The organism is Mesorhizobium sp. BR1-1-4 (genome assembly GCF_020165375.1).
In the GTDB taxonomy this organism is placed as follows: domain Bacteria; phylum Pseudomonadota; class Alphaproteobacteria; order Rhizobiales; family Rhizobiaceae; genus Mesorhizobium; species Mesorhizobium australicum.
In genome coordinates, this window is sequence record NZ_JAIUIB010000010.1 from 56,549 (window position 1) to 110,298 (window position 53,750).

Below are 53,750 nucleotides of genomic sequence, written 5' to 3' on the forward strand. Positions count from 1 at the left end.
GACATTCAACGCGAGTTCAGCTATAGCCCACGCATGATCAACCTGACCGCCACGTATTGGTACTTTAGGAGCTCGCTGGCGGCGGGAGGATTGCGCTCGATCTGAAGATTGCAGCAACAAGATCCGAACAGCCGCCAGACCTGGCGGCTTTTTTGTTTCAGCCGGCAGGTTCCCAAACAGGAGCAGAAAGCCGTGTTGACCACCACAGACGACCTCCGGGTCAAGGAACTGAGACTGCTGAGCACGCCGGACGAGGTGATGCGCGAGATACCGCGCTCACTCACGGCGACACGCACCGTTGCCGCCTCGCGCAACGCCATTCACTCCATCCTCACCGGGGCCGACGATCGGCTTGTCGTCATCGTGGGCCCTTGTTCCATCCACGATCCGGTCGCGGCCGTTGATTATGCCAGCCGTCTGGCGGCGCTGCGCGAGGCTCTGTCCGACCGGCTCGAGATCGTCATGCGCGTCTATTTCGAGAAGCCGCGCACCACGGTCGGCTGGAAAGGCCTCATCAACGATCCCGACCTCGACGGCAGCTTCAACATCGACAAGGGGTTGCGGATGGCGCGCAACGTGCTGTCCGCCGTCAACAATCTCGGCCTGCCGGCGGCGACCGAATTCCTCGACATGACGACGCCGCAATACATCGCCGATCTCGTCGCCTGGGGCGCGATCGGCGCACGCACGACCGAGAGCCAGATCCATCGCGAGCTGGCCTCGGGTCTCTCCTGCCCGGTCGGCTTCAAGAACGGCACCGACGGCAATCTCAGGATCGCCGGCGAGGCGGTGAAGTCGGCCGCCCAGCCGCATCATTTCATGGCGGTGACCAAGGGCGGACGCAGCGCCATCGCGGCGACCACCGGCAATGAGGATTGCCATGTCATCCTGCGTGGTGGCGTTCAGCCCAACTACGACGCGGCAAGCGTCGAGGCCGCCTCCGTCGAACTCGTCCGCATCGGTATCGCCCCCCGTCTGATGATCGACGTCAGCCATGCCAACTCAGCCAAGAAGCCGGAGAACCAGCCCAAGGTCGCGGCCGATGTCGCGGGCCAAGTGGCGGCTGGCGACGAGCGCATCATCGGCGTCATGATCGAGAGCAATCTCGTCGCCGGCCGGCAGGATGTCGTGCCCGGCAAGCCACTGGTCTACGGCCAGAGCATCACCGATGGCTGCATCGACTGGGCGACCACGGAGACGGTGCTGCACGGCCTCGCGGGCGCCGTGGAATGGCGCCGGTCGGCGCGCCGCAACTTGCTGGACAGCCGGCAAGGCGCCGCCTGATCTTGGGGGAGCATAAGGGCGGCGCTTCCAGTTTCAGTCCAGGACCACGCCGCTCCTAGGCCCCGCAGCGCTCACCTCCTTGCATGTCACCGATCCGCGTGTTACATACTGAACCAAATGGTTCAGTATTCTCCTGCCCGCCTGGATGCCTCGTTCGCCGCGCTTTCGGACGCCACCCGACGCGGCGTTCTGGAGCAGCTCGGCCGTGCGGATGCCTCGATCACGGACTTGGCCCAGAAATTCCATATGACCCTCACGGGCATGAAGAAGCATGTCGGCGTTCTGGAGCAGGCAGGCCTCGTCACGACGCGGAAGGTCGGGCGCGTGCGGACCTGCAAGCTCGGCCTGCGCCGCCTGGAGGAGGAGACGGCATGGATCGAGAGATACCGCCAGCTCTGGGCCGCACGCTTCGACGAGCTGGACAAGGTTGTCGAGGAAATGAAACGGAAGGAGGAAGCCGATGGACGAAACAAGAGCGAATGAGCCCACCCCCATGCAGAACCGCACGACGGTGGAACGGAAGTCCGACCGCGAGCTGGTCGTCACGCGAAGCTTCGACGCGCCGGCCCGCATCGTGTTCGAGGCCTGGACAAAGCCCGAGCTGTTCAAGCAGTGGTGGACGCCGAAATCGATGGGCATGTTCCTGCGTTCCTGTGAGATGGATGTTCGTGTGGGAGGCGGGTACCGCTTGGTGTTCGGGCATGATGACTCGCACCCCGCCGAGTTCTTCGGCAGGTATCTCGAAGTGACACCGCCCTCGCGCCTCGTCTGGACCAATGACGAAGGTGGTGACGGTGGACCCGTGACCACAGTGACCTTCGAGGAAAAAGGCGGCAAGACGCTGCTGGTCATGCACGAGGTCTATCCCTCGAAGGAGGCCCTCGACGCCGCCGGCACCGGGGCGGCGGATGCGATGGGCGAGACGTTCGGGCAGTTGGACGAGCTTCTCCCCACGCTGCGGCAGGGCGCCGCCTGATCCGGCCGGCGCCAGAAGGGCGGCGGTTCGGTTCAGCCCGAGACTACGACGCCCTCAGCCCTTCCCATGCGGTGAACACGGAGACCGCGAAGAGCAGCAGTCCGGCCGCCCGGCCGGCAAGGATGGTCACCCGTGGATTGGCGATCAGAAGCTTGCGGCTGCGGCCGGCCGATATTGCGAGCCCGCCATAGACCGCGGCCTGCGTCAGCACGGTCAGCAGGCCCATCACCGTCGCCTGCATCCAGATCGGGCCGTAGTCCGGTTTCAGGAACTGCGGATAGACGGCGAGCACGAAGAGGTAGGCCTTCGGGTTGATCAGGCAGGTCACCAAGCCCTGGCGAAACGCCTTCCATGCCGAGCGGCTGCCGGCGGGGCCCTCGTTGCCGACGGTGATGGAGCTGCGCATCAGCGTGATGCCGATGAAGGCCATGTAGGCGGCGCCGGCAAGCAGCAGCGGCTTGAACAGGATCGGCAAGAAATGCACCAGCAGGCCGACGCCGATGGCGCCGTTCAGCGTGTGCACCATGCCGCCGACCATGATGCCGCCGGTCGCGGCAAGACCCCTGTCGCGGCCGCCGGTCAACGCATTGGCAAGCACGAACAGCATGTCCATGCCTGGAACGGCGATGATGCCGAACAGGAGGATAAAGAACAGCCAGAGATTTTCAGCATAGCCCATGTCAGTTGCCTGTTGTCCCGCTCGGCCCAGCCTCGGCGGAACCTGTTGATTTTCAAATCGATAGGCAGTCCTATAGGCAGGCCCAACTGACGATGGTGTGTCAGTTGTGATCGGTACCAGGTCAGAAAAATGCGCAAGGCCTCACGCCTGTTCGAGATCATCCAGATCCTGCGGCTGGCGCGGCAGCCGGTGACGGCGGCAATGATCGCCGCGCGGCTGGAAGTGACGATCCGCTCGATCTATCGCGACATCGCGGCGCTTCAGGCGATGCGCGTGCCGATCGAGGGCGGGCGTGGCATCGGCTACATCCTGCGCCCCGGCTTCGACTTGCCGCCGCTGATGTTTTCGATCGAGGAAATGGAGGCGATCGTCCTGTCGCTGGCGCTGCTGGAGCGCACGGGCGACGACGAGCTCAAGCAGGCGGCCAAGCGCGTCGGCGCCAAGATCGCCGGCGCGGTGCCGCCGCCCTTGCGCCAGACGCTCGACGCCAATGCGCTGCACGCCTGGGGCTTCGCCGCGCCCTCCGCAGGTGCGATCGACCTGGCGCTGGTGCGCCGCGCCATACGCGACGAGGAGAAGCTCGAGCTCTCCTACCGCGACGAGCTCGGCCGCGCTTCCGAGCGCCTCATCCGCCCGATCGCTCTGATCTATTACGCCGAGACCGCCAACATCGTCGCCTGGTGCGAGCTGCGCCAGGCGATCCGCAATTTCCGCAGCGACCGCATCGAGGATTGCCAGCCGACCGGCCTAGGCTTCAAGGGCGAAGGCGATCGTTTGCGGCAGGTCTGGGTCGATGGATGGGAAGTCAATGCAGCGGCCGCCGGCTAAAGCGACCAGCGCAGCGAACCCTACCTTACATCCACCCAGCGCTTCTCCTCGAAGGAGCGCGCCATGGCGTGCACGGTGCGCTCGATCTCCAGTCCTTCGGCGAACTCGATGAGCCGGGCCGGCTTGCCGGCAAGCCGTGTCAGCAATTCATGGCATTCGATGATCTTGAGGTCGTTGAAGCCGAGGCTGTGGCCGGGCGCCGGCACGAAGAGGTCATAGGGTCTGTGCTGCGGCGCCACCAGAATGGTGCGGTAGCCCTGTTCGGTGGGTCGGTCGGACGTCAGGTAGAGCTGGAATTCGTTCATCCGCTCCTGGTCGAACAGGATCGATCCCTTGGACCCGAAGATCTGGATGGCGATGCGGCCCTTGCGGCCCCAGGCCGAGCGGTTGACCTGCAGTGTTCCGGCAATGCCGTTGTCCAGATGCATCAGCACGCTGGCGATGTCGTAGGTCTCCACCGCGCGCCAGCCGCCTGAAGCCAGCTTGCGGTCGGCATAGGGCTTGGCCATGTCGCAGATGACGCGGCCGACGCGGCCGAACAGCGCCGAGACCAGCGACAGCGGATGCACGGCGAAATCGTCAAGCGCGCCATAGCCGGAAGTCGCCTCGTGCTTCCAGAAGAACAGCGCCTCGGGATCGGCCATGAAGTCCTCGTCCATCTCGATGCGCAGGTGGTTGACCTCGCCGATGATCTTCTCGTCGAGCAGCGCGCCGATGTGACGGATGGCCGGGCTCTGGATGTAGTTGTAGCCAAGCGCGGCGACCTTGCCTGATTTCTTCGCCGCGGCCGCCATCGCCTCGGCTTCGGCAAAGCTCGGCGCCATCGGTTTTTCGCACCACAGATGCTTGCCGGCTTCGAGGACAGCGATGGCCATTTCCGGGTGGAACTGGTTCGGCGTTGTCAGCGAGACGATGTCCACCTCCGGGTCGTTGACGACGACGCGCCAGTCGCCGGTGGCCTTGGCGAAGCCGAACTCGCCTGCCTTGCGCCTGGCGAGCTCCTCATTGACCTCGCCCAGATGGACGAGCCGTGGCTTGGCCGCATCGGGGAAGACGGCCCCAACGGCGCTCCACGCGATGGCATGGCATTTGCCCATGAAACCCGTGCCGATAAGACCGACGCCGACCATTTTTCGTTCCTCCGCTGCCATAAAAGCTGAGTGGATGAATTAGTCCATTTTTTCCAGGGATGGAATGTCTGCCTCATTTTTTATGGCGTTCTTGCGCAGGCTCGCTATGATGGGGCAGAGAGGGTGTCCGGACAGGCTTGGGCAGAGGGACGATGGACGAACAGGTACCTCGCGACTTCGAGACGCTGCGTGCCACGATTCTGGACCGGCGCGAGAGCCTGCCCAAGCGCATCGCCCAGATCGCCGCCTACGCGCTCGACAATCCCGATGACATCGCCTTTGGTACCGCCGCCAGCATCGCCGCTTCGGCCGGCGTGCAGCCCTCGACCCTGATCCGTTTTGCCCAGCAACTCGGCTTCGACGGTTTTACCAGCCTGCAGCAGGTGTTCCGCGAGCGGCTGCGCGAGCGCAACTCTTCCTATGACGAGCGGCTGCAGGCGCTGCGCGCCAAGGCCGAGGGCGGCGCCGGTCACCGGGCGATCTTCGACGGCTTCATCGCCGCCGCCAGCACTTCGCTCAACGACATTTCCCGCACGCTGGACGATGCGCATCTGGAAGAGGCAATTTCGCTGCTGGCGAAGGCGCAGACCATCTATGTCTTGGCCAAGCGACGCTCCTATCCGGTGGCTTCCTACATCGCCTATGCGCTCGGCAAGCTGAAGATCCGCAACCAGCTGATCGAATCGGCAGCCGGCCTGAATGCCGAGATGGTCGGCTTCGCCACACCGGCGGACGCCGTCATCGCCATCAGCTTCTCGCCCTACGCGCCGGCGACGATCGAGGAGGCGCGCGCCATTTCCGAGCAGGGCGTGCCGATCGTCGCCATCACCGACAGCTCGTTCTCGCCGCTCGCCCAGTTCGCCAGGGTCTGGTTCGAGGTTGCCGAGGCGGATTTCGCCGGCTTCCGCTCGCTGTCGGCGACAATGGCGCTGGCCATGGCGCTGACCGTCGGCGTCGGCGAGAAGCGGCGCGACGCGACTCGCAAGCGCAAGGCTTGATCGAGAGCCGGCCCCGATGAGCTGAATTACCTCGCACACACTCACTAAGATCTCAATTTCGGGTTCATGGCAGACATAACGGTCAACATAGATTTCGCTAAACTTCATGAGATCGCCGATCTCGGCATTCGCCGTGCATCGGTCTTTATGGGTATTGCTACAAATGTAGCCCGCATTGATCCGCCTGTTTCACACGTACTGGACGACAAGACACAATTTATTGTGATGCCGTCCGAGATCTCCGAGGCCAATCGGAGATTGCTCATTGATGAATTCGAGAACTGGAACATCGGCAATGCATTTCGTGAGATTGTCGAGACGTTTTCCCTCTTTCTGTTGGAGGCTTACGGTATAATCCACATCGTCGAAACGAATTCACTCGCGAGTCTGGAAAGGGCAAAAAGGCGGTTCAGCTTCAAAGGCGGTGTATCGGATCATTTGCAAATTGTCTGCGATATGGTCGGCGTCGAAAACCGCTTTGGCCCAATGTTCGTCGCCATGAATCAAGCACGCAATTGCATCGCACATCGTCGCGGCATCGTGGGCATGGCGGACATTCTGGAGCCGGACCGGCCGTTTAACCTCTGCTGGCGTACACGAGGTTTTGTCCTCGAAGACGGTAGGGACGTCGGGCTCGCTCTTCAAAGAGGTGAAGAGGTCTATGTAGCGAAGGAGCAAGCCCTAGTCAGCATGGAAGTCGAGCGTTCAAAATTGTTCAGTCTCGGCCAACAAATCAGACTCAACCGCCACGAATTATCCGAGATTTGTTTTGGTTTTATGATTGCCACGCAAGTGGTCGGTCAGGGATTGGTTGCATATATCCGCGCCAAGGGAATTCGAGTACCCGAAGAGGAAACTGCCAAATTTTTGAATGAATCTGGGGCGAGTCTGCCAGATCCGTCAAAAGGCACCTGATCCAGGCACGCAGGCTAAACGGGAGTTTGGACTCTATCCATGAGGGAATGCTCATTCCATATTGACTATGGATTGGAATTATTATTTCATATTGCCGGCGCCACGCAGCCGCTCGCGCGTGTTACCCAAAACAATGTTGTCCATGACGACAAGACCAACGGGAGGTTCCAATGAGCGAAGCCGTGGACGCAAGACAGGCGCCGCTCGATGTCATCACCATCGGCCGCGCGTCCGTCGACCTCTATGGCCAGCAGATCGGCTCGCGGCTGGAGGACATCACCTCCTTCGCCAAGTCGGTCGGCGGCTGCCCGGCCAATATTTCCGTCGGCACGGCGCGGCTCGGGCTGCGCTCGGCTCTGCTGACGCGCGTCGGCGACGAACAGATGGGCCGCTTCATCCGCGAGCAGCTGAAACGCGAAGGCGTCAACACCGACGGTCTGAAGACCGACAAGGAGCGGTTGACCGCGCTGGTTCTGCTTTCGGTCGAGAGCGAAGGCGTTTCGCCGATGATTTTCTACCGATCCGACTGTGCCGACATGGCGCTGGCCGAGGAGGATATCGACGAAGCGTTTATTGCCTCGGCCCGTTCGATCGTCGTCACCGGCACGCATTTTTCCCGCCCCAACAGCGATGCCGCCCAGCGCAAGGCGATCCGCATCATGAAGGCCAGGGGTGGCAAGGTCGTGTTCGATATCGACTATCGCCCGAATTTGTGGGGCCTTGCCGGCCACGCCGAAGGCTTTGAGCGCTATGTCAAATCCGACCGCGTCTCGGCCCAGTTGAAGACGGTGCTGCCCGATTGCGACCTCATCGTCGGCACCGAGGAAGAGATCATGATCGCGTCCGGCGCTGACGACTGCCTGAGCGCGCTGAAGACGATCCGCTCCCTGTCCTCGGCCACCATCGTCCTGAAGCGCGGCGCCATGGGCTGCATCGTCTATGACGGACCGATCAGCGACGATCTCGAGGACGGCGTCGTCGGCAAGGGTTTCCCGATCGAGATCTACAATGTGCTGGGCGCCGGTGACGCCTTCATGTCCGGTCTGCTGCGCGGCTGGCTCGGCGGTGAAAGCCTTGCCACGGCGGCGACCTGGGCCAATGCCTGCGGCGCCTTCGCCGTGTCGCGGCTGCTCTGCGCGCCGGAATATCCGACCTTCGAGGAGCTGCGGTTCTTCCTCGAGAACGGCAGCAAGCATCGCGCGCTGCGCAAGGACGAGGCGATCAATCACATCCATTGGGCAACCACACGCCGGCGCGACATCCCCTCGCTGATGGCGCTCGCCTGCGACCACCGTGTGCAGCTCGAGGATGTGGCGGCCAAGACCGGCGCCGATCCGGCGCGCATCCGCGATTTCAAGGTGCTGGCGGTCAAGGCAGCGGCCAAGGTCGCCGCCGGCCGCGACGGCTATGGCATGCTGATTGACGAGAAACATGGCCGCGAGGCGATGTTCGAATTCGCTCGCCACCCCTTCGCCTGGCTTGGACGCCCGGTGGAACTGCCGGGCTCGCGGCCGCTGCGCTTCGAATTCTCGCAGGACATCGGCTCGCAGCTTACCGAATGGCCCGTCGATCACTGCATCAAGTGCCTGTGCTTTTATCATCCCGACGATCCGGCGGAACTGAAGGAAGAACAGCAGCAGAAGCTGCGCGCGCTGTTCGAGGCCGCGCGCAAAGTTGGACGCGAACTTCTCATCGAGATCATCGCCGGCAAGCACGGCAAGCTCGACGACACGACGATCCCGCGCGCGCTGGAGGAACTCTATGCGCTCGGCATCAAGCCGGACTGGTGGAAGCTCGAACCGCAGGCGTCGAGCGGCGCGTGGGCCAAGATCGAGGCGGTGATCCTGAAGCACGATCCCTGGTGCCGGGGCATCGTGCTGCTTGGCCTGGAGGCGCCGCAGGACGAGTTGGAGGCCGCTTTTGCCGCCACGGCCAACGCGCCCATCGTCAAGGGCTTTGCCGTCGGGCGCACCATCTTCGTCCACGCAGCCGAACAATGGCTGGCCGGCAGGATGTCCGACGACGAGGCTGTCGCCGACATGGCGTCGCGCTTCGAACAGTTGACGGAAGCGTGGCTTGCCGCGCGCGGCCGCAAGGCGGCATAACGAGGCGCAACGGCGTAGGGACTGCGGAGGAAAACACCATGAGCAAGACAATCCGCCTGACGATGGCGCAGGCGCTGACCCGCTTCCTGTCCCGCCAGGTGACCGAGATCGACGGGAGAAAAACGCCAATCTTCGGCGGCGTCTGGGCGATCTTCGGCCACGGCAATGTCGCCGGCATCGGCGAGGCGCTCTACCAGGTGCGCGACGAGTTGCCGACCTTCCGCGCCCACAACGAGCAGGCGATGGCGCATGCGGCGATCGCCTATGGCAAGGCCAATTTCCGCCGCCGCTTCATGGCCGCGACCTCTTCGATCGGCCCTGGCGCGCTGAACATGGTGACGGCGGCGGCCCTCGCCCACGTAAACAGGTTGCCCGTCCTGTTTTTGCCGGGCGACGTCTTTGCCAACCGCATTCCCGATCCCGTGCTGCAGCAGGCCGAGGATTTTTCCGACGGCACGGCGACGGTCAACGACTGCTTCCGCCCGGTGTCGCGCTATTTCGACCGCATCACCCGGCCGGAGCAGATCATCCCGGCGCTGAGCCGCGCCATGCAGGTGCTGACCGATCCGGCCGAATGCGGCCCGGTGACTTTGTCGCTTTGCCAGGACGTGCAGGCCGAGGCCTATGACTATCCCGAGAGTTTCTTTGCCGAGCGGATCTGGCGCCAGCGCCGGCCGCGTCCGGACCGTGACGAACTGGCGGCGGCCGTGGCGGCGCTCAAGGGAGCCAGGAAGCCGCTGATCATCGCCGGCGGCGGCGTGCTCTACTCCCAGGCTTCCGACGAACTGGCCAAGTTCGCCCAAGCCGCCGGCATTCCGGTCTGCGAAACGCAAGGCGGCAAGTCCTCGCTGCCGGACGATCACCAACTCAACATGGCAGCGGTCGGTGTTACCGGCACTTCGGCCGCCAACCGGCTGGCGGAAGAGGCCGACGTCGTGCTCGCCATCGGCACGCGGCTGCAGGATTTCACCACCGGCTCGTGGGCGCTGTTCAAGAATTCCGGCAAGACCATCATCGGGCTCAACGTGCAGCCCTTCGATGCCGGCAAGCACCGGGCGCTGCCGCTGGTCGCGGATGCCTGGGAAGGGCTGGCCGAGTTGGGAACCGCGCTGCAAGGCTGGAAAGCGCCTGCCGCCTGGACCGACAATGCGGCCGCCGGCAAGAAGGCCTGGCAGGCCGACGCGGCCAAGGTGACGGCATCGACCAACGCTGCTTTCCCCTCGGATGCGCAGGTGATCGGCGCCGTTCAGCGCGCCATGGGCTCAGGCGTGACGCTGCTGCATGCGGCAGGCGGCCTTCCCGGCGAACTGCACAAGCTCTGGCAGGCCGGTGCGCCCGGCTCCTACCACGCCGAATATGGCTTCTCGACCATGGGTTACGAGATCGCCGGCGGGCTCGGCACCAAGATGGCCAAGCCCGACGAGGAGGTCGTCGTCATGATCGGCGACGGCTCCTATTTGATGCTCAACTCCGAGATCGCCACCTCGGTGATGCTCGGCCTGAAGCTGACCGTAGTGCTGCTCGACAATAGGGGTTTTGGCTGCATCAACCGGCTGCAGATGGCCACCGGCGGCGCCAACTTCAACAATCTCTTGCAGGACTCGCGCCACGAAATCCTGCCCGACATCGACTTTGCCGCGCATGCGGCGAGCATGGGCGCGATATCAGAGAAAGTGCCGTCGATCGCCGAGCTGGAAAACGCGCTGCAAAAAGCCAGGAAGAACGACCGCACCACCGTGCTGGTCATCGACACCGATCCGTTGGTTTCGACCGATGCCGGCGGCCATTGGTGGGACGTGGCGGTGCCCGAGGTCTCGGCGCGGCCTCAAGTGAACGCCGCGCGCAAGGCCTATGACGAGAAGCGGCGGATGCAGAGCGTCGGCGATTGACGCCAGCTCCCTTCTCCCGGTCACTATACGGGGAGAAGGTGCGGGCATGCGGATGAGGGGCGGCGCTAGCGCCAAAAAAATTGAACTGTCTAATCCGGAGTGACGACTTGAAAGCCAAATTGGGCATGTCCCCCATCGCGTGGTGGAACGACGATCTTGCCGAACTAAGCGATGACGTGTCGCTGGAGGAATGTCTGCGCCAGTCGCGCTCTGCCGGCTTCACCGGCATGGAGATGGGCCGGCGCTTTCCCAACGACCCCGCCATCATGCTGCCGATCCTGAAGGCCGCCGACGTGACGCTGTGCGGCGGCTGGTTCTCGGGCACGCTGGTCGATGAGGAGATGGCTGCCAACAAGGACCGCATCCAGCCGATGATCGACCTGTTCAAGGCGGTCGACGCGCCCTGCATCGTCTATGGCGAGGTCGGCCGCTCGATCCAGGGCGACCGTTCCAAGCCGCTCGCCACCAAGCCGAAGCTGACTGGCGACGAGATGAAGGCCTACGCGCGGCGCCTGACCGAATTCGGCGAATGGTGCGCCGAGCAAGGCATGCCGCTGTCCTATCACCATCACATGGCGGCCGTGGTCGAGACCGAGCCGGAGCTCGACGCCTTCATGCGCCATTCCGGCGAAGGCATCCCACTGCTGCTCGATGCCGGACACCTCGCCTTTGCCGGCGGCGACGTGCTGCGCGCCATCGACAACCACCACAAGCGCATCAGCCACGTCCATGTGAAGGACGTGCGCATGGGCGTGATCGAGAAGCTCGACCGTACGAAGCAGTCCTTCCTCGATGCCGTGGCGCTCGGCGCCTTCACCGTCCCGGGCGACGGTTCGCTCGATTTCGGCGCCATCGTGCAGCGCTTCGCCGACCACGGCTATGAAGGCTGGTTCGTGGTCGAGGCCGAGCAGGACCCGAAGAAGAACCCGCCGCTGAAGATGGCGCAGGTTGGCCACAAGGAGCTGATGCGGGTGATGACATCAGCCGGCTACACGGTGGAGACGCAAGGGTTTCCGAATGCCTGAAGACTGGATTAGCCGTGACGCGCGGTCTATCTGAGGACAGGCTGCTGAATTTCGGATGGCGCGATGAAAGACTATGAACACCCGTTCTTCCGCCCGCTGTGGCGGCGCATCGCCGTCGTGGCCGTCTGCCTCATCTGGTCGGTCATCGAGTTCGCCACCGGCACGCCGTTCTGGGGCGTCATCGCGCTCGGCTTTGCCGGCTACGGCGCCTGGCAATTTTTTTATCTTTATAAGCCGGCCGACGAGACGAAGCCTCCGGCCGATCCGAAGGAATAGGCGGTCCATGGCGCGAGCAGTTTTGTGGATTGGATACTGCGAGCGTAACGGATCGCACACGTCGGCGATTGGCCGAAACGCCCCTCGCTTCGTCATCCTAGGGTCTTCGCGACGGAGCTTCGCTCCTGCTCCGCCCCAGGATGACGAAGTTGGAAGGCTAGGATAGGAGAGACAAAATGTCGAAACTGCTCGTCAAGGCCGACAAGGGCCATGGCCGCGTCGCCCATGTGACGCCGAAAAGCGCCGGCTGGACCTATGTCGGTTTCGACCTGCATCGGCTGAAGCCGGGCGAAAGCGCCTCGGGAAAGACGGACGACCGCGAAGTCTGCCTGGTGTTCGTGACCGGCAAGGGTACCGCGAAAGCCGGCGGCAAGGATCTCGGCCTGCTCGGCGAGCGCATGTCGCCCTTCGATGGCAAGCCGTGGTCGGTCTACGTGCCGCAGGGATCGGACTGGTCGGTAACGGCCGATACCGAGCTGGAACTTGGCGTCTGCTCGGCGCCTGGTCTTGGCGGTGGCCTGCCGGTCCGGGTGATCGGACCGGACGATCTCGGCCAGGAGGTGCGCGGCAAGGGCACCAATACGCGCTACGTCACCAACATCCTGCCGGAAGGCCAGCCGGCCGACTCGTTGCTGGTCGTCGAGGTCATCACGCCCGGCGGTCACACGTCGAGCTACCCGCCGCACAAGCATGACCAGGACAATCTGCCTGCCGAATCCTATCTGGAGGAAACCTACTACCATCGCCTCAACCCGCCGCAGGGCTTTGCCTTCCAGCGCGTCTACACCGATGCCGACAAAAGCGGACATCGTGCGCTGGACGAAGCCATGGCGATCGAGGACGGCGATGTGGTGCTGGTGCCCAAGGGCTATCACCCCTGTGCCGCCTGCCACGGCTATGACCTCTATTATCTCAATGTGATGGCCGGACCGAAGCGGACCTGGAAATTCCACAATGCGCCCGAGCACGAATGGTTGATGAAGGCCTGACCGTCTCGCGTTTCCGGCCGAACTTATTGGTCCAGCTGGGAAAAATCGTCGGCTAAGGACCCTAGGGGTCGATTTGCCTTCTAAAACCCGTCAAAGCTTCGTCAATCCGTCATGGAAATCACCTATGGCAGCAGTTCTGACGAGGACTTCCCATGCGTTATGCCATTTATTTCACCCCCCGGCAGGACGAGCCGCTGGCGCGCATCGCCGCCGACTGGCTGGGCCGCGATCCGTTCGGTGCCGCGACCAGGCCGGTTGAGGCCGTTGCCGATCTGTCGGCGGCGGAAGTGGCCTTCCACACCGCCTCGGCACGCCGCTACGGCTTTCACGCGACGCTGAAGGCGCCCTTCCACCTGGCTGCCACGGAGACCGAGACCTCGCTGCGCGCGGCGCTGGATCATTTTGCCGAGGTTACGCCTGTCGTCACGATCCCGCGCCTGGTCGTCAGCCAGATCGACAGCTTCTTCGCGCTGGTGCCGGAAGGGCCGCTGCCGCCGCTCAACCGCTTCGCCGACAATGTGGTACGCGATTTCGACCGGTTTCGCGCGCCGCTGTCCGAGGCCGAGATCGAGCGGCGCAGCCCGGATTCGCTGAAGCCGGCCGAGTTTCGCAATCTCTGCCAATGGGGCTATCCCTATGTCTTCGAGACCTTCCGCTTCCACATGACCCTGTCCGGCCGGGCCGGCCCACAGGAAAGCCCTCGCCTGCGCGCGGCGATCGACAGCCTGTTCGCCGATGTGTTGCGCCAGCCCGTGCTCGTGGACGCGCTGACATTGTTCGTCGAACCCGAACCCGGCGCGCCATTCATGGTGCTTTCCCAGCACGCGCTCGGACGCCGCCCGGCCCGAAGAATCGCCTGAACGAACCCGACCGTAAGAACCAAGGACTACCCGCAATGACCGCCGAAACCGTTCTTTCCAACGCCCGCATCGTTCTTGCCGACGAGATCGTCGAAGGCTCACTGGTGCTGCGCGACGGCTTGATCGCCGGCATCGATGCCGGTTGTGCCCGGACCGGCGAGGACATGGGCGGCGACTTCATCATTCCAGGGCTGGTCGAACTCCACACCGACCATCTCGAGGGCCATTATGCGCCGCGGCCGAAAGTGCGCTGGAATCCGATCGCCGCGGTGCTCGCCCACGACGCGCAGGTGGCGACCGCCGGCATCACGACCGTGCTCGATGCCTTGCGCGTCGGCATGGACGAGGACGCCGACCTGACATTGGACGACATTCGCAAGCTGGCCGATGCGATCGAGGACAGCGTCGCGCAGGATCGTCTGCGGGCCGATCACTTCCTGCATCTTCGCTGCGAGGTTTCAGCGCCGGATTGCCTCAACGCATTCGCCAATTTCGACGGTGACGAACGGGTCAAGCTGGCGTCGCTGATGGACCACGCGCCGGGCCAGCGCCAGTTCGTCAACCTTGAAACCTATGCCTACTACTACCAGCGCAAGCTGAAACTCTCGGATCGCGATTTCCAGAAATTCTGCGAGAAGCGGATGGACGAATCGGCACGCAACTCCGGGCCGAACCGCGTCTTCATCGCCGCCGCCTGCCGGGAGCGCGGCATCGTGCTCGCCAGCCATGACGACGCGACGTCGGCTCATGTCGACGAGGCCATCGAGCAGGGCGTTCGGGTCGCCGAGTTCCCGACCACCGAGGAAGCGGCGCGGGCCTCGAAGGCCGCCGGGCTCGGCGTGCTGATGGGCGCGCCCAATGTCATGCGCGGCGCCTCGCATTCGGGCAATGTCTCGGCACGCACCTTGGCCAGCGATGGCCTGCTCGACATCCTGTCGTCCGACTACATTCCCTTCAGCCTGATCCAGTCGGCCTTCTTCCTGGGCGACATGGTGGAAGGCATTTCGCTGCCGCAGGCCGTCGCCATGGTTTCCAAGAACCCGGCGCAGGCAGTCGGCCTCGACGACCGCGGCGTCATCGAGCAGGGTCGTCGCGCCGATCTGGTGCGCGTGCGCGTCGACGATCATGTTCCGGTCGTGCGCACCGTCTGGCGGCAGGGGCGCCGGGTGGCATGATGGTGTCGGCCTCGATCGAGCGCGAACTGTCCGCCGAAACCTTTCCGATCCGTCACGGCGTCTTTGTCGCCGTCGTGGGCCCCAGCGGTGCCGGCAAGGACACGGTGATCGGCTACGCCAAGGCGCTGTTTGCCGACGAGACGCAGCTGGAGTTCGTGCGCCGCGTCATCACCAGGCCGAGCGATGCGGCGAGCGAGGACCACGATACGCTGGCCGACGCCGCCTTCGCCGAGGCCGATGCCGACGGCGCTTTCGCCGTCTCCTGGGAAGCGCATGGCCTGCGCTATGGCCTGCCTGCCGATGTCGACTGGTCTGTTTCCAATGGACATGTCGCCGTCGCCAACGTCTCGCGCGCGATCATCCCCACCTTGCGCGAGCGCTATGCCAATCTGGCGATCGTCGAGATCACCGCTTCGCCCGAGGTGCTGGCCGAGCGGCTGGCCATGCGCGGTCGCGAGTCGCGCGGCGAGGTGCTGGCGCGGCTGGCGCGCAGCGCCAATATGAGCTTGTCCGGCCCTGGCGTCACCTCGATCGACAACAGCGGTCCGCGCGAAGTGGCCGGCGAGCGTTTCGCCGAAGTGCTGCGCAAGGCCATGGCGTTTTCCGACATGTCGGGCCTGATCTGATCCGGACTTGTTTCATCCGCCTGCTTGCGCTGTCGCTGGAAATGCTCCGGGCTGCTGGCCGCATAGGGTGATTCTGGATTACGCTCCGGGAATTCGCCCCGGGAATCAGGGGCGAGCCAGACAGGAAGCTTCATGCAGACACTGACACCCATCCTCTCGACAGTCACGGCGGCATTTCTCGCCTCCCTGGTCGAGGTCGTCGAAGCTTTCACCATCGTGCTCGCGGTGGGGGTGACACGCAGCTGGCGCCCGGCATTGACCGGCGCCGCGCTGGCGCTGGCGGTGCTGGCGGCCCTGGTGCTGGCCTTCGGCCCGCTGCTGGCGCTGGTCCCGATCACCACCCTGCAGTTCGTCGTCGGGGTGCTGCTCATCCTGTTTGGCATGCGCTGGCTGCGAAAAGCCATCCTGCGCAGCGTCGGCGTCATTGCCCTGCATGACGAGGAAGCGGCCTTCGCCAAGGAAACCGCGGCCCTGCACCGGCAGGCCGCCGACCGGCGCGCCGACTACCTCGCCGGGCTGGCCTCGTTCAAGGCGGTGCTGCTCGAGGGTGTCGAGGTGGTGTTCATCGTCATTGCCGTCGGCGCCGCGCATGGGCAGACATTTTACGCCAGCATGGGTGCGCTGGCGGCTTTCGTCCTGGTGATGCTTGTCGGCCTGGCCGTCCACCGGCCGCTGGCGCGCGTGCCCGAGAATGCGCTCAAATTCGTGGTCGGGCTGATGCTGACCAGCTTTGGTATCTTCTGGACCGGCGAAGGCATCGGCGCCGATTGGCCTGGCGCCGATCTTGCCCTGCTGGCCATCTTCGCCATCGTCGCGCTAGCGTCCTTCGCCATGGTGCGCTGGCTGCGCGGCATCAGTCCAACGGCAGCCGGAGGGCTCGCCCGATGAACGTCCTTCGTCTCGTTGCCAGGGAAGTCTTCGGCATGTTCGTCGATGACGGCAATCTGGCGCTGCTGGCGCTGGTCCTGGTGGCCGCCGTGACCGCGGCGGTGAAGTTGCTCGCGCTGCCGCCGCTGCTTGGCGGTGGGCTGTTGCTGGTCGGCTGCCTTGCCATCCTGTTGCAAAGCGTTCGCCGCGCCGCACGCCAGAGCGGCAGGTAATTTCAGCCAAAGCCGCATGGCGGATCACCAGAGGGTGGCCGCGAAAGGCACGCCACCCCGTCAGCGCCCAGCACCGGTAAGCTATTTCTGCCGGGAGGAACCTATTCGGCGGCGGCGCCGACCGCGCCCTTACGGGCGGCATCGACCATCCGCCGGCGCGCCCGGAACACACCCCATTGCTGGTCGACCAACACGCCGATGAGGATGACGCCACCCATCACCGCGAAGTTGAGGGAGGAGGGAATGCCGAGCAGGTTGACGAGGTTCTGCAGTTCCTGCAGCAGCACCGTGCCGAGGATGACGCCGATCAGCGAGCCCTCGCCGCCGCGCAGAGAGAAGCCGCCAAGCACCGCGGCCGCAATGGCGTAGAGCTCGTAGAACTGGCCGTGGCTGGCCGGCGAGATCGAGCGCGTGTACATGGCGAAATAGATCGCCGACAGGGCGGTGAGCACGCCGCAGATGACGTAAGCCGCCATGACGACGCGGCCGGTGCGAATGCCGGAATATTTTGCCGCTTCCTCGTTCTTGCCGATGGCGTAGAGATAGCGCCCGAACACCGAGCGGTGCAGCACCACCCACATGACGATGGCGATGACGATCAGCGCGAAGAAGGAGTTCGGCACGCCCCAGGAGCGGCCGGCGGTCAGGAATTCGAGATCGGGAAAATTCTGCCCGAAGGCGAAACCGGCGGTGCCGTCGGCGGTGTAGAAGCGCGCGACGCCGCGATAGATCAAAAGCCCGCACAAGGTGACGACGAAGGGCTGCAGCTTGAGCCGCGTGATCAGCCAGCCATGCGCCAGGCCGATGATGGCGCCGAGCACCAGGATGAGCACGAAGGCAACAGGCCATCCCATGCCGCGCACGGCGATGAAGTCGATGAACAGCGTGCCCAGCAACGCGACAACGGAGCCGACGGACAGTTCGATGCCGCCGGTGATGATGACGAACGCCTGGCCGATGGAGAGGATGCCGAACAGGCCGATCAGGTTCGAGGTGTTGGCGAGGTTGATCGGCAAGAGGAAGCGCGGATTGATGATGGCGACGATCGCCCCGACCACCAGGATCAGGATCAGCAGGCCGAGATCTTTCTTTGTCATCGTCGTCTCCGCTTACGGCCTGTTCGCCGGTTTGCCCACCGCGAGCAAAAGCACGTTTTCCTGGCTGAACTGATCCTTGTCGAGAATGCCCGAGATCTGGCCCTCATGCATGACGGCGATGCGATCGGAGACGCCGATCACCTCTTCCATGTCGGAAGAGATCATCAGCACGGCGACGCCGGCGTCGGCCAATGCCCGCATCAGCCCGTAGATCTCGGCCTTGGCGCCGATATCGATGCCGCGCGTCGGCTCGTCGAGGATCATCACCTTCGGGTTCATGGCCAGCCATTTGCCGAGCACGACCTTCTGCTGGTTGCCGCCCGACAGCGTGCCGGTGCGCGTCTGCACCGAGGGCGCCTTGATGCCGAGGTTTTTCTTCTGCTTCTCGGCGGTGGCGGTCTCGGCGCTTGCGGAGACCAGCGAGCGCCTGGCATGCGCCGGCAGATTGGGGAGTGAAATATTCTGCGCGATCGATAGGTCGAGCAGGATGCCGGTCAGCTTGCGGTCTTCCGGCACAAGGAAGATGCCTTGCGCGACTGCGTCCGCCGCGCTGGCCAGCGTTAACGGCTTGCCGTTGAGCTCCAGCGTGCCGCCAAGGCTGGCTTCGATGCCGAAGAACACCCGCGCCAGTTCGGTTCGGCCGGAGCCGACAAGGCCGGCAAGGCCGAGGATTTCGCCGCGCCTGACGTCGAGATCGACCGGCCGGCTGGGGTAGGTGGGGGTGCGGACGGCCTTGGCCGCAAGCGCCACGGCGCCGGGCGCACGCGCCGCCTCGGAGGCCTTTTCGCGCTCCTTCAGCATGCGGCCGATCATCAGCTTGACCATCTGGTCGTGATTGATGTCGCGCTTGCCGAGCGTCCCGGCCAGCATGCCGTCGCGCAGCACCACGACGCGGTCGGCGACGCGCTCGATCTCGTGCAGGCGGTGCGAGATGAAGATGACGCTGATGCCGTCGGCCTTCAGTGCCTTGATGACGTCGAGCAGCTTGTCGGTCTCGGCCAGCGGCAGGCTCGATGTCGGCTCGTCGAGGATCACCAGCCTCGCCTTGATCGACAGCGCCTTGGCGATCTCGACCATCTGCTGCTGCGCCAGCGACAGATCCGCGACCTGCGTGTCGGCGGAGAAGTTGGCGCCGACGCGCTTCAGCAGCGGCGCCACCATGTCGCGCAGTTTCGCGCGGTCGACCAGTCTCAGCGGTCCGGCGCGCAGCGGCTCGCGGCCGAAGAAGATGTTGGCGGCGACGTCGAGGTTTTCGAAGAGGTTGAGTTCCTGGTGGACGAAGGCGATGCCCGAACCCAGACTCCCCTCCACGCTGAGGCCTTTGTGGGCGGCGCCGTCGACCGTGATGGCGCCGCTATCGGGCGTGGTAACGCCGCCGAGGATCTTCATCAGCGTCGATTTGCCGGCGCCATTCTCGCCGACCAGGCCGATGACCTCGCCCGGCCTGACCTCCATGGAAAACCCGTCGAGCGCCACGACGCCCGGATAGGTCTTGCGCACGTTCTCGAGGCTGAGAAACGGGGTGGTCGCCGCGATGGATGTGTCGGAATAATTCATCATGCCTGACAGCAGCCGGTGGGCCGAAATGCCCATTCTGCAGACTGACGACCCCGGCAGGGTTCGTCAATGCGAACAGCCGGCTCAAGCGAAGTTGAGCCGGCTGAACTGCTTCTGGTCTTAGTTTCCAGCCATCGCCTTGAGATTGGCGGCGTAAGCGTCGACGTCATCCTTGCCGATGATCTTGGTCGGGATGATGATCAAATTGCCGGCCGGGATGCCCGACTTGTCACCCTTGAGATAGGCGGCCATCAGCTTCATGCCCTGATAGGCCCATTCGAAGGGCTGCTGCACGACGGTGGCGGCAATGGTGCCTTCCTTGACGCCGCCCAGCGTGATCGGATCGTCGTCGAAGCCGACGACGGTGATCGAGCCAAGCTTGCCGGCATCGCGCAGCGCTTCATAGATGCGTGGCGTGTTGTAGGAGTAGAAGCCGACCATGCAGGTGACGTCGGGGCTGGCGACCAGCGCGTCCTCGACATTCTTCTTGGCACGCGCCTGGTCAATGTCGTCGCCGCGTACGTCGACGAGTTCGATCTTGGTGCCGGCGAGGCCGTCCTTCATGCCCTGGATGCGCTCCTTGGCATTGTCGGCGCCGAGCAGGCCGACGAAGCCCAGGCACTTGCCGCCGTCCGGCATCGCCTTCTTGGCGATTTCGGCCGCCTGCTTGCCGGCGTCGACATTGGACGAGCCGATATAGGCGACACGCTTGGTCTGCGGGGCGTCGCTATCGGTGGTGAACAGCGCCGTTTGCGAAGCGATCTTGTTCAGGCCATCCGTCGAGGTCTTGGGATCGACGGCCGAGACCATGATGCCCTTGACGCCGGCGGTCACCAGATCGTCCATCAGCCGCTGCTGGATGGCGACGGAGGATTGTTCGGGATATTTGAGTTCGAGCGTATAGTCGGGCAGTTCGCCCTGCGCCTTCTTGACGCCGGCTTCGGCCGCTTTCCAGAAGTCGGAAGCGCCGTTGACGACGAAGGCCAGCGTCGGCTTGTCGTCGGCGCGCGCGATTGCCGTCGCCGTCAGGCCGACAGCCAGGGCCGCGGCGGCCACGGATGCATTGCGTATCAAGGATTTCATGTTCAACCTCCCGTTTTGGTCAGTCGTAGGACTGGCCGGACTTGCTCACTGGATTGTCTTGCACACTAAATTTGTCTTGCTCACCTGAATTGCCGTCTGCGGCGTGGACGCCCTCCTCCTCAAGGGGTTCCCGGCACGGAAAGAATGGCGTCGTTACCAGCCACGGCCACGGACTTTAGAGACTCATTCTTCGTTCGTAAATAGTCCGATTTGTCTGACATATCACATATCTGAGACATGGTTTGCGGAAGTCGTATCCGCCCCCCATCGGGCCATTCACAGACACTTCCATCGCCGCCGGACCAATCGGGGCCGGCGGCGATGGATTGACGGTATAGCGCATCCTTGTATTAGTAAACACTATTAGCAAACGACCGGTCCGGTGGCGCTCGGGTGTCATGGCCGAATCGATCTACCGACGCGGCGATGGCTGATCGCACGCAGCCAGGGCCTTTGCGACCTCTGGTTTTTGCGGAGGCTCGAGCCGGTGTGTCGGGGATGGGTCTCAAGGATGGTAATAATTATTAGTGCGGTCGATGCGCATGTGAATCGGAAGCGCCGCCTCATCTTGTTGGACCGGGGGGCTGCGGCTAGACAGGCTGGGGATTTGGGGGCGGCATGAGCGAGACGACGGACCAGGCCATCAGGAAGCGCCGCAAGGCGGCGGCAAAGCCCAAGGGCCGCGTCACCATGACCGACATCGCACGCGCCGCCGGCTGCTCGCAGGCGACGGTTTCCTTCGTGCTCAACAATTCACCTGGCATTCGCCTGTCCCGGCAGACTCGGGAGCGGGTGATCGAGGCGGCGCGCGCGCTTGGCTACAGCGCCCCCGCCTTCTCCGCGCTGAAGCCCGTTGCGGCTTTCGAGGGGGCTTTCGATGGCCCCGCCTTCGACGGACTCGACGGCGTGATCGGCTTCGCCGTCGACCAGCTCGCCACCAGCCCGGAAGCCGTGGTCGCCATCGAGGGCGCGCGCCAGGCCTCGTGGAATGCTGGCAACGTGCTTCTGGTGGCGCAGACCATGGGCGACGCCGTGATGGAGCCGCGCGCCATTTCGGCGCTGACCAGGCGCGGCATTTCGGCATTGATCTACATGACCATCTTCACCCGCGAAATCACGGCGCCCGACTTCCTCTACGGCCTCGACATTCCGGTCATTCTGCTCAACTGCTACACGGCGGACTATGCATTCCCCGCCGTGGTGCCCTCCGAAATCGCCGGCGGCCAGAGCTCGACGCGACACCTGATCAGCCACGGCCACCGCCGCATCGCCACCATCACGGGCGAACCCTGGATGCAGGCAGCACAGGACCGGCTGAAAGGCTACCGCCGCGCGCTCGCCACCGCCGACATCCCCTTCGACCCCGAACTGGTGGTCGAGGGCGACTGGTCGGCCAGCGCCGGCTACGCCGCGACAGTGAAGCTCTTGGCCCTGAAGGACCGCCCGACCGCCATCTTCTGCCAGAACGACCGCACCGCGATCGGCTGCTACGAAGCCCTGAAGGAAGCCGGCCTGCACATTCCCGCCGACATCTCGGTCGTTGGCTATGACGACGAGGAAATCGCCCGGCATTTGTTCCCGCCACTGACGACGTCGATCCTTCCGCACATGGCCATGGGCCAATGGGCGATCGAGCAGCTGGAAGCGCCTGCGATAGTGGGGCGGGGGCGATATCCAATCACCAAGCTGGAATGCCCGCTGGTGGAGCGCGAGAGCGTGGCGACATTCAAGGGTGTCGCATAAAGAGCCGGACTTTTCCTCCGGAACTCGGAGGCAGGCATCCACGGTGCTCCCCCTGTGTTGGCTTCGTCCTGATAGAGGTCTAGCCTGCGCCCGCAGCCAAGGGAGGGGTATATGACATCGAGTTTCACCGTTCATGACGCGTCCGGCTATGAGCAACTGATGGGCCGCTGGAGCCGAAAGCTCGCGCCCAGCTTCATCGGCTTCGCCGGGCTCGCCCCCGGCGAAAAGATCCTCGACGTCGGCTGCGGCACCGGCAGCCTGACGTTCGAACTGGCGAAATCCGCCGAACTCGCGGCGATCGCGGCCATCGACTTTTCGCCTGTCTTCGTCGAGGCGGCAAAGCGGCGCAACACCGATCCGCGCATCGAAATCCAGCAGGCGGACGCTACCGCCTTGCCGTTCGCCGACAATGCGTTCGACCGCGCGCTGGCGCTGCTGGTGCTTCACTTCGTGCCGGAAGCCGGCAAGGCGGTTGCCGAAATGCGCCGGGTGACGCGACCGGGCGGCGTGGTCGCGGCTGTGGTGTGGGACCATCTCGGCGGCATGGCGGGCATGCGCATGATGATCGACACGGTGGCCGCGCTCAGCGAGAGCGGGCGCCAGCTGCGCGGCCGCTATTGCTTCCAGCCGATGATGCAGCCCGGCGAAATGAAGCGGACCTTCATCGAGCAGGGGCTGGCCGACGTGACCGAAACCGAGCTGATGATCCGCATGGATTACCAGGACTTCGCCGATTACTGGGCGCCGATTTCAGCCGGCGAGGGCCCGCTCGGCAAATACGTGACCACGCTGCAGGCAGCCGAGTGCGAGCGCACCGAGGCTGCCGTCCGCGATGCCTATCAGGCCGGGCGACCGGACGGCCCGAGGTCGTTCGCCAGTGTCGCCTGGGCGTGCAGGGGCGTGGCGCCCTGACCGCCCAGGCGCGAAGCGCCTTTGAACCGTGATCAGGCCTGCCGAGCAACCAGATCGGCATAGCGCTGCAGGTAAAGCGGCCAGCCCTGATCGCCGGCGACGCTGTCGCGCACACCTTCCCAGCCCTGGCCATGGCGCTCCAGGTTGCGGTGTTCGATCTCGACGCGGGTACGTCCAGCCGTTTCGGCGGTGAACCGCACTTCCCACTCGCTGGTCTTGGCCGGATCGGTCTCGATGCGCCATTGCGGGCTGATGTCCCAGCTCAGGAGCACGCGGTTGGGGGGCTCATAGGCCAGCACGCGCGCCCAGCGGCACTCGCTGCCGTCGACGCCGCGGTCATAGACATGGCCGCCGACGCGAGGCTCGAACACCGTCTCGGCGATCTGGGCTGCAAGCAGGTTATGCTCGGGCGGTTTGAAACTGCCGAAATCCTCGGTGAAGACCTTGAAGGCGCGCTCGATCGGCGCCTCGACGACGACGGATTGTTTCACGGAGGCGATGGGGATCTGGGTGTTCATGGTCACTCCTCTGGTGGGGTCTCGACGGCCAGCTTGTAGGCCGCGAGCGTCTTGCTCCAGAACCGGTCGAGCCAGGCGCGCATCTGGCCCAGCCCGTGCGGATCGATGTGGTAGACGTTGCTGGCGCCCTTCGGCTCCGCGCGCACCAGCCGCGAGTCGCGAAGCACCTTGAGATGCTGCGACACCGCGGACTGCGACACGCTGACCTGCCGCGTGACCTCCGCCACCGAGCGCGGACGCTCCGCGATCAGCTCGAAAATCTGCCTTCGGGTCGGATCGCCCAGGGCGGCAAGCTGTGCGCTATCAACAGTCATGACTTATGATTAGTGCAGGCTGATGGTTGAGTCAAGTGACGGTGCCAGCGGCCAGGTGGCGGCGGGGAAATTTCTAACGAGATAGAGGTTACACTTCATTACGGTGGAAGGAGTTGCGCCAAGGTGGAAATCCGCCAAGGCATGAGACTGGCCGCGCCGTCTATCCCTTGCGTTCTTCAAGGCTGTTGCCGCCATCGACCACCAGCAAGGCGCCGTTGATATAGCTGGCGCTCTCGGAAGCCAGGAACACGACCGCCGCCGCGACCTCGTCGGGCCGGCCGGCGCGGCCCGGCGGCGCATGCAGGGCCGCGCTCCGCTCCGCCTCGCTCGACGCGCCGGTTTCGATCCAGCCGGGCGCGACGGCATTGGCGGTGATCCCGTGGCGCGCCACTTCCAGCGCCAATGTCCGGGTCAGGCCGACCATGCCGGCCTTCGCCGCGGAATAGGCGGCGGTGCCCTGGTAGGATACTAGCGGCCCGGTCACCGACGCGACGTTGACGATGCGCCCATACCCCGTTTCGACCATCGCCGGCAGAAACGCCCTGGTGACGAGAAACGCGGTCTTCAGGCTGGTCTCGATGCCCCGGTCCCACTCGGCCTCGCTCATCACCAGGAACGTCTTGTCCACGGACGGCGACGCCAGCGATCCCATGCCGGCATTGTTGACCAGGATATCGACAGCGCCGACCTCGGCCCGCAGCCGCTCCACCTCCGTCGCGATGGTAAGATCGGCGACCGCGGCCGTGGCATCGACGCCATCGCCGCGAAGCTCGCCAGCGCGCTCCAGCACCCGCGCGCTGGCGCCGGTCAGGAAAACCGCATGCCCGGCCCGGCCAAACTGCCGCGCAATGGCAAAGCCGATGCCGTCAGCCGCGCCGGCGCCGGTGATCAGGACACGTCTGGTGGTGGTTGTGGCCAAGTCTGGCTCCAAAACCCGTTCGGGTGAGAAGTGTTACCCATGTCTCCGGTATAAACCGTAACCTATGTGTCCGGAACGGACCATTGGAAGCATGGCGCACCCGACAGGATTCGAACCTGTGACCTCTGCCTTCGGAGGGCAGCGCTCTATCCAGCTGAGCTACGGGTGCTTTCAAGGCGAAGAGCCCGGAAAACGAACCAGCCGGCCGAACCGGCAAGTCACGGCTTCTTAGCGGAAGCGGGCGCGGGCTTCAACGGGCAATTGGCGGCGTTGCGAACTTGGCTTGATGCGTCTGGGCCTCGCGTACGGCATCCTGCCCTTCGCAGGCTCGGGGCGTTCGAAGCTCGAAAAGCCAAGCAGTTGGCTTTTCGTCCGCTACACGGACCACTCCTCACCCCCTCACTCTCCAGCCGGGCTCTTCACCGGCCGCCGCCCGCGCACCGCCCGCTTTGCCTTCTTGGCGCTCGCCAGCTCATGCATGGCATCGAGCTGCATCTGCTGCATCTCGGCCAGCCGCGTCCATTGCCGCGAGATGAGGTAGTCGAGCTTTTCGTGCAGGTGGCGGACTTCCAGTTCGGCCTTGAGGTTGACGCGGTAGTCGTTGAAGGAGCGCAGCCGATCCTTGGCCTCCGTCCGTCTCTGGCTCATCATGATGATCGGCGCCTGGACGGCGGCGATGCAGGAGAGCAGCAGGTTGAGCAGGATGAAGGGGTAGGGGTCGAAGGCGCCCGCCATGCCCGCGATCAGGTTGATGCCGATCCACACCAGGAGCACACTGGCGAACGAGATCAGGAACCACCAGCTGCCGCCGAAGGCGGCCATGTTGTCGGAAACGCGGTCGGCGAAGGAGCGGTGCTCCTCGAATTCTTCTTCACTGTTCTCCGAAATCGTGTCCTGCCGGGCGATCGATTCCACCACCTGGCGGTCGAGCTCGGAGAATTCGCCGTGCTCCTGCTGTAAGAGCTCCTCCATGTAGCGCATGCGGTAGCGGCCGAGCTCCTCGCGGCTGATGCGCGCGCCCTTGGGCAGGTCGGGGTGGTCCGAATGAATGCGGTCGGCGAGGCTCGGACGCAGCGTGTCGATGCGCACAAGGTCGCGCTTGCGGAATTTGCGGCCCGAGATCGCCGACGGCTTTTTCTTCGGCTTCAGCCGCGATGCGCCGGGACCTGATGGCTCGGAGTCCGGCACTTCGGGCGTGTCGAAATGTTCGTCGGAAACCTCGTGCAAATCCTCTTGCGTGGTCGGCGCTTCGAAATACTCGCCGCCGCTGTCGTTCTCATTGTCGGCCGACTTCTGCTCGGATGCCTTGGGAACGGTGCTCATGATGGGCTCCTGCGCTGTAAGTTAGGATACGCTGAGGCGACGGCGCTTATCCACTGTCGGATTCGCAGCCTATGCCACGTCTTCCGCACGATTGCGTGACAGTCGCAAGATGGTAGCCGGCTGCGTGGTTTTTACAGTGACCAAGGCACGACTTGGGTCGGCGTCCGCCCAAGGGCGGACCGTGTCTTCACCGTTCATCGTTCACAAAGCCAGGCAATTGGCTTTTTGTCCGCTGCGCGGATCACGCCTCACTTCACTGCTGTTCGGCGAACATCAGCCTGGTCTTGGTGTCGGCCATGGTGGGCGACAGGCTGCGCTGGATCAGCGCTTCGACATGGTCGTTGCGCTGGCGGGCACTGTCGGCGCCCATCACCACCACGATCAGCTGGCGGCCGTCGGCATCGTAGGAGGTGACGATGTTGAAGCCGGAAGCCCTGATATAGCCTGTCTTGATGCCGTTCACGCCGCGCACGCGGCCGAGCATGTCATTATGGCCGCGCACCAGCCGGCCGCGAAACATGAAGTCGCTTTCGGAGAAATAATGGAAGTGCTGCGGGAAGCGCCGCTGCAGCGACATGCCGAGCACCGCCATGTCGTGGGCGGTCGTCATCTGGCCGTCGTCGGGCAGGCCCGATGCGTTGCGGAAGGTGGTGCTGCTCATGCCGAGCTGGCGCGCCTTGGATGTCATCATGGCGGCGAACTGGTCTTCAGAGCCGCCGAGATATTCGCCCACCGCCACCGCCACGTCATTGGCCGATTTGACGACGATGGCGCGGATGGCGGAATCGACATCGATCGTCTCCCCGCGCCGGAAACGCATCTTGGTCGGCGGCTGCGAGGCGGCGTGGTCGGAAACCGGGATCTGCGTTTCCTTGGTGACGCGGCCGGTCTCCATCGCCTCGAACAGCAGATAGAGCGTCATCATCTTGGTCAGCGAGGCCGGATAACGCTGCGCCGTCGAATTGACCTCGAACAGCTGCTTGCCGCTCTTTCCGTCGACGACGATGGCCGCGTATTTCTGCGGCGGCGCCGGCACGGCCAGAACGCTGTCGGGCGGGGCCGTGGTCGAGCAGCCGGCCGTCAGGGCCGCCAGGGCCAGGACAGCCAGGATTTTCTGGAAGAGCGGAAAGAGACGCGGCAAGGACAAGGGCTGGACTGTTCTGGCGATGCTGTTGCTGAGATAAGGCGAAGCTAACGTAACGCGGCGGGTGCGTCCATTTGGTTAATGCCGGTTAGCCCCGGGAATGTCGAGTGCCGGCGCGACCTGTTTCCCCACCCGCCAGAGGCCAGGGAGAGGAACCAAGCCTTGCCACCGCCCCGAAATCGCCCGTTTCCTGTCTTTCCTTGCCAAAGCCGCGTTTCCCGTGGGAAGGAGCGTGGCATCTGGCGGCAGGGGGGCTCGCAAAATGGCTGACATTGGGGCTGGCGCCGCGCCGTCATTGATCAGGGCGTCGCTCAGCCGCACCGGCAAATGGGCCGGCAGCATCGCCTTCATCGGCGGCGCCGTTTCCGACATCCTCAACCCGCTGGCGCCGTTCGCCGCCTATATCGCGCTGGCTGCCTCGATCGCGGCCGTCATCATCGCCATTGCCATCGTGCTCAGGCTCGTGCTGGCGGCCAAGGCGCTGCCGGCGCTGGTGTTCGCCACCAGTGCGGCGGCGGTTGCCGGCGGCGTCTACGCCGTGCAGAAGGAGACCAATTCGCAGAACGGCATCATCGCCAGCCTGGTGCCGGCGATCGCCCAACTGCAGCAGTCGATTGGCATCGTCGCCGAAAAGGTGGCCAGGATCGAGCAGACGGTCACGCAAACCCAGAAGACCGTCGAAGAGGTCAAGAAATCGACCGACACGGTTGCCCAGAAAACCGATCAGATCGCCTCCGCCCAGCAGCAGCAAGCGGCCCAAGGCGCCGCGACGCAAAGGACCGTCGAAGCGGTCAAGCAAACCACCGAGACACTCGTGGGCGGCCAGCAGCAGCAAGTGGCCCAGGCCGAAAAGCTTCAGGCGACGACTGAGCAGATCGCCGCCTCGATCGACACGATCGCCAAGGGGTTTGCCACCTTGGCCGCGCAAGGCGGCGCCATCGCCGAGCCGAAGCGGCCGGACGAGTTCTACCACAATGCCCGCGTCTACGAGCTCTCGGGCGACATGCTCAACGCGCGGCGCTCCTACCTCGCCTTTGCCGGCTTCGATGTCGACGCCATCGACCCCTATACGCGCTTTGCCACACTTCTGCGGGTCCAGGATGGCAAGGCCGGCGCCCGCGAGGTGTTCGGCCAGCTCGCGGAGAAAGCCAAGGCGCCATCGATCAAGCTCGTCCACCTGCTGCAGTTCGACGATACCAAGCGGCCCGACAAGCTCAACGCCTTCATCGCGGCCAATCCAGACTATGCGCCGGCCTATTTCCTGTTGGCGCAGGAGTTCTCGGAGGATCGACTCGGCAGCCAGACGCTGGCCGATAAACGCAGCGAAGCCCAGGCGCTGACCAAGTTCGTCTCTTACGAGAAGGATGGCGGGCTGCTCGGATATTTCGTCGACCAGACCCAGCTTGCCGACTGGCTGGACCGCGGCCGCAGCCGGCTGGCGGCCCTTGGCGACGTGCTCGACCCCGCCCGCTTCGCGCCGTCGCTGACGCCGATGCGTTCCAACCAGGGCTGGTCGATGACCATTTCGCTGCCCGAGCCGGCGACCGCGATATCCTGGCGTCTAGGCGGCAGCGGTCCCTTCACCGACACCGGCCTGCTGGCGCTCAACGACCAGCGAACCGGCAAGCCGATGCCCAATCCGAGCTTCGAATTGCCCGACAGCACGGCGCAGACCACGATCGCGATCAAATATCTCGACATCAGGGGGCGCGAGACCGGCCCGTTCGACATAAGCTTCGACCCGGATGCCGCCCTGCAACAGGGCAACAAGCAGATCCTCGACCAGTTCTGGACCTCATGGATCGCCTTCGACGCCAGCGGCAATCATGGACTGGTCTATTTCACGCAGATGCTGTCATACCGCTGCGCCATCAAGGAAGTGCATTACAGCCTGAATGGTGCCGCGCTCGACAAGACCCTTCCCATGCCGCCCTGCAATGCCAGGGACCCCTACGCCATCCCCGATGATTTCCAGCCCTATTTCAAGGTCGCCGAAGGCGTGACCTCGATGTCGGTGCAGGTGACCTATACCGACGGGACGAAATCGCCGGTGCGGGACTACAAGCGGCAATAGGGCTGACATTTTCCGACGAAGCGAGCGCGAAACCGATGCAAAATACGCGCCCGCGCGCTTGCGCGGTGCGCCGAACGGGTTCTTCTTGGCACCCTTCGGATTCGGGTGAGAGAGCCATGGATACAGTCACGATCAACGCCAAGGGCATTTCGGTTTCGCTCGACCTCACGGTCGGCCACATCGCCGACATGATCATCGAGAGCGGCGCGCGCCGATTGAAGCCGCTGCACCGCGCACCCTGGGTCGACGCGGGCGAGACGCTGCCTCCAGACCTGCCGCGGGGCACCGTCCGGCTCTCCGGCGACTTTCTGTGCGCGCCGTTTTCGCGCAGCGATGTCGAGGAGGCGCCGCTGCATGGCTGGCCGGCCAACAGCGCCTGGGATGTGGTCGACAGCGGCGCCACGGATGGCGGCTGGCGCGCGGTTTTCCGGCTGCGCCACAAGGTGATGGGCGCCAGCGTCGACAAGATTTTCACGCTGCGCGACGACCATCCTTTCCTCTACCAGGAACATGTGTTTTCCGGCGGGTCCGGCGCGATCTCGGTCGCCCATCACCCGATGACGGCAATGAAAGGCGGCGGCAGGCTGGCTTTCTCGCCGAAGCGGTTTGCCGCCACGCCAGCCGATCCGCTGGAGCCGGACTCCGCGCGCGGCCGCTTCATGCTGGCCTACCCCGGTCGGTCGTCGGACCTCGGGCATTTCCCCGCTGCCGGCGGCGGCACGCTCGATCTGACGGATTACCGCATGGATGATCGGCGCGAGGATTTCCTCACCTTGGTCGAGGCCGACCATGGCGGGCCGGGCTGGACCGCGCTTGCGCGCCAGGCCGAGGACGATCTGGTGCTGGTGCTGAAGAACCCGGCCGAACTGCCGGTTACCATGCTGTGGTTCAGCAATGGCGGGCGCGACTACGCGCCGTGGAGCGGCCGCCATCTCGGCGTGCTCGGCATCGAGGACGGGCGCACCGCGGTCGGCCACGCCGCCTCGCTTGGCGACAACTGGCTGAAGCGCGAGGGCGTGGCGACCGCGTTCGCGCTCGGCCAGGATCGCGTCTCGTTCCGCCATGTCATCGGTGCGTTGCCCCTGTCGGGTGGCGAGCCTCCGTGGGCGATCACCACGGCGGGTGGCCGCCTGCGGTTGGCTGGCGCCGCGGTATCGGAGGTCCCGTTCGATAGCGAATTTCTGCGTATCGGCCAGCCAGCGGCATGCTGAAGACAAAGCCGTAACGGACTAATCGCAGTCGCCACTGCTGACTCCACAACCGGTCGCTCTAAATCGTGCAAATCGCGGTTTGAAATTTCAAGCGACCGCCGACAAGATGCGTCCAAATCCGCGGAAGGAGCCGAAAAATGTCCGAAATCGCCCACCTCGCCGCCACCATCTTCAAGCGCGCCGGCAAGGCAAATCGCTTCATCGTCGCCATTGCCGGGCCGCCGGGCGCCGGCAAGTCGACACTGTCGGCAAGCCTGCATGACCTTTTGCCGGAAGGCGCGGTGGAGGTCGTGCCCATGGACGGCTTCCACTATGACGACATCGTGCTCGAGCGGCGCGGTCTGCGGGCGCGAAAGGGCGCGCCCGACACGTTCGACTTTGGCGGCTTCGAGACGCTTTTGAAGCGCATCCGCGCCGGCGAGGCCGAGATTGCCATTCCGGTGTTCGACCGCGGCATGGAATTGTCGCGCGCCGCCGCGGCGATTGTCGGCGCCGAGACCAAGTTCATCCTGGTGGAAGGCAATTACCTGCTGCTCGACGAGGAGCCGTGGTCGCGCCTGGCGCCGCTGTTCGATTTCTCGATCTTCGTCGACGTGCCGCGCAACGAGCTCGAACGCCGCCTGATGGAACGCTGGCACGAGCATGGACGTTCCGACGCGGATGCGCGCGCCTGGATCGCCTCCAACGACATGCCCAACATCGAACGCGTGCTTGCGCGGCGCCGGGCGGCCGACCTGGTCTTTGGTCAACCCGGTTAATTTTCAGTATTTTTCGGCGGGAACCTTAAGACTTACAACGCGTTATCCCGATCAGGCAATCATGCCAGAAGAGGGATTCCGTCCGATGGCAGCAAACACAAAAAAGCCCGCCAGGGGCAAGTCGGCACAACCGAGAGCGCCGCGGTCGACGGCCGGGGCTGGCCCGGCGATCGCCCAGCGCTCCAAGGATGCGAAGGCCTTCGGCAAGGCGGCGCCGAAAAAAGTCGTGCCAGGGTCGAAAGCGACCGTGCCGAAAGCGGCCGCCAAGCCCGCCCAGGCGAAGAAGCCGGCCGTGGCCGGCGGCTCGAAAGCAGGCGGCGGCTCGAAGGTTCGCACCGCGGCCAATGTCGCCGCCGGCGCGGTCGTGGCCACAGCGCGGGGCGTGGCATCCCTTGCCGCCTCCGTGGTCGGCAGGGGCGGACCCAAGGCGAAAGCAAAGTAGGCCGCTCTTCCCGTGGGCTGACGGGTTCAGCCTCGCGCCGGAATGGTCAGGCCTTTCTGCACCGCCGGCCGCGCCAGGCCTCGCTCCAGCCAGGCTGCCAGATTGGCGAAATCGTCGAAGCCGACCAGATCGCGGGCTTCGTAGAAGCCGATCAGGTTGCGCACCCAGCCGAGCAGCGAGATGTCGGCGATGGTGTAGTCATTGTCCATGATCCACTTGCGGCCCTTCAGCCTGACGTCGAGAACGCCGAGCAGGCGGCGCGATTCGTCGCGGTAGCGCTCCAGCGGCCGCTTGTCGGCGATCTCGCGGCCGGCGAATTTGTGGAAGAACCCGACCTGGCCGAACATCGGCCCAATCGCCGCCATCTGGAAGAAGACCCACTGGATCGTCTCGTAGCGCCGCGCCGCGTCGACAGGCATGAGCAGGCCGGTCTTTTCCGCCAGGTAGAGGAGGATCGCACCGGATTCGAACAGGCCGATCGGCGCACCGTCCGGTCCGTCGGGATCGATGATCGCCGGGATCTTGCCGTTGGGATTGAGCGACAGGAATTCCGGGGTCCAGCTCTCGTTCTTGCCGATGTTGATCAGGTGCGGCTCATAGGGCAGGCCGATTTCCTCCAGCGCGATCGAGATCTTCACGCCGTTCGGCGTCGTTGCCGAATAGAGCTGGATCTGGTCCGGATGCTTGGCCGGCCAGCGGCTTGCGATCGGAAAGGCGGACAGGTCGGCCATCGGGAACTCCTGAGCGGGGGGATGCGCACCAAGCGGTGCGATATTGGCGGATCGGCCAAGAATTAGGGCTGCGGCGAGGCCGGATCAATATGGCGGCGCCGCTTTCACCACGCACGGACAGTCACCCAATTCGGACCGCGCGAACGGTGGTGACCGCGCGGCCAGGTGGTGACCGCCCGGCCGGTGGTAACCGCCCGGGGTCAGATTGCCTTGAAGGCCAGCACGGCATTGGTGCCGCCAAAGGCAAAGCCATTGCTGATGGCGGCGCGCACCTTGCGCTCGCGCGCGACATTCGGCGTCACGTCGAGATCGCAGTCGGGATCGGCCTCGCGGTAATTCGCCGTTGGCGGCACAACGCCTTCGCGGATCGCCATGACGCAGGCGATCATCTCCAGCCCGCCCGAGGCGCCGAGGCAATGCGCGTGCATCGACTTGGTCGAGGAGACGGATAGCGCGCGCGCATGGTCGCCGAAGACGCGCTTGATCGCGAGGGTTTCGATCTGGTCGTTGGCCTTGGTGCCGGTGCCGTGCGCGTTAAGGTAGTCGATGTCTTCGGGATTGAGCCCGGCATCCGCCAGGCAGAAGCGCATCGCCGCTTCCGGCCCCTCGACGGTCGGCGCGACGATATCGGAGGCATCGGCCGAAAGGCCGGCGCCGGCGATTTCAGCCAAAATGGTGGCGCCGCGTGCCATCGCATGGTCGTAGCTTTCCAGAACCGCCATGCCGGCGCCTTCGCCCAGCACCAGCCCCTGGCGGTCGGCCGAGAACGGCCTGCATGTGTCGGGCGAAAGCACACGCAGCGCCTCCCAGCCCTTCAGCACGCCCCACACCAGCGGCGCATCGGTGCCCCCGGCCACCATCACGTCGGCGCGCCCGAGCCTGATCTGGTCGACCGCCGATGCGATGGCATGATTGGCCGACGAACAGGCCGAAGTGACGCCGAACACCGGTCCGCGCAAACCCAGATGCATGCTGACCTGACCGGCGGCGGCGCCCGGCATCACTCTTGGAACGGTGAAGATACCGGCGCGATTCTTGCCCTCGAGCAGGATGGCGCGATAATTCTCCTCGACGGTCTCGAAGCCGCAGACGCCAACACCGACAATGGTTCCCATCCGATAGGTGTTGTCCGCATGCGGGACCAATCCGGACTGCCGCATGGCTTCTTTCGCCGCGAGCACCGCCAGCAGGCTGAAGCGATCCATCGACACCAGTTGCTTGCGCTCGATGCCGTGATCCGGCAGGGCTTTGATCTCGCAGCCGGTCTTGACCTTCAGGTCGTGCAGGAAGGGGTTGTCGATCGGGCCAATCGCCGACCGGCCGGCCCGCATCTCGGCCCAGATTGCCTGCGCATCGGTGCCCAATCCGCACAGTCCACCGATGCCGGTAATGACGACGCGCTTCAGCATTCGGTCAGGCTTTTTTCGCGATCAGCGCGCGAACGGCCTCGACCATGTCGCCGACGTTCTTCAGGTTGCTCCAGGCGTCGACCGTGTTCATCTCGATCTCGATGCCATATTGCTCCTCGAGGTCGAAGATGATCTCGGTCAGCTCCAGCGAATGGATGCCGAGCGCCGTCAATTCGGTTGTGGTGGTGATGTCCTCGCCGCCCGGCTCGGCATGGGCCTTGATCTTCTCGATGATGTCCGCTGCCAGCTGGTCAGCCATTCGGTTTCTTCCCCACTGTGTCGTTTCCCGACGCCAACTGAACGGCGCCTTCTTGTCCTCGATATCAGGCCGCGATCTTCGCCTTATCCCTCCGCCAAGCGTCGCCTGATCGTACCAAGGTGGTTCCCTCTATAGAAACGGAAACGCCATCAAGCAACAAGCTATATGTCGACAAAAGCGCCACAGTGCTTAACCTGACGGCGTGGATACGATCGAAAATACCAAGTTTTCAGGTCAGCTGGCCCAGCGCGCGGCGGGCAAGGCGCGGCTAGGTTGCGCCAGCATTGACGGCCGCACGCGGCTGCGGCGCCTCTATCAGGACGGCTCCGCCAAGATAAGGCTGCCGTATGTTTCGGCCGGCCCGCTGGAGGCCGTCCTGATCAACACCGCCGGCGGGCTGACCGGCGGCGACCGCCTCGGCTGGGATGTCGATGTCGGCCCGCATGCCAGCGCGGGGATAACGACCCAGGCCTGCGAAAAAGTCTATCGCGCCGCATCGGACCATGCCGAAGTCCGGGTCAGGCTGACCGTCGGAGAGAACGGCAGCATCGCCTGGCTGCCGCAGGAAACCATCGTCTTCGATCGCGCCGCGTTTGTCCGTACGTTGGACGTCGAGCTTGCCGCGGGGGCCGAGGCGCTGGTGCTGGAAGCGGCCGTCTTCGGCCGCCTGGCCATGGGCGAACGTGCCACACAGGGCACTTTTCGCGACCGCTGGCGTATCCGCAGGGAAGGAACCCTCATCCACGCCGAGGATTTCCGCATCGGACCTGATATCGCCGACATCATGGCCCGTCAGGCGATAGCAAATGGCGCGATCGCCGTGGCCACGCTGCTGCTGGTGTCGCCGCGCGCGGAAGCCTTGCTCGACCAGGCCAGGGAGATCATTGGCGACCGGGGTGGCGCCAGCGTCTGGACCGTGAAGACATCTGGCAAGCTTCTTGCGAGGCTTTACGCCGGGGACGGCTACCAGCTGCGCCAGCGGCTGGTCCCGCTCGTCGGATTGCTCAACGGAAAAGCGGGGCTGCCCAAATTATGGTCACTGTGACTGTGTCCGCATCATTTCAGGAAGACGCATGAACCTGACGCCAAGGGAAAAGGACAAGCTGCTGATCGCCATGGCGGCGATCGTGGCGCGCAAGCGGCTGGAGCGCGGCGTCAAGCTCAATCATCCGGAAGCGATCGCGCTGATCACCGATTTCGTCGTTGAGGGCGCCCGCGATGGTCGCCCGGTGGCCGAGTTGATGGAGGCCGGCGCCCATGTCGTCAGCCGCGCTCAGGTGATGGAAGGCATCGCCGAGATGATCCATGACGTACAGGTGGAAGCGACCTTTCCCGACGGCACCAAGCTGGTGACCGTGCACGAACCGATCCGGTGAGGAGACAGACATGCTTGAACTGCGCCCGAACTGTGAATGCTGTGACAAGGATCTGCCGCCGGAAGCGACGGATGCGCGGATCTGCACCTTCGAGTGCACCTTTTGCGCCGGCTGCGTCGAAAGCGTGCTTGGCAGCGTCTGCCCAAATTGCGGCGGCAATTTTACGGCCCGGCCGATCCGCCCCGCCGCGATGCAGAAGAAACATCCGGCTTCGACCAAACGCGTGCTCAAGGCCGAGGGCTGTGGCCCCCGCAAGGCCGCGTGACACCGCAAAACGAAAGGCAAGTAAAATGATCCCTGTCAAACGCCTGTGCCTCTCGGCGATCCTGCTCGTGGCCGCGGCCATGCCTGCCTACGCCCATGTCGGCACCGGCACGACCTCCTCCGCCATGGCCGGCTTCACGCATCCGCTGTCGGGCCTCGACCACATGACGGTGATGCTCGCCGTCGGTCTGTGGGCAGCCCTCAAGGGCGGCAAGGCGATCTGGGTCTGGCCGGCGGCGTTCGTCGGCGTCATGCTGGGTGGCGCGGCCCTGGGCACGGCCCATGTGCCGCTGCCCTTCGTCGAGCCGGGTATACTGGCCTCCGTCGTGGCGCTCGGCCTGCTGGTGGCGCTGGCCGTCGATCTGCCTGTTTCGGCCGGTGTCGCCATCATCGGCCTGTTCGCGCTGTTGCACGGCCATGCCCATGGCACGGAAGTGCCGGAAAATGCCGGCGGCCTCGAATATATGGCCGGTTTTGCCGTCGCCACCGTGCTGCTCCATGCCGTCGGCATCGCCGTCGGGCTTGGCCTCGGCATGAGGTCCCGCGGCGTGGCCCGCGTCATGGGCGCCGCCTGCGCGGCGATCGGCCTCGGCCTCGCCTTCGGCGTCGTGTGAGGACCCATGATCCCAGGCGAAATCATCCCCGTTCAAGGCGACATCGAGCTCAACAAGGGTCTGCCGACCGTCATCCTGAAAGTGGCCAACAGTGGCGACCGACCGGTCCAGGTCGGCAGCCACTATCATTTCTACGAAACCAATGAGGCGCTGAAATTCGATCGTGAACGGGCGCGCGGCATGCGCCTCGACATCGCCGCCGGCACCGCAACGCGCTTCGAGCCGGGGCAGGAACGGGACGTCACGCTGGTGCCACTTGGCGGCAAGCGTGAAATCCATGGCTTCCAGCAGAAGGTGATGGGCAAGCTGTGAGGGCTTCTTATGCATGGCCGGCAAGGCCAGCGCGCGCAAGCGCTGCGTGGGGCTCAGCCCGATGGCTTGGCGGCCGCATAGATGACGATCTTTCCGGGATCGTCGAACTCCACGGCGAGAACGTCCTGGGCAAGGACGCGCCGCGAATCGAGGGCATTGAAAAGCAGGGCGTTGGCCTCGATCTCCTTGCGCAGCTCAGTGACATCGTCCTGATGCTGCCGAACCTTGTTCTCGATGGCTGGCGGCGGGCCGCCTTCGCTGCGCGCCGCGTCGGTGAGGAACACGATATCGACCTTGTCGAGCTTGGACGTCTTGCGCACCGTGCTGATGTTTTCGCGCGTGCGGTCGATCGCCGAACTGACTTTTCCGATTTCAGCGGTCGTCTTGGCCTCTTCCTGGTTAACTTGCGATCCGACGATGCGGTCGACGGTCTCGGGACTTTCCAGGCCCTGCGCGTTGAGCGCCGCCCGCGGGACACTCGCCGCCAGAAACGCAGCCGCGGCAATGACATGCAACCATCGCGCATGGCATCGGGGATCGGGCAGGGTGGTGAGGGTCATCGTTCGCTTTCGCAGTTTGCTTCAAGGCCTTTGAAACGAAACGTCCCCAGCCCTGTCACGGTTCCCTCTCCGGTTCGGTGGGCGGACCGGATACCGGCCCGCCGCGCCGGTTCGTCAGCTGGCTTTCTTGGTGATCAGGGTCAGCGCGCCGTTCGGCTCCATGCTGGCCGCGACCACCTGGGCCGACGTCATGCCCTTGGCCTGGAGGGCGGATTTCACCTTGGGGGTGGCATCGATCGAACTGCGCAATTTCTGCAGGCCGGCATCGCCACGCTGGGCAATGACCTGGTTGACCTGCGTCTGGGTGTCCTTCGGCAACTCGCTGATGTCGATCACGTTGACGCTCTGGATCGCCGGCGCGGCCTGCTGACCGCCGGGCGCGGCTGGAGCCGGCGTAGTCGGGGCGGGCTGTTGCGCGGGCTGCTGCTGGGCGCTGGCGGCACCCGCCAGCATCAGGCTGGCGGCGGCTGCAAGAATTATCGCTTTGCGCATGGATTTTCCTTCCATCGATTTGGCAAACGGTCGTTTTGGGGTGACCCTTCCACCTCAACCGCCAAATGGGTCCGGAAGGTGTCGCCCAGCGGGTCATTGCGTGACCATTGGAGGGCGGCAATGTGCAGCCCGGCTTCACCAACACCGCATTTCGGGAGCAACCGCTGATGGCCAGACTAACGCGTGCCGCCTACGCCCAGATGTATGGCCCGACGGTCGGCGACAAGGTGCGGCTTGCCGACACCGAACTCTTCATCGAGGTCGAGAAGGATTTCACCATCCATGGCGAGGAGGTGAAATTCGGCGGCGGCAAGGTCATTCGCGACGGCATGGGTCAGAGCCAGGTTTCCCGTGCCCAAGGTGCGGTCGACACCGTCATCACCAATGCGCTGGTGATCGATGCCAGCGCCGGCATTTTCAAGGCCGATATAGGTTTAAGGGATGGCCGCATCGCGGCCATCGGCAAGGCCGGCAATCCGGACACGCAGGACGGCGTCACCATCATCATCGGCCCCGGCACGGAAATCATCGCCGGCGAGGGCAAGATCCTGACTCCGGGCGGCTTCGACGCGCATATCCACTTCATCTGCCCGCAGCAGATCGAGGAAGCGCTTATGTCGGGCATCACCACCATGCTCGGCGGCGGGACCGGTCCGGCGCATGGCACGCTGGCAACGACCTGCACACCGGGGCCGTGGCACATGGCACGCATGATCCAGTCCTTCGACGCCTTCCCGATGAATATCGGCCTGTCGGGCAAGGGCAATGCCTCGCTGCCGGCCGCGCTCGAGGAGATGGTGCTGGGCGGCGCCTGCTCGCTCAAGCTGCACGAGGACTGGGGCACGACGCCGGCGGCGATCGACTGCTGCCTGTCGGTGGCCGACGATTACGATGTCCAGGTGATGATCCACACCGACACGCTCAACGAGAGCGGCTTTGTCGAGAACACGGTGGCGGCGATCAAGGGCCGCACCATCCATGCCTTCCACACCGAGGGCGCCGGTGGCGGCCATGCGCCTGATATCATCAAGGTCTGCGGCCTGCCCAACGTCATCCCGTCCTCGACAAACCCGACGCGGCCCTACACAGTCAACACGCTCGCCGAGCATCTCGACATGCTGATGGTCTGCCACCACCTGTCGCCGTCGATCCCCGAGGACATCGCCTTTGCCGAAAGCCGCATCCGCAAGGAGACCATCGCGGCCGAGGACATCCTGCACGACATCGGCGCCTTCTCGATCATCTCGTCGGACAGCCAGGCCATGGGCCGGGTCGGCGAGGTGGCGATCCGCACCTGGCAGACGGCCGACAAGATGAAGCGTCAGCGCGGGTCATTGCCTCAGGAGACGGGCGACAACGACAATTTCCGCGTCCGCCGCTACATGGCCAAATACACCATCAATCCGGCCATCGCGCACGGCCTGTCGAAGGACATCGGCTCGATCGCGGTCGGCAAACGCGCCGATCTGGTGCTGTGGAACCCGGCCTTCTTCGGCGTCAAGCCGGACATGGTGCTGATCGGCGGCATGATCGCGGCCGCCCCGATGGGCGACCCCAACGCCTCGATCCCGACGCCGCAGCCGATGCACTACCGGCCGATGTTCGGCGCCTATGGCAAAGCCCGGACCAATTCGTCGGTGACCTTCGTTTCGAAGGCCGCGCTCGAGTCCGGTTTGCACGGCCGGCTCGGCGTCGACAAGCAGTTCGTCGCCGTCGAAAACACGCGCGGCGGCATCGGCAAGCACTCGATGGTGCTCAACGACGCCACGCCGCATATCGAGGTCGATCCGGAAACCTACGAAGTTCGCGCCGATGGCGAACTCTTGACCTGCGAGCCAGCGACCGTGCTGCCGATGGCGCAAAGGTACTTTCTGTTTTGAGACGTTCCGCTGAAATTCATGAATGGGCAATGAACTGCCATGAAAGCGCATGCGCTTCGTCAACTGCGGCAGCGGAATGTTGCGCCGAAGGGTTCGGATAAGGGTCTACCTTTTCCGTCTGGCTTGGAAATTACGTGCTTTGAGAGCAATATCACTTAAATGAACAAGATTTTTCGAAAACAGCAATTGACGCCCTATGAGGCCGATTATGCTCAGTGGTGCGCCGAGCAAGGCGCGCTGTTGCGCGAAGGTCGCCTCTCAGACCTCGATCGCGATAACCTGGCGGAGGAGATCGAGAGCTTGGGGCGGAGCGACAAAAGAGAAATTGCGAGTAGACTTGGCACCTTGCTCCTGCATTTGCTCAAATGGGAACTTCAGGCCGAAAGGCGCAAAGCTGGATGGTTGCTGACCATCCGCGAGCAGCGATTTCAGATCGAAGATCTGCTCGATGAAAGCCCTAGCTTGAAAGCCTATCCGGGACGGCGGCTCGGACGAGAATTCAAAATAGCGAGATTGAAGGCGGCGGACGAGACCGGCCTGAGGGAGGGCAATTTCCCCGCGGACTGTCCGTATTCGATCAGGGAAATTCTCGACCATGACTATTTTCCCGGCACGCCGTGGTCATCGGATCAGCTTATTCGCGAATAGCACCACGTGGTCCGCTAGAGCTTTTTCATAGCATCGAGAGCATTATTAGCTATCTATGGACCAGCAAATAGCCTCCGCCCACGACATTTTCCCGCATATTCGCATCGTCATGGGCATGGTGATCGGGCTTGGCGTCGCGCGCCTGCTGTCGGGGGTGGCGCGCATTGTCCAGCATCCCGGCCAATACCGGCTCTACACGGTGCATCTGGCCTGGGTCGCCTCGGTGCTGTTGATGCTGGTGCATTTCTGGTGGTGGGAGTTCGGCCTCTACACCATCGAAACATGGACCTTCGGCAAGTACCTGTTCATCATTTTCTACGCGATCACCCTGTTCCTGCTCTGCGCGCTGCTGTTTCCGGATTCGATGCTGGACTACACCAGCTACGAGGATTTCTTCTATTCGCGCCGCGCCTGGTTCTTCGGCCTGCTGGCGGCGACCTACCTGCTCGACGTGGTCGACACTTTGCTGAAGGGGCCTGAGCATTTCGCCCGCTTCGGCAGCGAGTATCTGTTCCGCACGCCGGTCTTCGTCGTGCTGTGCGTCGTCGCGATCCTGGTGCGCGACCGCCGGTTCCACATCGCCTTCGTCGCGGCGGCGCTGATCTACCAGATATCGTTCATCCTGCGGCTCTTCGACACGATCGTATGACGGCCGCGGATGCACTAGGCTGCTCGGGAAAGGCAGGGTTCAACGATGTACAAGGCCGTCGGATCGCGCGGATCCCGGGTCAGTCGCGTCCTCTGGATGCTGGAGGAACTCGGCCAGCCCTATGAGTTCGTCGAGGTCAAGCTGCGCTCGCCCGAAGCCTATGCGCTCAATCCGTCGGGCAAGGTGCCGATCCTCATAGACGGTGAATTGACGGTGACGGATTCGGCGGCGATCTGCGTCTATCTCGCCGACAAGCACGCCGATAAAGGTATGGGCGCCAATCCCGGTCTCGCTGGCCGCGCCGAAATGGATTCCTGGATGCATTTTGCCCAGAGCGAGTTCGAGGCGCCGCTGTGGAACAAATTGCGCCACCGTTTCCTCCTGCCCAGGGAGGTGCGGGTCGATGTCGGTCCTGCCGCGGCCTTTGACTTCGCCACGGAGGTCAAGGCGCTGGAGCGCCGGCTCGGCGACAAGCCGTTCGCGCTCGGCGACCGGTTTTCCGCCGTCGACGTGCTGCTCGGCGACATGGGCGGCTGGGCGCGTGCCGGCCGTTTCCCGATCGACTCCGAGCGCGTCAATAGCTATTTCGATCGCCTTCTGGCGCGGCCGGCCCGGACCCGGGCGCAAGCCAATGCATCGGCCCGAAAATCGGAATCGATTTTCGGAAAGCACGATGCATAGGTTCAAACGTGTTAGAGCGTCCTTTGCACGTCTAAGGGGACGCGCGGCGCTCTGATGGAGGTTCCATGAAATGAAGCTCAACCTCAACACCGACTTCACCAAATTCCCGCGCGCCGTCTCCGTATTGCCCGCCGGCACGGCCGCAACCACCGCGCCGTCCGGCCGTGCCGTTCTCGCCCATGACGAGCGGCATCTGCGCCGCCGCGCCATCGAACTTGCCGACGGCAGCAAGGTGCTGGTCGACCTGCCCGAGCCTGTCGCTCTGAACGATGGCGACCGGCTGGTGCTGGAGGATGGCGGCCATATCGAGATCATCGCGGCGCCCGAAGAGGTCTATGACATCCGCGCCCGCGACGCCGTGCATCTCGCCGAACTCGCCTGGCATATCGGCAACCGCCATCTCGCCGCCGGCATCGAGGCGCACCGTATCCTCATCCTGCGCGACCACGTCATCAAGGCGATGCTGGAGGGGCTAGGCGCCACGGTGCGCGACGTCTCCCAGCCGTTCAAGCCGGTGCGCGGCGCCTATTCCGGCGGGCATGATCACGGCCATGCGCATGCGCACAGCCATAGCGAAGCGCATGCGCACAGCCACGCGCATTCGCACGATCACCACCATGATCATGACTGACCAGCCGTCCGGCATCGCCCTGCTGCGGCTGATGGCGTGGCTGTCGCCGGCCTTTCCGGTCGGCGGCTTTGCCTACAGCCATGGCCTCGAGCGCGCGGTGCAAGATGGGCTGGTGACCAATGCCGCCGGCCTTGCCGGCTGGCTGGAGGCGCTGGTCGAGATGGGCTCGGGCTGGAACGATGCCGTGCTGTTCGCCGAAAGCTGGCGCCGCGCCCGTGAAGGTGGCGATCTGGCCGAGGTTGTCGCACTGGCCGAGGCACTGGCCGGCTCGCGCGAACGCCACGCCGAGACCATGCTGCAAGGCGCGGCCTTCCTCAAAGCAGCCGCCGCCTGGCCCACTGCCGTGCTGGAGCGCTTGCCGGCCGATTGCGCCTATTGCGTGGCCGTCGGAGCCGTGGCCGGCGGCAATGGCATCGCGCTTGAGGACGCGCTGTGCGCCTTCGCGCAAGCCTTCTTCTCCAACCTCGTCCAGGCCGCGATCCGGCTCGGCATGATCGGCCAGAACGAGGCGACGACGCTGCTCGCGGGTTTCGAGCCGCTGGCGCTCTCGACCGCTGCCCGCGCGTCCCGCTCGACATTGGACGACCTCGGCGGCTGCGCCTTCGTCTCCGACGTCATGGCCATGAAGCACGAAACCCAGTATTCGCGATTGTTCCGCTCATGATCCTCCTCGCCTTCGTCCTCTCCTTCGTCCTGCTGCTGATCACGGCACTGCATGTCTATTGGGGCATAGGCGGCGTCTGGCCGGGCAGGGACGCGGCGTCCTGCGCCCACGCTGTCGTCGGCTTTCGCGGCGTCAACGAAATGCCGACGCCGTTCGCCAGTTTCGCCGTTGCCGCCTGCCTCGGCCTGGCAACGCTGTGGCCGCTGGCGCTCATCGGTTTCTTTGCCTCGCCGTTTCCCAAGCAGGGCCTCGCGGCTACCGCGATGCTGATCGGACTGGTGTTCCTGGGGCGCGGCATTGCCGGTTTCACGCCCTGGTGGCGCCGGCTGGCGCCGCAACAGCCTTTCGCTCGGCTCGATTCCAGTTTCTATTCGCCGCTCTGCCTGTTGATCGGGCTCGGCTTCGCAGTCCTTGCCATCACGGAGTTTCCGACATGACACAACCCAACGGCCCCCTTCGTATCGGCATTGGCGGCCCCGTCGGTTCCGGCAAGACGACGCTCACCGAAAAACTCTGCAAGGCGCTGCGCGACGAGTTCTCCATCGCCGTCGTCACCAACGACATCTACACCAGGGAGGACGCCATGATGCTGGCCCGGCTGCAGGCGCTGCCGGAGGACCGCATCGTCGGCGTCGAGACCGGCGGCTGCCCGCACACCGCCATCCGTGAGGATGCCTCGATCAATCTGCAGGCGATCGCCGAGCTCAACCGCAAATTTCCCGACCTCGACATCATCTTCATCGAATCCGGTGGCGACAACCTTGCCGCCACTTTCTCGCCGGACCTTGCGGATCTCACGCTCTACGTTATCTCGGTGTGCCAGGGCGAAGAAATTCCGCGCAAAGGCGGCCCGGCGATCACGCGGTCCGATTTCCTGGTCATCAACAAAAGCGATCTTGCGCCCTATGTGAACGTCAATCTCGACGTCATGGAGAGCGACGCCGGCCGCATGCGCGGCAAGCGGCCGTTCGGCTTCACCGATCTTTCGCGCGGCAAGGGCCTGCGGGAGGTAATCGATTTCATCATCGAGCACGGCGGACTGCGAACCGTTGGCGCCGCAAGCACCGCGGCATAACTGGCCTTCTGCACCAAGCGAAAGCGGTTGCGGGCACCAGCGGCGCGCGGCATTCTGGGCCAAACTGGAGGATCTTTTCGATGAGCATCGCCCGCCTGCAGAAGGAAACGCTCACCAACCTGCCCTTCTACGAAGAGCGCGTCGATCTCGCCTGCGCCTTCCGCTGGACGGCGCGGCTCAACATGCATGAGGCGGTGGCCAACCATTTCTCGCTGGCGGTCAACGACGACGGCACCAAGTTCCTGATGAACCCGAACCAGGTGCATTTCTCGCGCATCAAGGCCAGCGACCTGATCGAGATCGACGCCAACGACCCCGAGACGCTTTCCGGGCCGAATGCACCCGACCCCACGGCATGGGGCCTGCACGGCGCCGTCCATCGCAACGTGCCGCACGCGCGCTGCGTCATGCACGTCCATTCGATCCACGCCACCGTGCTGGCCTCGCTTGCCGACTCGACGCTGCCGCCGATCGACCAGAATTCGGCGATGTTCTTCAACCGTCACGTCGTCGACGCCCATTATGGCGGACTGGCCTTCGAGGAAGAGGGCGAGCGCTGCTCGCAGCTTCTCGCCGACCCCAAGGTCAAGGTGATGGTGATGGGCAACCATGGCGTGCTGGTCATCGGCGACACCGTCGCCGACGCCTTCAACCGCATGTTCTATTTCGAGCGTGCCGCCGAGACCTACATCAAGGCCCTGTGGACGGGCCGGCCGCTGCGCACCCTGTCCGACGCGATCGCCGAGAAGGCGGCGAGCGAGATGGACAACTATCCCGGCCAGGCCGAACGTCATCTCGCCGAGTTGAAGGCGATCCTCGACGAGCAGGAGCCGGTGTACCGGAACTGAACGCTACAGTCCGAGCTGAGCCCGCAATTCCCCGGCGCTGTTGATGACAATGGCGCCGGGCGGTCCTTCCATCGGCTTTTCAGGCCAGAAGATCGTCTTCATTCCCGCCGCCAGGCCCGCCATGGCGCCCGGCCAGCTGTCGTCGACCGCGACGGCGTGCGCGGGATCGACGTCTGCCAGATAGGCGGCGCGAAGGAAAGGCTCCGCGTGCGGCTTGCCCTCCCGCACATCGTTGCGGCTGATCGTCTTCATGCCGGGGTAGGTCAGCCCGACCATATGCAGATTGGCGTCGACGATCATCCGATCCGAGTTTGAGACCACCGCCTGCTGCACGCCGAGCGCGCGCAACTCCTTGAAGATCTCGATGGCGCCTGGGCGCGGCTTCAGCCCCTCGACCAGCGGCAGGTAATGCTCGTATTTGTGAACGATCCATTCGTCGAAGGGCAGTTGCAGCCCGAACTCGTCGCGCATCATTTCGTAGACCGGCCAGGCGGCGACGCCGAGCACGCGTTCGTGCAGATCGGCTGGCGGCGTGAGGCCGGCATTGCGCATCGCTGCGATGAGGGCTGCCTCATGCAGCGGTTCGCTGTCGACCAGCGTCCCGTCCATGTCCCAGAAAACCGCCTTCGGTGTCATGCAGCGCTCCTTTTTTCGATCCCTTAAAGGGTTTGCGCCGCGAGATAAACCTTTGGCGGCCATTGAACATGCCTTCAGATGGGGAAACGGACCCGCGACGCTTTCTCCGATAGGATGTTTGCGGAGAAATCACCGCTGCTTCGGCGCAAGCATTCGCTCTTTAGATTGACAATTGCGCAGGCGGTCATTCCCTGCGAAACTGATACGACCGCCTGATGATTGGCGGTTTGGGGAGGCAGGACGTGAATACCCGGCAGGATGGCGGCAGCAACAGGCTGGACGACGCGGCGCGCGCCGGCTGGCTCTATTATGTTGCCGGCAACACACAGGACCAGATCGCCGCTACGCTCGGCATATCGAGGCAGACGGCGCAGCGTCTGGTGTCGCTGGCGGTGTCGGAAGGCCTGATCAAGGTCCGCGTCGATCATCCGATCGCCAACTGCCTTGATCTCGCTGCACGGCTGAAATCGCGCTTCGCGCTCGACCTGGTCGAGGTGGTGCCGAGCGATCCCAATTCATCTTCCACCACCATCGGCATCGCCGAAGCGGCGGCCGCCGAGATCGAGCGGCGGCTGCGGTCGCCGACGCCGATCGTCATGGGCATCGGCACCGGACGGACGCTGAAGGCGGCGATCGAACAATTGCCGCCGATGGAATGCCCGCAGCACAAGGTGGTGTCCTTGACCGGCAACATCTCGCCGGACGGGTCCGCTGCCTTCTACAACGTCATCTTCACCATGGCGGACAGGGTCAAGGCGCGGTCCTTCCCGATGCCGCTGCCGGTCATCGCCTCTTCGCCGCAGGAGCGCGAGATGCTGCTCAACCAGCCGATGATCCAGCCGACACTGGTGCTTGCGGCGGAGGCCGACGTCACCTTCATCGGTATCGGCGACCTCGGCCCGAAGGCGCCGCTCTACGAGGATGGCTTCATTTCCGAAAGCGAACTGAAAGCCTTGCAGAAGGCCGGCGGCGTCGCTGAAATCGTTGGCTGGGTGTTCGACCGCGAGGGCCGCATGATCGACGGCATCACCAATGACCGGGTGTCGTCGGCGGCGCTGCCGTCGCGGGAGAAGTCGCTGGTGATCGCGCTCGCCATGGGGGAGCGCAAGCTGCCCGGCATCCTGGCGGCGGTCAACCGACGGCTGGTCAACGGGCTCATCACCGACGAGCGGACGGCGGCCGCCCTGCTAGCCAGTATCTGACGGCTTCGCGATAAAGCCAGCAAGGCTATTGGTGCCGGCCGAAAGGGTCGTTGCCATCGAGGAAACCGAGGTCGCGCTGCAGATGCGGCGACAGGTCCCTGACGTCGAGATGCGCCCTTTTTCGGGTCGCGAACCAGCCGAATCCGTCCGCAAGCCACGAAATCCAGCGATGATCGGGGGCGGGAGTGCATTTTTGCTGCGCCATGGTCATGATCGTCAACCTTCGTTATCTTGAACCCGAATGACGGGTTGAGGATGAATGTCGGCCTTGCCGGCCGCTTTTGCCAATCGAACGTCGATAACGATCCATAAGGAGGCTTTATGCCTGATCTCAGCGCGCCGCAGGTTTCGCAGCTGCCGCCGTTACAGGCGATCCGGGTGTTCGAGGCGGTGGCGCGGCATCTTTCCTTCACCAAGGCCGCCGGCGAACTCGCCATGACGCAAGCGGCGGTCAGCTATCAAATCAAGGTGCTGGAGGAGCGCGTCGGCGCTCCGCTGTTCCTGCGCCGGCCGCGGCAGATCGAACTGACCGAAGCCGGCCAGCGCCTGGCGCCGGCGGTCAGCGAGGCCTTTGCCATTCTTAGCCAGGCCTATGCCGCCGCGCGCGGCGGGGCGGACGGGTTGTTGTGCGTCACCACGGTGCTGACTTTTGCCTCGAACTGGCTGGCGCACCATCTGGGCGCATTCCAGATCGCGCATCCCTCGCTTGCCGTGCGGCTCGACACGTCGAGCCGGCTGACGGATTTCGCCCGCGAGGATGTCGACCTCGCCATTCGTTCTGGCGGCGGCAAATGGCCGGGGCTGGAAGCCCACAAGCTGCTCGATGCCGATTTCACGCCCATGCTGAGCCCGAAGCTCGCTGCGAGCATCGGCGGCATCAACGAACCGGCCGACCTGCTCAAGCTGCCGATCCTCGATCCCAGCGATATCTGGTGGACGCAATGGTTCGAGGCCGCCGGCGTGCACAGCCACGACCTTGCCAGGCGGCCCGGCAGCAGCATGGGCGCGCAGGCCTATGAAGCCAACGCGGCCATATCGGGCCATGGCGTGGCGATCCTGACCCGGGCGCTGTTCAAGGCCGAACTCGCCGACGGCCGGCTGATCCAGCCATTCGAGCTGGTCGGCGACGACGGGCACGCCTACTGGCTGGTCTACCCCGAGGCGCGCCGCAACGTGCCCAAGATCCGCGCCTTCCGCGACTGGCTGCTGGCCGAGATCGCCTGCTGACCGGCACATAAGCTGACGTCGGACCGGGGCAACAAACGACATCCCGTTCGAGAGGCTTTGGCCCCGCCGCCTGGACTCCAGACGGCGGCAACCCGAGCCCTGTCGCCGAACCTCCGCCCCATTCGCCGGCCGTGTGCTGCGCTGCAGCATCGAATCCGGCTTGACATAATTAAGACTAAGTGAGTAATTGCTCACAACCAAGGCAAATGCTCAACTTGGTTTATGGGAGGAATTTGATGAAACTTCGCACGCTCACCCTGGGCTTGTTGTCGGCCAGCACGCTTGCGTTCGCCGCGCACGCCGAATCCATCACCATCGCCACCGTCAACAATGGCGATATGGTCCGCATGCAGAAGCTGACCGACGACTTCACCAAGGCTAACCCGGACATCCAGCTCAACTGGGTCACGCTCGAAGAGAACGTGCTGCGCGAGCGCGTCACCACCGACATCGCCACCAAAGGTGGCCAGTATGACGTGATGACCATCGGCACCTACGAGGTTCCGATCTGGGCCAAGCAGAGCTGGCTCCTGCCGCTCGACAAACTCGGCGACGACTATGACGCCAAGGACATCATCCCGGCCATTGCCGGCGGCCTTTCGGTCGACGGCAAGCTCTACGCCGCGCCCTTCTACGGCGAGAGCTCCTTCGTCATGTACCGCAAGGACCTGATGGAAAAGGCCGGACTGAAAATGCCCGACGCCCCGACCTGGGATTTCATCAAGCAGGCGGCCGACAAGATGACCGACCGCGCCAATGGCGTGAACGGCGTCTGCCTGCGCGGCAAGGCCGGCTGGGGCGAGAACATGGCCTTCCTGACCGCCATGTCGAACTCCTTCGGCGCCCGCTGGTTCGACGAGAACTGGAAGCCGCAGTTCGACCAGCCGGAATGGAAGAAGACGCTGCAGTTCTATGTCGACCTGATGAAGGCCGACGGTCCCGAGGGCGCCTCGTCCAACGGCTTCAACGAGAACCTGGCGCTCTTCCAGCAGGGCAAGTGCGGCATGTGGATCGACGCCACTGTCGCCGCCTCCTTCGTCTCCGACCCGAAGAACTCCACCGTCGCCGACAAGGTCGGCTATGCCCTGGCGCCGGATAATGGCTTGGGCAAGCGGGGCAACTGGCTGTGGGCGTGGTCGCTGGCGATCCCGGCCGGCACGCAGAAGGCCGACGCCGCCGAGAAGTTCGTGTCCTGGGCGACCAGCAAGCACTATGCCGAGCTCGTCGCGTCGAAGGAAGGCTGGGCAAACGTGCCTCCGGGCACGCGTTCCTCGCTCTATGCCAATCCCGAGTACCAGAAGGCGGCTCCGTTCGCCAAGATGACGCTGGACTCCATCAATGCCGCCGACCCGACGCATCCGACCGTCAAGCCGGTGCCTTATGTCGGCGTGCAGTTTGTCGCCATCCCTGAATTCCAGGGCCTTGGCACCACCGTCGGCCAGCTCTTCTCGGCGGCTCTTGCCGGCCAGTCCAGCGTCGACGATGCGCTGAAGCAGGCCCAGGACGCCTCCACCGCGGCGATGACCGAGGGCGGCTACATCAAGTAAGGCTCCTCCCGGTGCCGAACGCCGGTCACCTCCTCGACCGGCACCGGCCGCCCGAAACCCAGTTCGGGCGGCCGCCTTTCCAGAGCCTGTGAAAATTCAGCCTGATCCTTGAAGGGTGACCGTCATGGCTACTCAGCAGACCCGTTCGCTTGCCCGATTCATGATGGCGCCTTCCGTGGTGCTGCTGTTCGTCTGGATGATCGTGCCGCTGGTCATCACGATCTGGTTCTCCTTCCAGCAGTATAATCCGCTCAACCCGATGCGCGACGGGTTCGTCGGCTTATCCAATTACGCGCTGTTCTATTCCAATCCGGCCTTCCTGCAGTCGATCCTCAACACGCTTGTCCTGGTGGTCAGTGTGCTGCTGATCACGGTGATCGGCGGCATCCTGCTGGCGCTGCTCATCGATCAGCCGATGTGGGGACAAGGGATCGTGCGCATCCTCGTCATCTCGCCGTTCTTCGTCATGCCGCCGGTGGCCGCATTGGTGTGGAAGAACATGATCATGCACCCGCAATATGGCGTTTTCGCCGACATAGCGCGCTTCTTCGGGGCACAGCCGATCGACTGGTTCGGCCAGCATCCGATGACGGCGATCATCATCATCGTCGCCTGGCAGTGGCTGCCTTTCGCGACATTGATCCTCTTGACCGCGCTGCAGTCGCTCGACGGCGAGCAGAAGGAAGCCGCCGAGATGGACGGGGCCGGCTTCATCAGCCGCTTCATCTATCTGACGCTGCCGCACATGTCGCGGGCGATCACCGTGGTCATCCTGATCCAGACGATCTTCCTGCTCTCGGTCTATGCCGAGATCCTGGTCACCACCAATGGCGGCCCTGGCTACGCCTCCACCAACCTGCCCTTCCTCGTCTACCAGAAGGCGTTGCTGGAATTCAAAATCGGCCAGGCATCCGCGGGCGGTGTGATCGCCGTCATTCTCGCCAACATCGTCGCCTTCTTCGCCATGCGCGCCGTCGGCAAGAACCTGGACAAGTAAGGGAGGATACGATGGCACGCTCAGTCACCACCCAGCACAAGACAATCGCGACAATTGCCGCCTGGACCGTCGCGTTGCTGATCTTCTTTCCGATCCTCTATACGATCATCACCTCGTTCAAGTCGGAACAGGAGGCAATCCAGGGCTTCAACCTGATCCCGTCCGGGACTTTCGAGAGCTATGCCGAGGTCCAGGCGCAGAGCGGTTACTTCAAGTTCTTCCTGAACTCGGTGCTGCTTTCTGTCGGCTCCACCATCCTGGCGCTGTTGGTCGCCATTCCGGCGGCATGGTCGATGGCGTTTTCGCCGACCAAGCGGACCAAGGACATATTGATGTGGATGCTGTCCACCAAGATGATGCCGGCGGTCGCCGTGCTGTTCCCGATCTACCTGATCTTCCGCAATCTCGGCCTGCTCGACTCGCGCATCGGCCTGATGATCATGCTGATGCTGATCAATCTGCCGATCGTGGTGTGGATGCTCTACACCTACTTCCGCGAAATCCCGGGCGAAATCCTGGAAGCCTCGCGTATGGACGGCGCATCCTTGTGGGGTGAAATCTGGTACGTGCTGACGCCGATGGCGGTGCCGGGCATCGCCTCGACCATGCTGCTCAACATCATCCTGGCCTGGAACGAGGCGTTCTGGACGATCCGGCTGACCACCACGGAAGCCGCACCGCTCACCGCCTTCATCAGCTCCTTCTCCAGCCCGCAAGGCCTGTTCTGGGCCAAGCTTTCGGCCGCCTCGACCCTGGCCATCGCGCCGATCCTGATCATGGGCTGGTTCAGCCAGAAGCAGCTGGTGCGCGGCCTGACATTTGGCGCGGTGAAGTGACGGAAATTGCCTGAAGCAATCGGCGAAAAACAGCCCTCGGGGAGGAAACCATGGGAAACATCACGCTCAAGAACGTCTCCAAGTCCTTTGGTTCGACGTCCATTATCCCCGGCCTCGACCTGGTGATCGAAAACGGCGAGTTCGTCGTCTTCGTCGGCCCGTCGGGTTGCGGCAAGTCCACGCTGCTCAGGCTGATCGCCGGCCTTGAGGACACCAGCGGCGGCACCATCAACATCGATGGCCGCGACGTCACCGGCGAGGCGCCGGCCAAGCGCAAGCTTGCCATGGTGTTCCAGTCCTATGCGCTCTACCCGCATATGACGGTGGCCAAGAACATCGCCTTCCCGCTGAAGATGGCTGGCGAGGACCAGGCGACCATCGACAGGAAGGTGAAGGACGCGGCGCGCGTGCTCAACCTTACCAACTACCTCGAACGCCGCCCCGGCCAGCTCTCCGGCGGCCAGCGCCAGCGCGTCGCCATCGGCCGCGCCATTGTGCGCCAGCCCTCGGCCTTCCTGTTCGACGAACCGCTGTCCAACCTCGACGCGGCCCTGCGCGGCACCATGCGGCTGGAGATCAGCGAACTGCACCATCAGCTGAAAACCACGATGATCTACGTCACCCACGATCAGGTCGAGGCCATGACCATGGCCGACAAGATCGTCGTGCTCAATGCCGGCAATATCGAGCAGGTCGGCTCGCCGATGGAGCTCTACAAGACGCCGAAGAACCTGTTCGTCGCCGGCTTCATCGGCTCGCCCAAGATGAACCTGATCGAAGGCGCGCCGGCTGGCAAATACACTGCCAAGACCATCGGCATCCGGCCCGAACATATGCAGATCTCGACCACGGCGGGCGACTGGAAGGCCACGGTCGGCGTGGCCGAGCATCTGGGCTCCGACACGTTCCTGCACGTTCAAGCCGACGGCGTCGGGCCGCTGACGGTGCGCGCCGACGGCGAACTGGCGGTCCGCCATGGCGACACGATCTATCTCACCCCTGACAAGGCCAAGCTGCATCGTTTCGGCGCTGACGGCAAGGCGATGGCCCAGTGAGGGTGGGCCGGTGAGGAGGGGACAGTGAGGCTGCAAGGCAAATCGGCGCTGATCACGGGATCGGCGCGAGGCATCGGCAGGGCTTTCGCCGAAGCCTATCTGCGCGAGGGCGCCACTGTCGCGATTGCCGATATCAACCTTGAAGCAGCGCAGGAGACTGCCGCCGCGATCGGCGACAACGCCTATGCCGTGAAACTCGACGTCACCAACCAGGCATCCATCGATGCGGCGGTGAAGGCGGTGGAGGACAAGGCGGGCGGTCTCGACATCCTGATCAACAACGCCGCTTTGTTCGACCTGGCCCCGATCGTGGAGATATCTCGGGCGAGCTATGAAAAGCTTTTCTCCGTCAATGTCGCGGGCACGCTGTTCATGCTGCAGGCAGCCGCCCGGTCGATGATCGCGCGGGGCAAGGGCGGCAGGATCATCAACATGGCAAGCCAGGCCGGGCGTCGCGGCGAGCCGCTGGTCGCGGTCTATTGCGCCACCAAGGCCGCGGTCATCTCGCTGACCCAGTCGGCCGGGCTCGATCTGATCAAGCACCGCATCAACGTCAACGGCATCGCGCCCGGCGTCGTCGACAGCGACATGTGGGACGAGGTCGATGCCTTGTTCGCCAAATACGAGAACCGGCCGAAGGGCGAGAAAAAGCGGCTGGTCGGCGAAGGCGTGCCTTACGGCCGCATGGGCAAGCCGGAAGACCTCGCCGGCATGGCCGTGTTCCTCGCCAGTGACGAGGCCGAATACATCGTCGCCCAGACCTACAATGTCGATGGCGGCCAATGGATGAGTTGAAAAGAACGATTTGAGGGGGACGGCGCCTCTTTCTTTCCTCCGGAGAAGGTGCCGCGGGGGCGGGTGAGGGGCCGCGTGCTGGAACACCAGGTGCGGCCCCTCATCCTCGCCCTCCCAAAGGAGGCGAAACAGTCGGGCTGCAAATCGGCCAAAGGGTAAAGCAGATGACCGTGAAACTTTCGTCCTCGAGCCTCGTCAGGCTTCCGCCCAAGGTCGCAGGTCCGAACTATGACCGCTCGGCGCTGAAAGCCGGCATCGTGCATTTCGGTGTCGGCAATTTTCACCGCTCGCACCAGGCCGTCTATCTCGACGACCTGTTCGGTCAGGGCATCGGTCATGATTGGGCGCTGGTCGGCGCCGGCGTGTTCGACGGCGAGAAGACCGGCCGCGGCAAGCTTGAAGAGCAGGATTG

The 53,750-nt window shown here is 64.2% G+C and carries 61 protein-coding genes and 1 tRNA gene (1 of these 62 cut by a window edge); 44 read left to right on the top strand and 18 right to left on the bottom strand.

Translation table 11 applies throughout. The annotated features are described in order from the left end of the window. Window positions 1-192 precede the first annotated feature (192 nt). The 3 genes from LB571_RS21600 (at window position 193) to LB571_RS21610 (ending at window position 2,260) form a co-directional block, all read left to right on the top strand. Entirely contained in the window at window positions 193-1,284 is a 1,092-nt protein-coding gene (locus tag LB571_RS21600) for a 3-deoxy-7-phosphoheptulonate synthase (RefSeq protein WP_140719322.1), read from the top strand. A gap of 117 nt (window positions 1,285-1,401) precedes the next feature. Beyond that, on the top strand, window positions 1,402-1,767 hold the full coding sequence (locus LB571_RS21605; protein WP_140615371.1) for an ArsR/SmtB family transcription factor: 366 nt from the start codon (window positions 1,402-1,404) through the stop codon (window positions 1,765-1,767). Further along, complete coding sequence (locus LB571_RS21610; RefSeq protein WP_224597813.1) at window positions 1,745-2,260, top strand: SRPBCC family protein; 516 nt, start codon at window positions 1,745-1,747, stop codon at window positions 2,258-2,260. The genes LB571_RS21605 and LB571_RS21610 overlap by 23 nt, the downstream gene beginning before the upstream one ends. 43 nt (window positions 2,261-2,303) lie before the next feature. On the opposite strand, the gene LB571_RS21615 is transcribed toward LB571_RS21610, so the two are convergent. Beyond that, the gene (locus LB571_RS21615) at window positions 2,304-2,939 is read right to left on the bottom strand and encodes a LysE family translocator (protein WP_224597816.1); all 636 of its coding nucleotides are present in this window, start codon (window positions 2,937-2,939) and stop codon (window positions 2,304-2,306) included. A 129-nt stretch (window positions 2,940-3,068) separates the two neighbouring features. Here LB571_RS21615 and LB571_RS21620 point away from each other — a divergent pair, with 129 nt between their 5' ends. Next, window positions 3,069-3,767, top strand: coding sequence for a helix-turn-helix transcriptional regulator (locus LB571_RS21620; protein ID WP_224597818.1), 699 nt, complete (start codon window positions 3,069-3,071; stop codon window positions 3,765-3,767). Between the two features lie 20 nt (window positions 3,768-3,787). On the opposite strand, the gene LB571_RS21625 is transcribed toward LB571_RS21620, so the two are convergent. Beyond that, window positions 3,788-4,897 (bottom strand): Gfo/Idh/MocA family protein, encoded by a 1,110-nt coding sequence (locus LB571_RS21625; RefSeq protein WP_224597821.1) that lies wholly within the window; start codon window positions 4,895-4,897, stop codon window positions 3,788-3,790. Window positions 4,898-5,049: 152 nt separating this feature from the next. On the opposite strand from LB571_RS21625, the gene LB571_RS21630 reads away from it, so the two are divergent. From LB571_RS21630 to LB571_RS21685, 12 genes are all read left to right on the top strand, one after another. Further along, window positions 5,050-5,895, top strand: coding sequence for a MurR/RpiR family transcriptional regulator (locus tag LB571_RS21630; RefSeq protein WP_224597822.1), 846 nt, complete (start codon window positions 5,050-5,052; stop codon window positions 5,893-5,895). A 66-nt stretch (window positions 5,896-5,961) separates the two neighbouring features. Continuing rightward, window positions 5,962-6,810 (top strand): hypothetical protein, encoded by an 849-nt coding sequence (locus LB571_RS21635; protein WP_224597824.1) that lies wholly within the window; start codon window positions 5,962-5,964, stop codon window positions 6,808-6,810. A gap of 170 nt (window positions 6,811-6,980) precedes the next feature. Further along, on the top strand, window positions 6,981-8,915 hold the full coding sequence (locus LB571_RS21640; RefSeq protein WP_140615363.1) for a bifunctional 5-dehydro-2-deoxygluconokinase/5-dehydro-2-deoxyphosphogluconate aldolase: 1,935 nt from the start codon (window positions 6,981-6,983) through the stop codon (window positions 8,913-8,915). Between the two features lie 38 nt (window positions 8,916-8,953). Beyond that, window positions 8,954-10,804: a 3D-(3,5/4)-trihydroxycyclohexane-1,2-dione acylhydrolase (decyclizing) gene (iolD, locus tag LB571_RS21645; RefSeq protein ID WP_224597826.1), complete on the top strand. Its 1,851-nt coding sequence runs from the start codon at window positions 8,954-8,956 to the stop codon at window positions 10,802-10,804. A 107-nt stretch (window positions 10,805-10,911) separates the two neighbouring features. Then, a complete protein-coding gene (gene iolE, locus LB571_RS21650; protein WP_015314554.1) occupies window positions 10,912-11,829 on the top strand; it encodes a myo-inosose-2 dehydratase in 918 nt (305 codons plus the stop codon). Between the two features lie 63 nt (window positions 11,830-11,892). Continuing rightward, complete coding sequence (locus LB571_RS21655; RefSeq protein WP_224525092.1) at window positions 11,893-12,105, top strand: DUF3329 domain-containing protein; 213 nt, start codon at window positions 11,893-11,895, stop codon at window positions 12,103-12,105. A 176-nt stretch (window positions 12,106-12,281) separates the two neighbouring features. Further along, window positions 12,282-13,094, top strand: coding sequence for a 5-deoxy-glucuronate isomerase (gene iolB, locus LB571_RS21660; protein ID WP_140711811.1), 813 nt, complete (start codon window positions 12,282-12,284; stop codon window positions 13,092-13,094). Between the two features lie 152 nt (window positions 13,095-13,246). Then, the gene (locus LB571_RS21665; protein WP_224597828.1) at window positions 13,247-13,954 is read left to right on the top strand and encodes a DUF1045 domain-containing protein; all 708 of its coding nucleotides are present in this window, start codon (window positions 13,247-13,249) and stop codon (window positions 13,952-13,954) included. A gap of 35 nt (window positions 13,955-13,989) precedes the next feature. Then, on the top strand, window positions 13,990-15,129 hold the full coding sequence (locus LB571_RS21670; RefSeq protein WP_224597830.1) for an alpha-D-ribose 1-methylphosphonate 5-triphosphate diphosphatase: 1,140 nt from the start codon (window positions 13,990-13,992) through the stop codon (window positions 15,127-15,129). Continuing rightward, window positions 15,126-15,755: a phosphonate metabolism protein/1,5-bisphosphokinase (PRPP-forming) PhnN gene (phnN, locus tag LB571_RS21675; RefSeq protein WP_015314549.1), complete on the top strand. Its 630-nt coding sequence runs from the start codon at window positions 15,126-15,128 to the stop codon at window positions 15,753-15,755. Before LB571_RS21670 ends, phnN begins: the two co-directional genes overlap by 4 nt. A 132-nt stretch (window positions 15,756-15,887) precedes the next feature. Then, the gene (locus tag LB571_RS21680) at window positions 15,888-16,643 is read left to right on the top strand and encodes a COG4280 domain-containing protein (RefSeq protein WP_015314548.1); all 756 of its coding nucleotides are present in this window, start codon (window positions 15,888-15,890) and stop codon (window positions 16,641-16,643) included. Next, window positions 16,640-16,855 carry a hypothetical protein gene (locus tag LB571_RS21685; protein ID WP_015314547.1) on the top strand — a complete coding sequence of 72 codons (216 nt, stop codon included), beginning with the start codon at window positions 16,640-16,642 and terminating at the stop codon, window positions 16,853-16,855. Before LB571_RS21680 ends, LB571_RS21685 begins: the two co-directional genes overlap by 4 nt. A gap of 101 nt (window positions 16,856-16,956) precedes the next feature. Here the strand turns inward: LB571_RS21685 and LB571_RS21690 are convergent, their stop codons facing one another. The 3 genes from LB571_RS21690 to LB571_RS21700 all read right to left on the bottom strand — a co-directional run bounded on the left by LB571_RS21690 (window position 16,957) and on the right by LB571_RS21700 (window position 20,592). Further along, the gene (locus LB571_RS21690) at window positions 16,957-17,952 is read right to left on the bottom strand and encodes an ABC transporter permease (protein WP_015314546.1); all 996 of its coding nucleotides are present in this window, start codon (window positions 17,950-17,952) and stop codon (window positions 16,957-16,959) included. A 12-nt stretch (window positions 17,953-17,964) separates the two neighbouring features. Continuing rightward, complete coding sequence (locus tag LB571_RS21695) at window positions 17,965-19,509, bottom strand: sugar ABC transporter ATP-binding protein (RefSeq protein ID WP_015314545.1); 1,545 nt, start codon at window positions 19,507-19,509, stop codon at window positions 17,965-17,967. A 120-nt stretch (window positions 19,510-19,629) separates the two neighbouring features. Further along, window positions 19,630-20,592 carry a sugar-binding protein gene (locus LB571_RS21700; protein WP_015314544.1) on the bottom strand — a complete coding sequence of 321 codons (963 nt, stop codon included), beginning with the start codon at window positions 20,590-20,592 and terminating at the stop codon, window positions 19,630-19,632. 618 nt (window positions 20,593-21,210) lie between these two features. Between LB571_RS21700 and LB571_RS21705 the strand changes: the two genes are divergently transcribed. Together LB571_RS21705 and LB571_RS21710 are read left to right on the top strand one after the other, a co-directional pair. Beyond that, window positions 21,211-22,335: a LacI family DNA-binding transcriptional regulator gene (locus tag LB571_RS21705; RefSeq protein WP_224597846.1), complete on the top strand. Its 1,125-nt coding sequence runs from the start codon at window positions 21,211-21,213 to the stop codon at window positions 22,333-22,335. A 111-nt stretch (window positions 22,336-22,446) separates the two neighbouring features. Continuing rightward, on the top strand, window positions 22,447-23,247 hold the full coding sequence (locus LB571_RS21710) for a class I SAM-dependent methyltransferase (protein ID WP_224597849.1): 801 nt from the start codon (window positions 22,447-22,449) through the stop codon (window positions 23,245-23,247). 32 nt (window positions 23,248-23,279) lie between these two features. Here the strand turns inward: LB571_RS21710 and LB571_RS21715 are convergent, their stop codons facing one another. From LB571_RS21715 to LB571_RS21740, 6 genes are all read right to left on the bottom strand, one after another. Then, on the bottom strand, window positions 23,280-23,765 hold the full coding sequence (locus LB571_RS21715) for an SRPBCC family protein (RefSeq protein ID WP_015314541.1): 486 nt from the start codon (window positions 23,763-23,765) through the stop codon (window positions 23,280-23,282). A gap of 2 nt (window positions 23,766-23,767) precedes the next feature. Then, the gene (locus LB571_RS21720; protein ID WP_015314540.1) at window positions 23,768-24,079 is read right to left on the bottom strand and encodes an ArsR/SmtB family transcription factor; all 312 of its coding nucleotides are present in this window, start codon (window positions 24,077-24,079) and stop codon (window positions 23,768-23,770) included. A 160-nt stretch (window positions 24,080-24,239) separates the two neighbouring features. Then, entirely contained in the window at window positions 24,240-24,998 is a 759-nt protein-coding gene (locus LB571_RS21725) for an SDR family oxidoreductase (protein ID WP_224597851.1), read from the bottom strand. Between the two features lie 92 nt (window positions 24,999-25,090). Then, window positions 25,091-25,167 (bottom strand) — tRNA-Arg (locus LB571_RS21730). Between the two features lie 230 nt (window positions 25,168-25,397). Next, window positions 25,398-26,321, bottom strand: a complete 924-nt coding sequence (locus tag LB571_RS21735) for a DUF1003 domain-containing protein (RefSeq protein WP_224597854.1) — start codon at window positions 26,319-26,321, stop codon at window positions 25,398-25,400. A gap of 253 nt (window positions 26,322-26,574) precedes the next feature. Then, window positions 26,575-27,468: a D-alanyl-D-alanine carboxypeptidase family protein gene (locus LB571_RS21740; RefSeq protein ID WP_041163258.1), complete on the bottom strand. Its 894-nt coding sequence runs from the start codon at window positions 27,466-27,468 to the stop codon at window positions 26,575-26,577. 259 nt (window positions 27,469-27,727) lie between these two features. On the opposite strand from LB571_RS21740, the gene LB571_RS21745 reads away from it, so the two are divergent. The 4 genes from LB571_RS21745 (at window position 27,728) to LB571_RS21760 (ending at window position 31,950) form a co-directional block, all read left to right on the top strand. Then, window positions 27,728-29,539, top strand: a complete 1,812-nt coding sequence (locus LB571_RS21745; RefSeq protein WP_224597857.1) for a methyl-accepting chemotaxis protein — start codon at window positions 27,728-27,730, stop codon at window positions 29,537-29,539. Between the two features lie 116 nt (window positions 29,540-29,655). Further along, complete coding sequence (locus LB571_RS21750) at window positions 29,656-30,750, top strand: hypothetical protein (RefSeq protein WP_140719295.1); 1,095 nt, start codon at window positions 29,656-29,658, stop codon at window positions 30,748-30,750. Window positions 30,751-30,887: 137 nt separating this feature from the next. Continuing rightward, window positions 30,888-31,508 (top strand): nucleoside triphosphate hydrolase, encoded by a 621-nt coding sequence (locus LB571_RS21755; protein WP_140660201.1) that lies wholly within the window; start codon window positions 30,888-30,890, stop codon window positions 31,506-31,508. A gap of 85 nt (window positions 31,509-31,593) precedes the next feature. Continuing rightward, entirely contained in the window at window positions 31,594-31,950 is a 357-nt protein-coding gene (locus LB571_RS21760; RefSeq protein ID WP_224597860.1) for a hypothetical protein, read from the top strand. A gap of 26 nt (window positions 31,951-31,976) precedes the next feature. On the opposite strand, the gene LB571_RS21765 is transcribed toward LB571_RS21760, so the two are convergent. The 3 genes from LB571_RS21765 to LB571_RS21775 all read right to left on the bottom strand — a co-directional run bounded on the left by LB571_RS21765 (window position 31,977) and on the right by LB571_RS21775 (window position 34,349). After that, window positions 31,977-32,681, bottom strand: coding sequence for a glutathione S-transferase family protein (locus tag LB571_RS21765; protein ID WP_140615337.1), 705 nt, complete (start codon window positions 32,679-32,681; stop codon window positions 31,977-31,979). Window positions 32,682-32,881: 200 nt separating this feature from the next. Further along, window positions 32,882-34,090 carry a beta-ketoacyl-[acyl-carrier-protein] synthase family protein gene (locus LB571_RS21770; protein ID WP_015314513.1) on the bottom strand — a complete coding sequence of 403 codons (1,209 nt, stop codon included), beginning with the start codon at window positions 34,088-34,090 and terminating at the stop codon, window positions 32,882-32,884. A gap of 4 nt (window positions 34,091-34,094) precedes the next feature. Beyond that, the gene (locus LB571_RS21775; RefSeq protein ID WP_140711797.1) at window positions 34,095-34,349 is read right to left on the bottom strand and encodes an acyl carrier protein; all 255 of its coding nucleotides are present in this window, start codon (window positions 34,347-34,349) and stop codon (window positions 34,095-34,097) included. Window positions 34,350-34,551: 202 nt separating this feature from the next. Here LB571_RS21775 and LB571_RS21780 point away from each other — a divergent pair, with 202 nt between their 5' ends. The 5 genes from LB571_RS21780 to LB571_RS21800 are packed head-to-tail and all read left to right on the top strand — an operon-like array spanning window position 34,552 to window position 36,915. Then, window positions 34,552-35,394: an urease accessory protein UreD gene (locus LB571_RS21780; protein WP_224597863.1), complete on the top strand. Its 843-nt coding sequence runs from the start codon at window positions 34,552-34,554 to the stop codon at window positions 35,392-35,394. A gap of 28 nt (window positions 35,395-35,422) precedes the next feature. Then, window positions 35,423-35,725, top strand: coding sequence for an urease subunit gamma (locus LB571_RS21785; protein WP_015314510.1), 303 nt, complete (start codon window positions 35,423-35,425; stop codon window positions 35,723-35,725). 10 nt (window positions 35,726-35,735) lie between these two features. Next, window positions 35,736-35,990: a DUF1272 domain-containing protein gene (locus LB571_RS21790; RefSeq protein ID WP_224597865.1), complete on the top strand. Its 255-nt coding sequence runs from the start codon at window positions 35,736-35,738 to the stop codon at window positions 35,988-35,990. Window positions 35,991-36,015: 25 nt separating this feature from the next. Next, window positions 36,016-36,603 carry a HupE/UreJ family protein gene (locus tag LB571_RS21795; protein ID WP_224597867.1) on the top strand — a complete coding sequence of 196 codons (588 nt, stop codon included), beginning with the start codon at window positions 36,016-36,018 and terminating at the stop codon, window positions 36,601-36,603. Window positions 36,604-36,609: 6 nt separating this feature from the next. Next, window positions 36,610-36,915: an urease subunit beta gene (locus LB571_RS21800; protein WP_015314507.1), complete on the top strand. Its 306-nt coding sequence runs from the start codon at window positions 36,610-36,612 to the stop codon at window positions 36,913-36,915. 53 nt (window positions 36,916-36,968) lie between these two features. Here LB571_RS21800 and LB571_RS21805 read toward each other — a convergent pair whose 3' ends face one another. Both LB571_RS21805 and LB571_RS21810 read right to left on the bottom strand, forming a co-directional pair. Beyond that, window positions 36,969-37,475 (bottom strand): hypothetical protein, encoded by a 507-nt coding sequence (locus LB571_RS21805; RefSeq protein WP_140660195.1) that lies wholly within the window; start codon window positions 37,473-37,475, stop codon window positions 36,969-36,971. Window positions 37,476-37,589: 114 nt separating this feature from the next. Further along, window positions 37,590-37,967: a hypothetical protein gene (locus LB571_RS21810; protein WP_140615327.1), complete on the bottom strand. Its 378-nt coding sequence runs from the start codon at window positions 37,965-37,967 to the stop codon at window positions 37,590-37,592. A 167-nt stretch (window positions 37,968-38,134) separates the two neighbouring features. Here LB571_RS21810 and ureC point away from each other — a divergent pair, with 167 nt between their 5' ends. The 9 genes from ureC to LB571_RS21855 all read left to right on the top strand — a co-directional run bounded on the left by ureC (window position 38,135) and on the right by LB571_RS21855 (window position 45,043). Further along, window positions 38,135-39,847 (top strand): urease subunit alpha, encoded by a 1,713-nt coding sequence (gene ureC, locus LB571_RS21815; RefSeq protein WP_411961382.1) that lies wholly within the window; start codon window positions 38,135-38,137, stop codon window positions 39,845-39,847. A 159-nt stretch (window positions 39,848-40,006) separates the two neighbouring features. Continuing rightward, window positions 40,007-40,495 (top strand): DUF29 domain-containing protein, encoded by a 489-nt coding sequence (locus tag LB571_RS21820; RefSeq protein ID WP_224597869.1) that lies wholly within the window; start codon window positions 40,007-40,009, stop codon window positions 40,493-40,495. Between the two features lie 55 nt (window positions 40,496-40,550). Then, window positions 40,551-41,144 carry a hypothetical protein gene (locus tag LB571_RS21825; protein ID WP_140660192.1) on the top strand — a complete coding sequence of 198 codons (594 nt, stop codon included), beginning with the start codon at window positions 40,551-40,553 and terminating at the stop codon, window positions 41,142-41,144. Window positions 41,145-41,189: 45 nt separating this feature from the next. After that, complete coding sequence (locus LB571_RS21830; protein ID WP_140615321.1) at window positions 41,190-41,825, top strand: glutathione S-transferase family protein; 636 nt, start codon at window positions 41,190-41,192, stop codon at window positions 41,823-41,825. 70 nt (window positions 41,826-41,895) lie between these two features. Next, entirely contained in the window at window positions 41,896-42,456 is a 561-nt protein-coding gene (gene ureE / locus LB571_RS21835) for an urease accessory protein UreE (protein ID WP_140660191.1), read from the top strand. Next, entirely contained in the window at window positions 42,407-43,120 is a 714-nt protein-coding gene (locus LB571_RS21840; protein WP_411908833.1) for an urease accessory protein UreF, read from the top strand. The genes ureE and LB571_RS21840 overlap by 50 nt, the downstream gene beginning before the upstream one ends. Further along, entirely contained in the window at window positions 43,117-43,557 is a 441-nt protein-coding gene (locus LB571_RS21845) for a DUF3995 domain-containing protein (protein ID WP_140615316.1), read from the top strand. The genes LB571_RS21840 and LB571_RS21845 overlap by 4 nt, the downstream gene beginning before the upstream one ends. Beyond that, window positions 43,554-44,195 (top strand): urease accessory protein UreG, encoded by a 642-nt coding sequence (gene ureG, locus LB571_RS21850; protein WP_015314497.1) that lies wholly within the window; start codon window positions 43,554-43,556, stop codon window positions 44,193-44,195. Before LB571_RS21845 ends, ureG begins: the two co-directional genes overlap by 4 nt. Before the next feature lie 80 nt (window positions 44,196-44,275). Next, window positions 44,276-45,043 carry a class II aldolase and adducin N-terminal domain-containing protein gene (locus tag LB571_RS21855; RefSeq protein WP_224597871.1) on the top strand — a complete coding sequence of 256 codons (768 nt, stop codon included), beginning with the start codon at window positions 44,276-44,278 and terminating at the stop codon, window positions 45,041-45,043. Between the two features lie 3 nt (window positions 45,044-45,046). On the opposite strand, the gene LB571_RS21860 is transcribed toward LB571_RS21855, so the two are convergent. Next, on the bottom strand, window positions 45,047-45,679 hold the full coding sequence (locus LB571_RS21860; protein ID WP_015314495.1) for an HAD family hydrolase: 633 nt from the start codon (window positions 45,677-45,679) through the stop codon (window positions 45,047-45,049). A gap of 242 nt (window positions 45,680-45,921) precedes the next feature. Here LB571_RS21860 and LB571_RS21865 point away from each other — a divergent pair, with 242 nt between their 5' ends. After that, complete coding sequence (locus LB571_RS21865) at window positions 45,922-46,881, top strand: sugar-binding transcriptional regulator (RefSeq protein WP_140615310.1); 960 nt, start codon at window positions 45,922-45,924, stop codon at window positions 46,879-46,881. A gap of 25 nt (window positions 46,882-46,906) precedes the next feature. On the opposite strand, the gene LB571_RS21870 is transcribed toward LB571_RS21865, so the two are convergent. After that, complete coding sequence (locus tag LB571_RS21870; protein ID WP_015314493.1) at window positions 46,907-47,092, bottom strand: hypothetical protein; 186 nt, start codon at window positions 47,090-47,092, stop codon at window positions 46,907-46,909. A 110-nt stretch (window positions 47,093-47,202) separates the two neighbouring features. Between LB571_RS21870 and gcvA the strand changes: the two genes are divergently transcribed. From gcvA to LB571_RS21905, 7 genes are all read left to right on the top strand, one after another. After that, window positions 47,203-48,108: a transcriptional regulator GcvA gene (gene gcvA, locus LB571_RS21875; RefSeq protein ID WP_140719280.1), complete on the top strand. Its 906-nt coding sequence runs from the start codon at window positions 47,203-47,205 to the stop codon at window positions 48,106-48,108. 236 nt (window positions 48,109-48,344) lie between these two features. Next, the gene (locus LB571_RS21880) at window positions 48,345-49,655 is read left to right on the top strand and encodes an ABC transporter substrate-binding protein (protein ID WP_015314491.1); all 1,311 of its coding nucleotides are present in this window, start codon (window positions 48,345-48,347) and stop codon (window positions 49,653-49,655) included. Between the two features lie 124 nt (window positions 49,656-49,779). Further along, on the top strand, window positions 49,780-50,652 hold the full coding sequence (locus LB571_RS21885) for a carbohydrate ABC transporter permease (protein WP_015314490.1): 873 nt from the start codon (window positions 49,780-49,782) through the stop codon (window positions 50,650-50,652). Between the two features lie 11 nt (window positions 50,653-50,663). Further along, window positions 50,664-51,488, top strand: a complete 825-nt coding sequence (locus tag LB571_RS21890; RefSeq protein WP_015314489.1) for a carbohydrate ABC transporter permease — start codon at window positions 50,664-50,666, stop codon at window positions 51,486-51,488. A gap of 50 nt (window positions 51,489-51,538) precedes the next feature. After that, complete coding sequence (locus LB571_RS21895) at window positions 51,539-52,543, top strand: ABC transporter ATP-binding protein (RefSeq protein ID WP_015314488.1); 1,005 nt, start codon at window positions 51,539-51,541, stop codon at window positions 52,541-52,543. Between the two features lie 24 nt (window positions 52,544-52,567). After that, window positions 52,568-53,338 carry an L-iditol 2-dehydrogenase gene (locus LB571_RS21900; protein ID WP_224597873.1) on the top strand — a complete coding sequence of 257 codons (771 nt, stop codon included), beginning with the start codon at window positions 52,568-52,570 and terminating at the stop codon, window positions 53,336-53,338. A 164-nt stretch (window positions 53,339-53,502) separates the two neighbouring features. Continuing rightward, window positions 53,503-53,750 carry the 5' end (the start) of a mannitol dehydrogenase family protein gene (locus LB571_RS21905; protein WP_224597874.1) on the top strand. Its footprint extends 1,231 nt past the window's final position, so only the first 248 of its 1,479 coding nucleotides appear in the window; it begins with the start codon at window positions 53,503-53,505; the stop codon falls past the right edge of the window.

What these genes read in the sequence shown, in the direction of transcription:
- LB571_RS21605 (WP_140615371.1), top strand. Translation starts at nt 1,402, where the DNA reads ATGGTTCAGTATTCTCCTGCCCGCCTGGATGCCTCGTTCGCCGCGCTT.
- LB571_RS21610 (WP_224597813.1), top strand. Translation starts at nt 1,745, where the DNA reads ATGGACGAAACAAGAGCGAATGAGCCCACCCCCATGCAGAACCGCACG.
- LB571_RS21615 (WP_224597816.1), bottom strand. Translation starts at nt 2,939, where the DNA reads ATGGGCTATGCTGAAAATCTCTGGCTGTTCTTTATCCTCCTGTTCGGC.
- LB571_RS21620 (WP_224597818.1), top strand. Translation starts at nt 3,069, where the DNA reads ATGCGCAAGGCCTCACGCCTGTTCGAGATCATCCAGATCCTGCGGCTG.
- LB571_RS21625 (WP_224597821.1), bottom strand. Translation starts at nt 4,897, where the DNA reads ATGGTCGGCGTCGGTCTTATCGGCACGGGTTTCATGGGCAAATGCCAT.
- LB571_RS21630 (WP_224597822.1), top strand. Translation starts at nt 5,050, where the DNA reads ATGGACGAACAGGTACCTCGCGACTTCGAGACGCTGCGTGCCACGATT.
- LB571_RS21635 (WP_224597824.1), top strand. Translation starts at nt 5,962, where the DNA reads ATGGCAGACATAACGGTCAACATAGATTTCGCTAAACTTCATGAGATC.
- LB571_RS21640 (WP_140615363.1), top strand. Translation starts at nt 6,981, where the DNA reads ATGAGCGAAGCCGTGGACGCAAGACAGGCGCCGCTCGATGTCATCACC.
- iolD (WP_224597826.1), top strand. Translation starts at nt 8,954, where the DNA reads ATGAGCAAGACAATCCGCCTGACGATGGCGCAGGCGCTGACCCGCTTC.
- LB571_RS21655 (WP_224525092.1), top strand. Translation starts at nt 11,893, where the DNA reads ATGAAAGACTATGAACACCCGTTCTTCCGCCCGCTGTGGCGGCGCATC.
- iolB (WP_140711811.1), top strand. Translation starts at nt 12,282, where the DNA reads ATGTCGAAACTGCTCGTCAAGGCCGACAAGGGCCATGGCCGCGTCGCC.
- LB571_RS21665 (WP_224597828.1), top strand. Translation starts at nt 13,247, where the DNA reads ATGCGTTATGCCATTTATTTCACCCCCCGGCAGGACGAGCCGCTGGCG.
- LB571_RS21670 (WP_224597830.1), top strand. Translation starts at nt 13,990, where the DNA reads ATGACCGCCGAAACCGTTCTTTCCAACGCCCGCATCGTTCTTGCCGAC.
- phnN (WP_015314549.1), top strand. Translation starts at nt 15,126, where the DNA reads ATGATGGTGTCGGCCTCGATCGAGCGCGAACTGTCCGCCGAAACCTTT.
- LB571_RS21680 (WP_015314548.1), top strand. Translation starts at nt 15,888, where the DNA reads ATGCAGACACTGACACCCATCCTCTCGACAGTCACGGCGGCATTTCTC.
- LB571_RS21685 (WP_015314547.1), top strand. Translation starts at nt 16,640, where the DNA reads ATGAACGTCCTTCGTCTCGTTGCCAGGGAAGTCTTCGGCATGTTCGTC.
- LB571_RS21690 (WP_015314546.1), bottom strand. Translation starts at nt 17,952, where the DNA reads ATGACAAAGAAAGATCTCGGCCTGCTGATCCTGATCCTGGTGGTCGGG.
- LB571_RS21695 (WP_015314545.1), bottom strand. Translation starts at nt 19,509, where the DNA reads ATGAATTATTCCGACACATCCATCGCGGCGACCACCCCGTTTCTCAGC.
- LB571_RS21700 (WP_015314544.1), bottom strand. Translation starts at nt 20,592, where the DNA reads ATGAAATCCTTGATACGCAATGCATCCGTGGCCGCCGCGGCCCTGGCT.
- LB571_RS21705 (WP_224597846.1), top strand. Translation starts at nt 21,211, where the DNA reads ATGAGCGAGACGACGGACCAGGCCATCAGGAAGCGCCGCAAGGCGGCG.
- LB571_RS21710 (WP_224597849.1), top strand. Translation starts at nt 22,447, where the DNA reads ATGACATCGAGTTTCACCGTTCATGACGCGTCCGGCTATGAGCAACTG.
- LB571_RS21715 (WP_015314541.1), bottom strand. Translation starts at nt 23,765, where the DNA reads ATGAACACCCAGATCCCCATCGCCTCCGTGAAACAATCCGTCGTCGTC.
- LB571_RS21720 (WP_015314540.1), bottom strand. Translation starts at nt 24,079, where the DNA reads ATGACTGTTGATAGCGCACAGCTTGCCGCCCTGGGCGATCCGACCCGA.
- LB571_RS21735 (WP_224597854.1), bottom strand. Translation starts at nt 26,321, where the DNA reads ATGAGCACCGTTCCCAAGGCATCCGAGCAGAAGTCGGCCGACAATGAG.
- LB571_RS21745 (WP_224597857.1), top strand. Translation starts at nt 27,728, where the DNA reads ATGGCTGACATTGGGGCTGGCGCCGCGCCGTCATTGATCAGGGCGTCG.
- LB571_RS21750 (WP_140719295.1), top strand. Translation starts at nt 29,656, where the DNA reads ATGGATACAGTCACGATCAACGCCAAGGGCATTTCGGTTTCGCTCGAC.
- LB571_RS21755 (WP_140660201.1), top strand. Translation starts at nt 30,888, where the DNA reads ATGTCCGAAATCGCCCACCTCGCCGCCACCATCTTCAAGCGCGCCGGC.
- LB571_RS21760 (WP_224597860.1), top strand. Translation starts at nt 31,594, where the DNA reads ATGGCAGCAAACACAAAAAAGCCCGCCAGGGGCAAGTCGGCACAACCG.
- LB571_RS21765 (WP_140615337.1), bottom strand. Translation starts at nt 32,681, where the DNA reads ATGGCCGACCTGTCCGCCTTTCCGATCGCAAGCCGCTGGCCGGCCAAG.
- LB571_RS21770 (WP_015314513.1), bottom strand. Translation starts at nt 34,090, where the DNA reads ATGCTGAAGCGCGTCGTCATTACCGGCATCGGTGGACTGTGCGGATTG.
- LB571_RS21775 (WP_140711797.1), bottom strand. Translation starts at nt 34,349, where the DNA reads ATGGCTGACCAGCTGGCAGCGGACATCATCGAGAAGATCAAGGCCCAT.
- LB571_RS21785 (WP_015314510.1), top strand. Translation starts at nt 35,423, where the DNA reads ATGAACCTGACGCCAAGGGAAAAGGACAAGCTGCTGATCGCCATGGCG.
- LB571_RS21790 (WP_224597865.1), top strand. Translation starts at nt 35,736, where the DNA reads ATGCTTGAACTGCGCCCGAACTGTGAATGCTGTGACAAGGATCTGCCG.
- LB571_RS21795 (WP_224597867.1), top strand. Translation starts at nt 36,016, where the DNA reads ATGATCCCTGTCAAACGCCTGTGCCTCTCGGCGATCCTGCTCGTGGCC.
- LB571_RS21800 (WP_015314507.1), top strand. Translation starts at nt 36,610, where the DNA reads ATGATCCCAGGCGAAATCATCCCCGTTCAAGGCGACATCGAGCTCAAC.
- LB571_RS21805 (WP_140660195.1), bottom strand. Translation starts at nt 37,475, where the DNA reads ATGACCCTCACCACCCTGCCCGATCCCCGATGCCATGCGCGATGGTTG.
- LB571_RS21810 (WP_140615327.1), bottom strand. Translation starts at nt 37,967, where the DNA reads ATGCGCAAAGCGATAATTCTTGCAGCCGCCGCCAGCCTGATGCTGGCG.
- ureC (WP_411961382.1), top strand. Translation starts at nt 38,135, where the DNA reads ATGGCCAGACTAACGCGTGCCGCCTACGCCCAGATGTATGGCCCGACG.
- LB571_RS21820 (WP_224597869.1), top strand. Translation starts at nt 40,007, where the DNA reads ATGAACAAGATTTTTCGAAAACAGCAATTGACGCCCTATGAGGCCGAT.
- LB571_RS21825 (WP_140660192.1), top strand. Translation starts at nt 40,551, where the DNA reads ATGGACCAGCAAATAGCCTCCGCCCACGACATTTTCCCGCATATTCGC.
- LB571_RS21830 (WP_140615321.1), top strand. Translation starts at nt 41,190, where the DNA reads ATGTACAAGGCCGTCGGATCGCGCGGATCCCGGGTCAGTCGCGTCCTC.
- ureE (WP_140660191.1), top strand. Translation starts at nt 41,896, where the DNA reads ATGAAGCTCAACCTCAACACCGACTTCACCAAATTCCCGCGCGCCGTC.
- LB571_RS21840 (WP_411908833.1), top strand. Translation starts at nt 42,407, where the DNA reads ATGCGCACAGCCACGCGCATTCGCACGATCACCACCATGATCATGACT.
- LB571_RS21845 (WP_140615316.1), top strand. Translation starts at nt 43,117, where the DNA reads ATGATCCTCCTCGCCTTCGTCCTCTCCTTCGTCCTGCTGCTGATCACG.
- ureG (WP_015314497.1), top strand. Translation starts at nt 43,554, where the DNA reads ATGACACAACCCAACGGCCCCCTTCGTATCGGCATTGGCGGCCCCGTC.
- LB571_RS21855 (WP_224597871.1), top strand. Translation starts at nt 44,276, where the DNA reads ATGAGCATCGCCCGCCTGCAGAAGGAAACGCTCACCAACCTGCCCTTC.
- LB571_RS21860 (WP_015314495.1), bottom strand. Translation starts at nt 45,679, where the DNA reads ATGACACCGAAGGCGGTTTTCTGGGACATGGACGGGACGCTGGTCGAC.
- LB571_RS21870 (WP_015314493.1), bottom strand. Translation starts at nt 47,092, where the DNA reads ATGACCATGGCGCAGCAAAAATGCACTCCCGCCCCCGATCATCGCTGG.
- gcvA (WP_140719280.1), top strand. Translation starts at nt 47,203, where the DNA reads ATGCCTGATCTCAGCGCGCCGCAGGTTTCGCAGCTGCCGCCGTTACAG.
- LB571_RS21880 (WP_015314491.1), top strand. Translation starts at nt 48,345, where the DNA reads ATGAAACTTCGCACGCTCACCCTGGGCTTGTTGTCGGCCAGCACGCTT.
- LB571_RS21885 (WP_015314490.1), top strand. Translation starts at nt 49,780, where the DNA reads ATGGCTACTCAGCAGACCCGTTCGCTTGCCCGATTCATGATGGCGCCT.
- LB571_RS21890 (WP_015314489.1), top strand. Translation starts at nt 50,664, where the DNA reads ATGGCACGCTCAGTCACCACCCAGCACAAGACAATCGCGACAATTGCC.
- LB571_RS21895 (WP_015314488.1), top strand. Translation starts at nt 51,539, where the DNA reads ATGGGAAACATCACGCTCAAGAACGTCTCCAAGTCCTTTGGTTCGACG.